Source organism: Alteromonas sp. RKMC-009 (genome assembly GCF_003584565.2).
In the GTDB taxonomy this organism is placed as follows: Bacteria; Pseudomonadota; Gammaproteobacteria; order Enterobacterales; family Alteromonadaceae; genus Alteromonas.
Genome location: NZ_CP031010.1, coordinates 1,211,102 through 1,268,772 on the forward strand (window position 1 = coordinate 1,211,102; position 57,671 = coordinate 1,268,772).

The 57,671-nt window shown below is 47.1% G+C and carries 48 protein-coding genes (2 of these 48 running past the window's edge); 30 read left to right on the forward strand and 18 right to left on the reverse strand.

Translation table 11 applies throughout. From position 1 onward, the window contains the following. From DS731_RS05220 to DS731_RS05250, 7 genes are all read right to left on the reverse strand, one after another. On the reverse strand, positions 1–1,820 hold the 5' portion of the coding sequence (locus DS731_RS05220; protein WP_119500328.1) for a TonB-dependent receptor domain-containing protein. Its footprint begins 952 nt before the window's first position; 1,820 of the gene's 2,772 nt are visible here — the first part of the coding sequence; the start codon lies at positions 1,818–1,820; its stop codon lies beyond the left edge, outside the window. Positions 1,821–2,059: 239 nt separating this feature from the next. Then, positions 2,060–3,589, reverse strand: coding sequence for a tannase/feruloyl esterase family alpha/beta hydrolase (locus DS731_RS05225; RefSeq protein ID WP_119500329.1), 1,530 nt, complete (start codon positions 3,587–3,589; stop codon positions 2,060–2,062). Next, positions 3,511–4,419: a hydroxymethylglutaryl-CoA lyase gene (locus tag DS731_RS05230; RefSeq protein WP_119500330.1), complete on the reverse strand. Its 909-nt coding sequence runs from the start codon at positions 4,417–4,419 to the stop codon at positions 3,511–3,513. Before DS731_RS05230 ends, DS731_RS05225 begins: the two co-directional genes overlap by 79 nt. Positions 4,420–4,440: 21 nt before the next feature. Next, a complete protein-coding gene (locus DS731_RS05235; protein WP_119500331.1) occupies positions 4,441–5,718 on the reverse strand; it encodes a CitMHS family transporter in 1,278 nt (425 codons plus the stop codon). Between the two features lie 6 nt (positions 5,719–5,724). Beyond that, positions 5,725–7,011, reverse strand: coding sequence for a serine hydrolase domain-containing protein (locus tag DS731_RS05240; RefSeq protein ID WP_119500332.1), 1,287 nt, complete (start codon positions 7,009–7,011; stop codon positions 5,725–5,727). Further along, positions 7,008–8,213, reverse strand: a complete 1,206-nt coding sequence (locus DS731_RS05245; RefSeq protein ID WP_119500333.1) for a CaiB/BaiF CoA transferase family protein — start codon at positions 8,211–8,213, stop codon at positions 7,008–7,010. Before DS731_RS05245 ends, DS731_RS05240 begins: the two co-directional genes overlap by 4 nt. A 174-nt stretch (positions 8,214–8,387) precedes the next feature. Continuing rightward, on the reverse strand, positions 8,388–9,389 hold the full coding sequence (locus DS731_RS05250; RefSeq protein WP_202980707.1) for an amidohydrolase family protein: 1,002 nt from the start codon (positions 9,387–9,389) through the stop codon (positions 8,388–8,390). 173 nt (positions 9,390–9,562) lie between these two features. On the opposite strand from DS731_RS05250, the gene DS731_RS05255 reads away from it, so the two are divergent. The 6 genes from DS731_RS05255 to DS731_RS05280 all read left to right on the forward strand — a co-directional run bounded on the left by DS731_RS05255 (position 9,563) and on the right by DS731_RS05280 (position 15,681). Continuing rightward, positions 9,563–10,453 (forward strand): LysR family transcriptional regulator, encoded by an 891-nt coding sequence (locus DS731_RS05255; RefSeq protein ID WP_119500334.1) that lies wholly within the window; start codon positions 9,563–9,565, stop codon positions 10,451–10,453. Between the two features lie 129 nt (positions 10,454–10,582). After that, complete coding sequence (locus DS731_RS05260; RefSeq protein WP_119500335.1) at positions 10,583–10,804, forward strand: YgaP family membrane protein; 222 nt, start codon at positions 10,583–10,585, stop codon at positions 10,802–10,804. 18 nt (positions 10,805–10,822) lie between these two features. Then, positions 10,823–12,748, forward strand: coding sequence for a putative bifunctional diguanylate cyclase/phosphodiesterase (locus tag DS731_RS05265; RefSeq protein WP_119500336.1), 1,926 nt, complete (start codon positions 10,823–10,825; stop codon positions 12,746–12,748). 169 nt (positions 12,749–12,917) lie between these two features. Continuing rightward, positions 12,918–13,682, forward strand: coding sequence for a hypothetical protein (locus tag DS731_RS05270; RefSeq protein ID WP_119500337.1), 765 nt, complete (start codon positions 12,918–12,920; stop codon positions 13,680–13,682). 82 nt (positions 13,683–13,764) lie between these two features. Beyond that, positions 13,765–13,953: a hypothetical protein gene (locus tag DS731_RS05275; protein ID WP_150154239.1), complete on the forward strand. Its 189-nt coding sequence runs from the start codon at positions 13,765–13,767 to the stop codon at positions 13,951–13,953. Between the two features lie 240 nt (positions 13,954–14,193). Then, positions 14,194–15,681, forward strand: coding sequence for a catalase (locus tag DS731_RS05280; protein WP_119500338.1), 1,488 nt, complete (start codon positions 14,194–14,196; stop codon positions 15,679–15,681). 85 nt (positions 15,682–15,766) lie between these two features. Here the strand turns inward: DS731_RS05280 and DS731_RS05285 are convergent, their stop codons facing one another. Then, a complete protein-coding gene (locus tag DS731_RS05285) occupies positions 15,767–18,007 on the reverse strand; it encodes a xanthine dehydrogenase family protein molybdopterin-binding subunit (RefSeq protein ID WP_119500339.1) in 2,241 nt (746 codons plus the stop codon). Further along, positions 18,007–18,465 carry a (2Fe-2S)-binding protein gene (locus DS731_RS05290; protein WP_119500340.1) on the reverse strand — a complete coding sequence of 153 codons (459 nt, stop codon included), beginning with the start codon at positions 18,463–18,465 and terminating at the stop codon, positions 18,007–18,009. The genes DS731_RS05285 and DS731_RS05290 overlap by 1 nt, the downstream gene beginning before the upstream one ends. 365 nt (positions 18,466–18,830) lie before the next feature. Between DS731_RS05290 and DS731_RS05295 the strand changes: the two genes are divergently transcribed. Further along, complete coding sequence (locus DS731_RS05295) at positions 18,831–19,310, forward strand: (R)-mandelonitrile lyase (protein ID WP_119500341.1); 480 nt, start codon at positions 18,831–18,833, stop codon at positions 19,308–19,310. A gap of 2 nt (positions 19,311–19,312) precedes the next feature. Here DS731_RS05295 and DS731_RS05300 read toward each other — a convergent pair whose 3' ends face one another. After that, positions 19,313–19,993 carry a Fe2+-dependent dioxygenase gene (locus DS731_RS05300; RefSeq protein WP_119500342.1) on the reverse strand — a complete coding sequence of 227 codons (681 nt, stop codon included), beginning with the start codon at positions 19,991–19,993 and terminating at the stop codon, positions 19,313–19,315. Positions 19,994–20,002: 9 nt separating this feature from the next. Next, a complete protein-coding gene (locus tag DS731_RS05305; protein WP_119500343.1) occupies positions 20,003–22,276 on the reverse strand; it encodes a TonB-dependent receptor in 2,274 nt (757 codons plus the stop codon). 235 nt (positions 22,277–22,511) lie between these two features. Here DS731_RS05305 and DS731_RS05310 point away from each other — a divergent pair, with 235 nt between their 5' ends. From DS731_RS05310 to DS731_RS05325, 4 genes are all read left to right on the forward strand, one after another. Next, complete coding sequence (locus DS731_RS05310) at positions 22,512–22,748, forward strand: hypothetical protein (protein WP_119500344.1); 237 nt, start codon at positions 22,512–22,514, stop codon at positions 22,746–22,748. Between the two features lie 67 nt (positions 22,749–22,815). Further along, positions 22,816–23,724 carry a MipA/OmpV family protein gene (locus DS731_RS05315; protein ID WP_232373486.1) on the forward strand — a complete coding sequence of 303 codons (909 nt, stop codon included), beginning with the start codon at positions 22,816–22,818 and terminating at the stop codon, positions 23,722–23,724. A gap of 48 nt (positions 23,725–23,772) precedes the next feature. After that, a complete protein-coding gene (locus tag DS731_RS05320; protein ID WP_119500346.1) occupies positions 23,773–24,810 on the forward strand; it encodes a sulfotransferase in 1,038 nt (345 codons plus the stop codon). Positions 24,811–24,839: 29 nt separating this feature from the next. Further along, a complete protein-coding gene (locus DS731_RS05325) occupies positions 24,840–25,184 on the forward strand; it encodes a Dabb family protein (RefSeq protein WP_119500347.1) in 345 nt (114 codons plus the stop codon). Positions 25,185–25,236: 52 nt separating this feature from the next. Here DS731_RS05325 and DS731_RS05330 read toward each other — a convergent pair whose 3' ends face one another. Beyond that, complete coding sequence (locus DS731_RS05330; RefSeq protein ID WP_119500348.1) at positions 25,237–25,812, reverse strand: DUF502 domain-containing protein; 576 nt, start codon at positions 25,810–25,812, stop codon at positions 25,237–25,239. A gap of 193 nt (positions 25,813–26,005) precedes the next feature. Between DS731_RS05330 and DS731_RS05335 the strand changes: the two genes are divergently transcribed. After that, complete coding sequence (locus tag DS731_RS05335; RefSeq protein WP_119500349.1) at positions 26,006–26,830, forward strand: inositol monophosphatase family protein; 825 nt, start codon at positions 26,006–26,008, stop codon at positions 26,828–26,830. Between the two features lie 201 nt (positions 26,831–27,031). After that, entirely contained in the window at positions 27,032–29,035 is a 2,004-nt protein-coding gene (locus DS731_RS05340) for a tetratricopeptide repeat protein (RefSeq protein ID WP_119500350.1), read from the forward strand. Here DS731_RS05340 and DS731_RS05345 read toward each other — a convergent pair. After that, positions 29,025–29,618, reverse strand: a complete 594-nt coding sequence (locus tag DS731_RS05345) for a hypothetical protein (protein ID WP_119500351.1) — start codon at positions 29,616–29,618, stop codon at positions 29,025–29,027. The genes DS731_RS05340 and DS731_RS05345 overlap by 11 nt on opposite strands. Before the next feature lie 51 nt (positions 29,619–29,669). After that, entirely contained in the window at positions 29,670–34,160 is a 4,491-nt protein-coding gene (locus DS731_RS05350) for a PKD domain-containing protein (protein ID WP_161599102.1), read from the reverse strand. A gap of 780 nt (positions 34,161–34,940) precedes the next feature. Between DS731_RS05350 and DS731_RS05355 the strand changes: the two genes are divergently transcribed. From DS731_RS05355 to DS731_RS22015, 17 genes are all read left to right on the forward strand, one after another. Continuing rightward, on the forward strand, positions 34,941–36,251 hold the full coding sequence (locus DS731_RS05355) for a tyrosine-type recombinase/integrase (RefSeq protein WP_150154243.1): 1,311 nt from the start codon (positions 34,941–34,943) through the stop codon (positions 36,249–36,251). Between the two features lie 159 nt (positions 36,252–36,410). Beyond that, positions 36,411–36,599 (forward strand): helix-turn-helix transcriptional regulator, encoded by a 189-nt coding sequence (locus DS731_RS05360; RefSeq protein WP_119500354.1) that lies wholly within the window; start codon positions 36,411–36,413, stop codon positions 36,597–36,599. Between the two features lie 933 nt (positions 36,600–37,532). Continuing rightward, the gene (locus DS731_RS05365; protein WP_119500356.1) at positions 37,533–38,024 is read left to right on the forward strand and encodes a DUF411 domain-containing protein; all 492 of its coding nucleotides are present in this window, start codon (positions 37,533–37,535) and stop codon (positions 38,022–38,024) included. Continuing rightward, positions 38,021–39,406 carry a TolC family protein gene (locus DS731_RS05370; protein WP_119500357.1) on the forward strand — a complete coding sequence of 462 codons (1,386 nt, stop codon included), beginning with the start codon at positions 38,021–38,023 and terminating at the stop codon, positions 39,404–39,406. Before DS731_RS05365 ends, DS731_RS05370 begins: the two co-directional genes overlap by 4 nt. Then, complete coding sequence (locus DS731_RS05375) at positions 39,406–41,136, forward strand: efflux RND transporter periplasmic adaptor subunit (RefSeq protein ID WP_119500358.1); 1,731 nt, start codon at positions 39,406–39,408, stop codon at positions 41,134–41,136. Before DS731_RS05370 ends, DS731_RS05375 begins: the two co-directional genes overlap by 1 nt. A gap of 16 nt (positions 41,137–41,152) precedes the next feature. Further along, positions 41,153–44,293: an efflux RND transporter permease subunit gene (locus DS731_RS05380; RefSeq protein ID WP_119500359.1), complete on the forward strand. Its 3,141-nt coding sequence runs from the start codon at positions 41,153–41,155 to the stop codon at positions 44,291–44,293. Between the two features lie 75 nt (positions 44,294–44,368). Then, the gene (locus DS731_RS05385; RefSeq protein ID WP_119500360.1) at positions 44,369–44,722 is read left to right on the forward strand and encodes a copper resistance CopC family protein; all 354 of its coding nucleotides are present in this window, start codon (positions 44,369–44,371) and stop codon (positions 44,720–44,722) included. A 19-nt stretch (positions 44,723–44,741) separates the two neighbouring features. Further along, complete coding sequence (locus DS731_RS05390) at positions 44,742–45,635, forward strand: copper resistance D family protein (RefSeq protein ID WP_119500361.1); 894 nt, start codon at positions 44,742–44,744, stop codon at positions 45,633–45,635. Positions 45,636–45,648: 13 nt separating this feature from the next. Further along, positions 45,649–46,113 carry a YybH family protein gene (locus tag DS731_RS05395; RefSeq protein WP_119500362.1) on the forward strand — a complete coding sequence of 155 codons (465 nt, stop codon included), beginning with the start codon at positions 45,649–45,651 and terminating at the stop codon, positions 46,111–46,113. A gap of 749 nt (positions 46,114–46,862) precedes the next feature. Continuing rightward, a complete protein-coding gene (locus tag DS731_RS05400) occupies positions 46,863–47,288 on the forward strand; it encodes a MerR family transcriptional regulator (RefSeq protein WP_119500363.1) in 426 nt (141 codons plus the stop codon). Positions 47,289–47,377: 89 nt separating this feature from the next. After that, the gene (locus DS731_RS05405) at positions 47,378–49,621 is read left to right on the forward strand and encodes a heavy metal translocating P-type ATPase (protein WP_119500364.1); all 2,244 of its coding nucleotides are present in this window, start codon (positions 47,378–47,380) and stop codon (positions 49,619–49,621) included. 11 nt (positions 49,622–49,632) lie between these two features. Then, on the forward strand, positions 49,633–49,986 hold the full coding sequence (locus tag DS731_RS05410; protein ID WP_119500365.1) for a cupredoxin domain-containing protein: 354 nt from the start codon (positions 49,633–49,635) through the stop codon (positions 49,984–49,986). A gap of 8 nt (positions 49,987–49,994) precedes the next feature. Then, the gene (locus DS731_RS05415) at positions 49,995–50,327 is read left to right on the forward strand and encodes a DUF2933 domain-containing protein (protein ID WP_119500366.1); all 333 of its coding nucleotides are present in this window, start codon (positions 49,995–49,997) and stop codon (positions 50,325–50,327) included. Next, entirely contained in the window at positions 50,320–50,985 is a 666-nt protein-coding gene (locus DS731_RS05420) for a methyltransferase family protein (RefSeq protein ID WP_119500367.1), read from the forward strand. The genes DS731_RS05415 and DS731_RS05420 overlap by 8 nt, the downstream gene beginning before the upstream one ends. Continuing rightward, a complete protein-coding gene (locus DS731_RS05425) occupies positions 50,969–51,373 on the forward strand; it encodes a hypothetical protein (protein ID WP_119500368.1) in 405 nt (134 codons plus the stop codon). Before DS731_RS05420 ends, DS731_RS05425 begins: the two co-directional genes overlap by 17 nt. 23 nt (positions 51,374–51,396) lie before the next feature. Further along, the gene (locus DS731_RS05430; protein WP_119500369.1) at positions 51,397–51,768 is read left to right on the forward strand and encodes a cation transporter; all 372 of its coding nucleotides are present in this window, start codon (positions 51,397–51,399) and stop codon (positions 51,766–51,768) included. 415 nt (positions 51,769–52,183) lie between these two features. Continuing rightward, positions 52,184–52,345 carry a hypothetical protein gene (locus DS731_RS22015; RefSeq protein ID WP_181013652.1) on the forward strand — a complete coding sequence of 54 codons (162 nt, stop codon included), beginning with the start codon at positions 52,184–52,186 and terminating at the stop codon, positions 52,343–52,345. 155 nt (positions 52,346–52,500) lie between these two features. On the opposite strand, the gene DS731_RS05440 is transcribed toward DS731_RS22015, so the two are convergent. The 4 genes from DS731_RS05440 to DS731_RS05455 form a co-directional block, all read right to left on the reverse strand. Beyond that, on the reverse strand, positions 52,501–53,826 hold the full coding sequence (locus DS731_RS05440; RefSeq protein ID WP_119500370.1) for an APC family permease: 1,326 nt from the start codon (positions 53,824–53,826) through the stop codon (positions 52,501–52,503). Between the two features lie 156 nt (positions 53,827–53,982). After that, on the reverse strand, positions 53,983–54,732 hold the full coding sequence (locus DS731_RS05445; RefSeq protein WP_181013653.1) for a copper resistance protein B: 750 nt from the start codon (positions 54,730–54,732) through the stop codon (positions 53,983–53,985). A gap of 9 nt (positions 54,733–54,741) precedes the next feature. Next, entirely contained in the window at positions 54,742–56,556 is a 1,815-nt protein-coding gene (locus tag DS731_RS05450) for a copper resistance system multicopper oxidase (protein ID WP_119500372.1), read from the reverse strand. A 703-nt stretch (positions 56,557–57,259) separates the two neighbouring features. Beyond that, positions 57,260–57,671, reverse strand: the 3' portion of a protein-coding gene (locus DS731_RS05455) for a MauE/DoxX family redox-associated membrane protein (RefSeq protein ID WP_119500373.1). It continues 320 nt past the right edge of the window; only the last 412 of its 732 coding nucleotides appear in the window; the start codon falls outside the window, past its right edge — the gene reads right to left on this strand; it ends in the stop codon at positions 57,260–57,262.

Genomic DNA, 57,671 nt, shown 5'->3' on the forward strand with positions numbered 1-57,671 from the left:
TAGCGCAACGCCAGTTGCATATCTAAATCCAGTGTCCAGGGCAGGAATAACTCTGCAAAGACAGCATCGATGGTCCGTGAGCCTTGTCCCGGAGACTGCTTGCCGGTAAAGCCCCAACGTCCGGCCTGCGTCGCCGCATCAACAGTAACTTTACGGGTTTCCTTTCTGGTTTGCCCGCCAATAGCCACACCAATCGTTCCGCCGGGTAAATCAAACCAGGAGCCGTTGGCAACAAATTCAATGATTTGATAAATCACTTCATCTGAAGAACGGCTGGGTTGCAACAGGTTGTAAAATACGCGGTCGTCATGGTTAAGCTGATCTTTACCAAAAGGGCTGAACCAGACACAGTTTCCTTCACCGGCGGTTTCAGCACTACTTGGGTTGCCAAACGGATCTGTCTGGCAATCAGCGCCACCATAACCATTTAAAGCATTTTGCAACATTTGCAGATCAGTGTCCGGCTCTGTATTCAGTGCGCGCTCCTGACTCCACACCCCGCTGACTTCGTACTGCCAGTCAGAGAAGCCCAGCTCACCTTTCCCCCCTAATACTAAATGGGTACCGTCCACGTCAGATTCTGCGAGACGGTAATCCGCATTAATTCCCAGCACACGGCCATTGAACTGGACATCAACGCCGAAAGGGTTATATGGGTTTTCTGCCGGGACAACAGGGGATCCCAGTGAGATGGGCATACTGGCGACACCATAGCGATTACCTTCCTGCTTATAGAAGCGGCCTTCGAAGAACATCTCATGCTCATCATTTACAAGGTAATTGGCTGATGCATAGGTTAGCCAGGTCTTAGACTCTGGCATGATAGGGTTCATTTGCTGGTAGCTGAACTGGCAAGTGCCGTAAGGAAACGGATTGCTGCCAACATAAATGCCGCCGGTGCCTTCGGCGGTACAGTGCGGATCGGCCAGCGTCACTCTGTTGCTGCCTGTATCTGCTGAAATCTGGTCGTACAGGGCGGAATAGTTTACCGGTCCGTTTACGCCGTTATCGATGATGACATCTGAACCGTCAGCGCCGACAGGGCGCTCTGTAAGTACGAAGTTGCCCGGCTGCGCTGTCCCTGAGGTGTTGTTAGTGGCTGTGACGGCGCGATCTGAATTCTGCAAATTTGATTTGTACTCGTAGCTGCTGGCAATCATGCCGTGAAACTTGTCGTTTCCGCCGCCCAGTTTAAATTGCAGCAAATTAGCCGGTGCGTTTTCAATCGCCGTATGTTGCCAGCTGGCCGTCACACCTTCGTAGCGGTCATCGGTTATGATGTTCATGGCGCCGGCTATGGCATCAGAACCATAAATGGCAGATGCGCCGTCCAGTACGGTTTCAATTCTTCCCACCGCGATAGTGGGAACTAAGGCCGCAAGGTTGGTGTAACTGTTCCGTTTAGCATCCATTTCCTGTGAAGAAACACGGTGTCCGTTAAGCAATACGAGCGTGGAAGAGGGGCCCAGGCCCCGCAAGTTAGCTGAACGGGTCTGACGGGATTCTGAGCCGCCGCCGGCGCGGTTATTTACGCCGCCCACACTGCCAGTGTTCGCTGTATTGTTTACAATAATATCGTCCACACCGGAAAAGCCGGATTTGAGAATTTCTTCACTGCCGACAATCTGGATGGGTGATGACATGGAAGCCTGTGCATCGCGGGTCACATAACTACCGGTCACTCTGATGACTTCAACGTCTTTTTCTTCTTTGTCCTGAGCAAAAGCAGTTGTTGATGTAGCCGGGTTAAGCAGGGCGGCGAGAACGGCGAGTTGCAGCTTGCTTCTTAAGAGCGGATGCTTTTTTGATGTGCTGAACATGATGTATAGTCCTGAATCTGGTCGGACGGCAACCACTAATGCCGTCCTGTTTTATGTGTTTGCCAGCTCCCGGCTGGCAGTCCTTATCAGTTCTCATCACACCATGGTGATATCAATAAGTTAAATTGATTTATACTATTAATTAACAAAATTTTAATATGAATGGGTTTTAAGTTTTTGAAATATAATGATTTGGTGTCTAGGGGATCAGCTAAATTTTTCATCAGCCCATATAGACATTATTTAAGTATGGTTTTGGCGGGGGCTAACTGAAAAGTCTCTTTTGATTTACCGTTTACCGGTGCGTGGATGACGCCGGGCTCTGTGCCGTGCTCAACCCACTGTTGCAGGGCAGGAAAAGCATCAAATTCGCTGATAAACGGACCGCCGGCACAGTGAGACATGCCCGGCACTTCGTAATATCTGGCATTAAAAGACGCTCCGGTATCTGCCGCGGCTTCACGGAAATAGCGTGCCGTATCGGCTGATGATACAACCGGGTCTGCCAGGCCATGATAAATAATGAGTTTTCCGCCTTGTTGCATGAAGGCAGACAAATCCGTTTCTGTGGCGTCGATACGCGGGGAGAGAGCGTTGCTTGCCCGCTGATAATCTGTGTGCCAGTCAAATGTCCATGGATCCCATTCCGCCTGATCAAATGCCCACAAACGCCAGAAGTCTGCTCTGGCAGGTTGGGAAGGATTTTTCGGGTCGGCCATATAAGCGGCCCAGCCTGCACCTCCTGTGTATTCACTGCCGGGGGGAAAACCGGGATAGATTTGCTCGCCGGTGACAGGATCGACCGGCCCCTGATAAATCTTTTGCAGGCGGGATAGTTTATCAGCGCTCAGGCATTGGGTATCAAGGTCATTTTGACATTGCAAAACGGTGAGATCCGGCTTGCACGACTCTGTTCGCAGGATCACGCCCTTTGCCGGGCCAGATTCTTCGCCGCACTGCCGGGCAACGGTTCGGGACAGCAAAGCGAGATCCGGTTTGGTGATCACCGCTTCTCCCGTTTGTTTGTCATGAAATTGCTGAAAAAGCCACAGAAAGGCGGCATTAAGGGCGACGCGGTTGTTGCCCGGAGCCCCTGCCAGTACACCGTCAAAATCCTGCGGAAAATACTGAACACTGGCGAGAGCCTGATGGCCACCGGTGGAACATCCGGAAAAATAGCTGAACTGCGGTGCATCGCCATAGACATGTTCAATGAGGGTTTTACCTGTTTCACTTAATGCATGAACCGCATACCGTCCCCAGTAATCAATCCGTTCAGGTACGTCTGAGGCGAAACTTAAGTCGTCTCCGCGATGGCCTGTATTTGTAGCCCCCACAGCGAACCCTTTATTCAGAAATGCCGTCATGGCACTTTGGGCAATACTGTCGCTGTAACCCCCGTTTCCAAAGGCAATAAACCGGCCATTCCATTTATCCGGTGCGGGCAGCCAGGTGTATACCTCAATAAATGAACCGGCTGACCGGCTGAGCGTTGCAGGTCGCACCTGTGTGGTCACGCGGCAATGTTGCGCTTTAGTTTCAATGTGGCTGACAACGCCGTCTTCCGGCCCGGCTTGTTTGATAGCGTTGCAAAAGCCGGTCAGATCTTTTGCTGTTAATGTGTGAGAACTCAGAAGGCAAGTGGAAACTGCAAGTTGGCTCAGCAGTAACCGGATTAAGAACACCCGGCTCATTGTGCATTCTGCCTGTTCAGCATTGCCAGACCGGCGCGTGACGTAGTTTGTCGTCGCAGTGCCTTGTTTATCCATAATCCGGTTTCACTGAGTTTGAGTAAAGCGATGCCGTGGTTAAACCCTTCGCGGTCAAGCAGATAAACGAGATCCTCAGTGGCTACATTGCCTGTAGCGCCTTTTGCGTAAGGGCAACCGCCAATGCCGCCCACAGAGGCATCAAAGGTACGGATGCCTTCTTCCAGTGAAACATAAATGTTGGCAATGGCCTGCCCGTAAGTGTCGTGCATGTGCATGGCAATTTTGTGTGGCGGTATGCTCTGTAACAGGGCTTTCAGTAAGTGCCTGATGCGCCCCGGCGTGCCGGTGCCGATGGTGTCACCTAATGACACTTCAACACAGCCCATATCAAACAGCTTCTCTGTGACATCAATCACACTTGCGTGTGAAACGTCACCGTCATATGGGCAGCCCGCAATGCAGGATACGTATCCCCGCACCGGTATGCCTGCTTGTTGCGCCGCACGGGTAACTTCTGCAAAACGGATCAGGCTGGTGGCAATATCGCAATTCAGGTTTTTACGGGAAAACCCTTCTGATGCTGAAGCGAATATAGCGACTTCATCTGCACCGGCACTCACTGCCTGCTCAAAGCCTTTCAGGTTAGGTGTGAGGGCTGAGTAAATCACCCCGGCTTTCCGTGTTATACCTTCAAATACGGCAGGGGTATCCGCCATTTGCGGAACGCGGTCCGGGCGTACAAAACTGCCGGCCTCAATATGTGTTAACCCGCATCCGGCAAGCTGGTCAATGAGCGTAATTTTCGTTTTCAGGGAAACCGGAAGCCGTTCGCTTTGCAGGCCATCTCTGGCACCCATTTCCACTATCTTAATATCGGTGTTCGTCATGTTTTTACCCTGTAACGACTTTTATAAGGGGATTACGCCAAGCAACACGGCTACCAGCGTCATGAATAACGACACGCCGGCCAGTAAGGGCAGGGCGTAGCGCTGATGATCTGCCAGACTGATTTGCGTAAGACCAATAAGCAGGAACGTTGCCGGTGTTAACGGGCTCACCGGAAATCCGGTGGTCATTTGCCCCAGCAGCGCACCGTGTGCCACGCTGACAGCAGGCAGGCCCGATTCAGCAGCAATGCCTGCCAGTACCGGCATAATGCCGAAGTAAAAAGAGTCCGGATCAAACAACAGGCTCAGGGGCATGGATAATACGGCGACCACAAGAGGCATGTTTCCGGTTAATGCCTCAGGTAACAAGGTACTGCCACTTGATGCCATGGCATCCAGCATGCCTGAGTGCTTCAGTACGCCGGTAAAACATCCGGCAGCAAAGAGTATGCTGACCATCATGAATACCGGCGCAGCGTGGTTATCGATGGTTCTTTTCTGTGCTTCCTGAGAAGGGGCATTAATCAGCAAAGCGGCCAGCGCACCGCCGGTAAATGCCACAACAGGGGGGAGCAGACTGGCGACGATAGTGCTTATAACAATGACTATAAGCGCAATGTTGATGAACCATTTTACGTCTTCCCGGCGCGTTTGCTGCGCTGAAGTGATGGACGTATCTGTAATCGCAGTTTGTTTCAGCCGTTCTTTATGGCCCATCCAGTAAGCAATCAGGAGCACGAAAGCAAAGCCACTGAGATGGACCGGCAGAACGGGCGCGTACAGCTCCATAACCGGTACGTCGAGGGCGGCGGCTGCACGGATGGTAGGGCCACCCCAGGGAAGCATATTGTTGACACCTGCCGACATCGCTACCAGTGCTGCCAGCTTTTTGCGCTCAATGTTCAGTGCATCAAAAACCGGTAATACCGCAGGTATCACAATTAAAAAGGTACTGGCGCCGGAGCCGTCAAGATGCACCAGGGCGGTAATCAGCACGACACCGGTGAACAGTTTCCTGGGGTCGCTGCCACACACTTTCAGCACGCCGTTGATAAAGGGCGTAAACACATGGTTGTCGTTCATGATGCCGAAAAACAAAATGGCAAACATGAACATGACCGCCACCGGGGCAATAGCGGTGATCCCCTGAACCATATAGCCGGGCACCGCCATACCTTCGCCGGCTATCAGCGCGCCGGCAACCGGAATAGCAACAAGGGCAACCAGCGGGGAGAGACGTTTGCTGACGATGGCCAGCAACACGGTCACAATGGTCAGAAAGCCGGTGAGCGCTAACATAGGCTGTTAACGGGCTTCTGCGGCAGTCGCTTCAATCAGGTACTGACGAAACGGGACCTGTTTAGCGAAGGGAGGCGGCGTGATGACCTGCGTCATAAAAACCACCAGGCTTTGGGTTTCGGGGTTGACCCAGAACACGGTATTGCCGGAACCTGCCCAGCCGAAAGACCCGTCGGGCATAAAGTTTTCAGCTTCAGTGTCCGGTGATCCAATCGCAAAGCCATATCCGAACGCCATCGGGGCGTCGTTACCAAATTCTTCAATGGTGATCCGTGGCGCAAATAAGGCATCCACAGACGCTTCGCTTAACAGCCGCTTACCGTTATAAACACCTTTATTTGCCAGCATAGTAGCAAATGCCACGTAATCAGATGCGGTGCCGGCCAGTGCACCGCCGCCATCGAGTAAGCGGTTTGCATCTTTGTAATCGGTATTTTGTGCCGTTTCTATGACCTTCAGACCATTCTCAGTCATCAGATAATTGGTCACAAACCGGTTGAGATCGTCACCGGTGACAAAAAAGCCGGTGTTGTTCATACCAAGAGGTGTAAACAGGTTGTTCTCAAGCCAGCTATCCAGCCGCTCGCCGGAAACGGTTTCAATAATTTTACCCAGCAGGGTAGTGGAATAGCTGTAGTCAAACGTTTCGCCCGGCTGGCTTAACAGCGGGGCTGCGGCAAGGCGTTCAGCCAGCTCCGTGAGATTACGCGCCGGCGCACCGTCTGTTGGCAGTGTGCCAACGGGGGTATCACGCTTCACGCCATATTTCCGGTAATACTGGTGAACCGGTGTGTTGCCGGTAAAGTGATAGGTAATACCGGATTTATGGGCCAGCAGGTCATCAATTGTCATTTGCCGCTTTACCGGCTCCGTGACCATGTTCTCAAGGTCGCCGGACACGTAAACCTGTGAGTCTTTGAAGGCTGGCAGATACTTGCTGACCGGATCGGACACCTGCAATTTGCCCTGCTCCTGCAGCATCATAATGCCCACACTGGTAATGGGTTTGGACATAGAATAAAGACGAAAAAGGGTATCATCCGTCATCGCCGTTTTGCTGCCAGTATCCTGATACCCGTTCACATAATGATAAACCGGCTTGCCCTGCTCAATAATTGTGGTGACTGAGCCCGGCATGGTGCCGTTTTCAACCAGCGTATCTAATTTGGCAGACAATGCCGCAAACCTTTGGTCATCCTCTGCAGCAGGCGTTGCACATTCGCTAAGCGAAGCAAAAGTAAAAAGCGCAGCCGCACCGAGAATGTATGATTTTGCCTGAATGTTGAAACTCATTTTTCACTCCGTTCAGTGCTGAATATGATGTTCTTTTTCTGTAACTCATCGATAGCGTCGTGGCTGTAGCCTAACGCTTCAAGAATGCTCACCGTATGCTGGCCGGGTAGCGGTGGTGGTAAATCGTCTGTGACTTCCCCGTCAACATTGAAAGGTTTGCCGGGTTGCCGTAAGCGGCCTTCAGAGGGGTGTTCGTATTCATTGAAAAAGCGGATTGATGACAGGTGCGGGTCATGAAGTAAGCTATCAATGTTGTTCACCGGAGCAAACGGGACGTCAATTTCAGTCAGTGCGGTGACCCATTCTTCCGTGGTGCGTGCGGGAGTGGCTTCACTGACAATTTTATACAGCGATCCCACGTTTTCGCTCCGCTTTACCGGATCGGTCACCGTGGCGTGCTCTGTCATATCTTCGCGTCCAATCAGGCGGAAGAAGCGTTGCCAGTGACGTGTGCTGTAGGGCAAAATACTGATGTAGCCGTTTGACGTAGGAAAGGGTTTACGGTAAGGCGAATTCAGCCTTTCATAACCGGTGCCGCCGAGAGGCGGTACAAAGGTTTCGCCGGCCAGTTGTTCTGTCATCAGAAATGACACCATGCCTTCAAACATGGGCGCTTCAATGCAGGTGCCCTCGTTATGTTTCAGGCGGTGAACCACGCCTGCCAGTACCGACATGGCCAGATGCATACCACCCACTTTGTCGCAAATAATAGTGGGAATAAAACGGGGCTGACCGTCAGATGTGCGGTTTAGATAGGCAATGCCGCTTTCCGCCTGAATAATGTCATCGTAAGCGGGTTTGTGGGCATACGCGCCGCTTTGACCGTAGCCGGGCGCAAAGCAGTACACAATTTTATCGTTAATCTTTTTTACCGCCGGGTAGTCGATACCGAGACGCTCTGCGGTAGCCGTACGCATGTTGTGAACTACCACATCGGCTTCTGCGATCAGCTTTTGAAGTATTTCCTGTCCGCCCTCACTTTTTAGATCCAGAGCGATGGTTTTTTTATTGCGGTTACAGTTAATGAAGCCCGCGCCCATTTCCGCTGAACGGCCGGGTCTGACGGTTCTGAATAAGTCCCCGGTGATGTTCTCTACCTTGATAACGTCTGCACCAAAATCACCAAGGAATTGCGTTGCATAGGGCCCTAAAACGATGGTCGTCAAATCAAGGACCTTGATCCCGTTGAGCAACGAAAACATAGATTCTCCTCAGATAGGCCGGCAGGATGGAAGGGTAACGTGCCGGCTACTTTATTTTTACAAGTTGTTCATACTATGCGGAATCGTTATCTATCAGGCAAATCAATTAATTCTATAATTCAATATTGAAAATTTATTAATTGACCGGGGCCTTGTCAGCCCCGCTGCCGGAATTTATTGAAAGTCTTTAGCGTCGAGATTGAAGAAGCGCACTGCGTTATTAAACAGAATGTCGCGTTTTTGCTGTTCAGTGAGGTAGTCAGCATCCTTAATGACATTGATAGAGGTTTCCATCAGGCCCGGCCAGATCAACAAGTCGGTTCCGTACAAAATACGGCGGCCAAATCCTGCTGTCACCAGACGTTCGATGTAGCGGTTTACTTCGGCCAGCGGGTAACTCCAGATCATACCGGCAATGTCCACATACACGTATGCGTGTGCGCCCATCAGTGCAATCATGGCATCGTCCATAGGATAGCCGGCGTGCATCACCCATATTTTCAATTTCGGGTGACGGGCAAGCATGTCTTCCAGTTCGAAGGGGTTACCCAGTGAAGCGCGGTAATCGGGTGAGGTAATATTTGCCATACCATTGCCCCCGGTGCCCATGTGAATAGCTACGGGGATCTTTAACTCTTCAGCAATGGCAAAGTACGGATCCAGTGACATATCAGAAGGCGACATACCGCGGTACTGGGGCGCTACTTCACCAACAACCTTGTAAAATCCACTCTCAAGGGCCGTTCTGAATTCATCCGGTGACATATCATCAGTAAGACTCAATGCCATACCCAGTGAAGGGATCACTCTGTCCGGTGCAGCCTTGTGCATGGCCCGTAATACATCATCATCGCCACTGGCCACCATGGTGACGTTCAGCCTTTGTGCTTCGCTGATGGCTTTTGCAATGTAGTCTTCAGTGGATGTAGCTGACGCCAGCGGTTGCTCACAGTTTGTGTTCATAAATGAAGGCGGTGCCTGATGGGGATCGCCGCCCGGCATATCGGTAAGGAACCAGGGACACATGGGGCCGGCTTTGCCATTTACCTGCATGGCATGCACGTGCACGTCGATAACAGGCAAAGGCTTATCCGCCGCGGTGGCAGGCGTCAGTGCGCCGGCCATCCACAGACCCGTTGTTAAACACAGTGCTTTGCAAGGAAGAGGTAACGGCATGGTATGATCCTTTTTGATGTTGGTTGATCCGGAGCTGAAGTTCAGAAATCAAATTAACCTTTTTTAGATTAAAAGTTTACATTTTATTCATACTATGATTTTCTATTATCTATAACTCCAATAAATAAATTGTATAAATCTATAATTTATTCTGATTAATCGGGCGTGCTCACGTGGTCAACATTAAACATCTCAAAGCCTTCATTGCTCTTGCCACAGAACTTCACTTTACACGGGCCGCAGAACGGGTTTGCCTCACCCAGCCAGCGTTAAGCTCATTGATCCAACAGTTAGAACAGGATTTCGGGATCCAGCTTGTAAGAAGACATACCCGTCAGGTCGAACTGACGCCCGCCGGAGAAGAATTTCGTGACACGGCAGAAAAGCTGGTGGCTGACTTTGAGCAGGCCATTTACGACGTCAAGACTTACAAGTCCATAAAGCGGGGCAGGCTGGATATCGCGGTGCTGCCCTCAGTTTGCAGCTCTTTGCTGCCACGGGTGCTGAAACGGTTTAACAGCGATTATCCGGATATCCGGTTAAACATTCAGGACTGCGCCGGACAGGAAATCATCAATGCGCTGAATGAAAAGCGGATTGATTTCGGCATTTGTTATGCCCAGTCTGACAAAGAAGTGGAAGCATTGACCCTCATCAAAGATGCCATGGTAGTGGTGTGTTCTGATACACATACTCTGGCAAAGGAGAAATCCGTCAAATGGGCACAACTGGCAAATCAGCCGGTCATTGCCATGAACAAGGGTACGACGATCCGGACCCTCATCGACAGCACAGCACTGGCTCAGGATATGAAGCTGGATATTATTCTTGAACCCATGCAGATGACATCTGCTTTTGCCTATGCAGAAGCCGGTTTGGGCGTGGCAGTGTTACCCAGTTCAGGAGTCCCGGCACGCATGTCCCCGGGGTTGCGGGCAATCGAACTCACCCATCCGGTAGTGGAAAGAAATATTTCTTTACTCCGGCGTAGGGGGGTTGCCTTGTCTCCAGCAGGTAATATTTTAAAGCAGTATCTGATGGAGGCGGTTAAAGGGGCAGAATAGTAACCTGACATGGCAAAATTTCATAAATGTGACCAGAATTAAGATACTTAACGTCTGCTTTATATACCGATAAGAATTTTTGAAAGAGTTATATTACAGTGACATCGATAACAACAATGAGATCACGACATGAATATTTCCCAAAACCTGAATACTCTGGACAGAAGTCTGCGGGGAGTGATTGGTGTGTTATTTACCGCCTTCGCTCTGTTCAACGGTAACATCATCGAAGAACCTGTCATCGAAGTCCTTATTGGTATATTCGGTTTTCTTAATCTTATTTCCCTGTTCACCGGATGGTGTCCTGTCTATCACGTAGCGGGGATCAGTACCCGTAACGGCGATCACTAACTGACGGTTGCGTTATAGATGGTACAACTCTCTGAGTTAACCAGAGACAAATCCTTCAGAACCAGGCTCATCCTTGCGTGTCTTGGTGTGTCGCTGTTTGTATCTGTCATATACGTCGTAGTGTCTTACCGGCTCACCGCAGAACTGGGCGTGGAAACCGGTTTGCAGGCGATGGAAAAAGAAGCCAACATCATTTTAAGTGAACTGGTTTCTAACAATGACGGACTCGCTGCCAGTGCAGCCTCTGTGGCGACTATGATCTACGGAGGAAACGAGGAAGAAGCTGGTATTTTTGCCCGTGTTAGCCGCGACGAAGGTATTTGGGTTTATGTTCGTGGATTGAAAGCCAGTCAGGCGGATGATTTTCGTCAGTACCTTGCAGATCACACTGATCTCGCCAGAGGCATGCTGGAGTTCGGTGATGAAAAATTTCTGTACATCCATGCTGAACGAAACGGTTATAAACTCGACCTCATTCAGACTACCACTTCTCTGGACCTCACCATGGCCATGGTGGCTAAGCGACTCTCCATTGTGTCTGTTGTTGTATTATGGATCGCCATCTGGCTCGCGCTGACGTTGTCGTCTTTTATTGCTAAACGGGTGCAACAAAAGAATGATGCACTGGCGAAAATTGCAACCCATGATGGCCTGACAGGATTTCCAAACCGCCGTTTTCTGGATGACTTACTGGAAACCTGTATAGATAACGCTTCCTCTTCTGCAGACAGTATGGATGAACCGGTCGCGGGGCAGGGTTGTTTATTCGTCATCGATCTGGATAAATTTAAAGAGGTAAATGACTCTTTTGGTCATGCTGCCGGTGACAAGTTGCTTGTTGAAATTGCCCTCAGATTGCATGGTGCATTAAGCAGCAATCAGGTACTGGTAAGGGTCGGCGGTGACGAATTTATAATTTGGGCACCCGGCCTTAATATTGATGAAGCTAAAGGGCTGGCAAAGTCTCTGGTGGAGCAATGCGATGCACCGGTGATGATTAATAATCTGGCGATTAATACCGGTGCCAGCATTGGAATTGCCCATTATCCTACACACGCTGATTCCGGTGAAAGCTTAATCATTAACGCTGATACAGCGATGTACAAAGCTAAGCAACTGCGCTGTGGCTGGATGCTCTTTGACGAAAGCAATGCAGTTGATTATAAAAAACAGCTCAGATTACGCGCTGAACTGACCGGTGCGCTGGAGCGGGAAGAGATCAAGCTTTACTATCAGCCAAAGGTCTCGCTGAAAGACGGAGATATTATCGGGGTAGAGGCGCTGGCACGCTGGCATCATCCCATTGACGGGATACTGCCGCCGGGAGCATTTATCGATTTGATTGAGCATAGCGGCCGGGTACAGGAGTTTGGCCGTTATATTATCTGTCAAAGTATTAAGCAACTGGCGGCGTGGCGCTCACAGCAGATTGAACTTCCGCTGGCATTGAATTTGTCCCCCTATAACTTGCTGGACCCCGGTCTTGTGGACTTCATTGCAGGCACATTGGAACAGTTTGATGTGCCTGCCAGTTTGCTGGAAATTGAGCTCACAGAAAGCGAAACCAGCATGAATATCGAAAGTATTCAAAGTCGTCTGGATGCCCTAAAAGTATTGGGCGTCACGCTGACCATCGATGACTTTGGTACAGGGATGAGCTCTCTGGCTTATATTGCCAACCTCAATGTGAATATTATTAAAATTGACCGCGCGTTTATTTGCGACATGCTGACGAACGATAAACATCTGGCAATTGTTTCTACAGCACTCGCCTTATCAAAATCCTTTGGCTGTAAAATGGTTGCAGAGGGAATTGAAGACAAAGCGCAGGCAGAAAAACTGCTGGCAATGGGGTGTGACTATGGTCAGGGCTACCTGTTCTCCAAACCTGTAGAAAGCAATGCGATAACCGCACTGTACCTGAAAGGCGGTTCTCTGGTTTAACCTGTAATCTCTACACTCTTGCGGGAGGATATTTCTTCTCTGCAATCTCCTAACTTCCCTCTTTTTCATTCTAAGTTATTGATTTGAATGGGCGGCACTGGCTTTGCATCAGCTAACTCCGAATGACTATTCATTGTTCTCAAAAGACATATCAATTCAGGAGGTCATTATGATGAACACGAAGAAAACATTAGCTGCTGTATTTGTTACTGCAACTTTATCCAGTGTTGCCGGTGCCGCTGCAGCCAAACAGGTTGAAACACAGACCGGTGCCATGCAGCCGGTGAAAATGGAAAATCAGCAACAGACCAACGCCCGTGACCGGATGAATAAAGCTGTGATGCAGGCTCAGGACTCCAACACCACAACGCGTCTGGCTGATATGCCGGACACTTGGATAACGCTCACTGGTGAAGTCACTGATGTGGATTCAAAGTTCTTCACGCTGGATTACGGTGACGGCACCATTTTCGTAGAGCTTCATAATACTGACCTGGATGCACAGGCTTATGAAGAACTTGAAGGGAAAGATGTCATGGTAACCGCACAGCTGGATGATGGTTTATTTACTGACTCCCGAATCGTGGCACAAAGTGTCTTTGTGGACGAGCTGGAAACGACCTTTCTGGCTGACGATGTGGACCAGCACTCTGCAGATATGTATCTGAGCGCGGCAAACTCACTGGACGTGGATGACGAAGAAATGGTGCTGGTAGGTACAGTTCAGTCTATCGGTAAAAAAGCACTGCAGCTAAAAGTAGGCGACTCAACGCTAACTGTAGAGCTGGACGATCTTGATGACATGCCGTTGGATCAGGATGGCAAACTCACCTTGATTAAGGGCGAGCGGGTCCGCGTTACTGGCGAGATGGAAGAAGAATTCTTCAATACCTTCACCGTTGAGGCCGAAGGCCTGATGAAAATGAAAAGCTAATTTGATGAAACGTAAAGCGCCCGCCCTCCGGCGGGCTTTGTTTTCTGTGAACGTTTGTAATCACCGCTGAGGAGAAACAATAGTGAATCCCATAGCCAATATGTCCGGACTGAAAACGGCGATAGCCAATGGTGAAGAAGACAGAGTAAAGCAACTGCTGGCAGGACAAACGCTGGACGAGTTGCAAAAAAGCTATCTGATAGATCTTGCAGACCTCGCCGGTAATGAGTCAATTAAAACATTGCTTCAGGACGCCCCTGAAAAGCCTTGAGCGATTACTTAACCTGTTATCTTTATCGGGCCAGTTATCCTTGGGGATAGCTGGCTTTTTAGATCCCGATTAAACTTCGGGTTTCTAATCTTTAAAATCAATCTAAACAATCAATTTACTTCGTTTTATTCAAAAATAGTAATCGACCATAATCTTCTTAACGGACAGAAACAGTCTCTACCTGAGCACTTAAATAAAAATCTGTCCATCACAATAGTGTCAGTTCAGAAGGATAATATTATGAGTCAGTGTCCATTTTCGGGTAAGAACCCTCAATCTGTTACGTTAACCTCGGCTAACGGCGCGCCGGTTGCGAATGATAATCAGAGCCGCACTGCGGGTCGTCGCGGTCCGGTGACTTTCGACAATCACTACCTGTTTGAGAAGCTGGCTCATTTTAACCGCGAGCGTATTCCCGAGCGTGTTGTCCATGCCAGAGGCAGTGCAGCTTACGGCACCTTCACGCTGACCAACAGCCTGTCGGATTATACGATAGCTGATTTCCTGCAGCAGGAAGGTCAGCAAACACCGGTATTTCTGCGCTTTTCCACAGTAGGCGGCGGCCAGGATTCAAGTGATTATGCCCGTGATCCCCGTGGCTTTGCTGTGAAGTTTTACACAGAGCAGGGAAACTGGGATATGGTGGGCAATAATACGCCGGTATTCTTCTTACGGGACGGGATTAAATTCCCCGACTTCATCCACAGCCAGAAGAAAAATCCGCGGACGAATCTGCCTGATCCGCAGGCGGTTTACGAATTCTGGGCGAATAACCCGCAATCGTTGCACCAGTCCACCATTTTGATGTCTGACCGCGGGATCCCGTTATCATACCGTCATGTGAACGGATACAGCTCCCATACTTTGAGTTTGTGGAACAGTAAAGGTGAGCGTTACTGGGTGAAATGGCACTTCAAAACTAATCAGGGGATTAAAACCCTGACCACTGAAGAAGCTGCACAAATGCCGGCCTTCGGCGCACAGCAGGACCTGGTTGCCAGCATTGATAACGGTGACTTTCCATCCTGGACCGTGAAGGTGCAGATCATGACGGAAGAGGAAGCCCGCAGCTACCACATAAATCCTTTTGATTTAACGAAAGTATGGCCACACAAAGACTTCCCGTTAAAGGAAATCGGGCAGCTTGAGCTGAACCGTAATGTTGACAACTACTTTGCAGAAACCGAGCAGGCGGCGTTTGCACCAAATAATTTAGTACCGGGGATTGGTGTATCGCCGGACAGAATGTTACAGGCGCGCTTGCTGGCTTATCAGGATGCACACCGTTACCGCGTGGGCGCGAATGTGAATCAGATCCCTGTGAATGCGCCAAAATGCCCGGTGCACAACTACCAGCGTGACGGTGCTTTTGCCGGTATTAACCCTGCACTGGCAAGCAGTGGTGCTAACTTCTATCCGAATAACCGCGCTATGGCCGGTGAGCCGGCAGAAGCTGTGCAATATGCAGAGCCACCCATGCCGCTGGAGCAGGATGCATGGCTGGACATTTACGATACGCAGGATGATGATAACTTTTCTCAGGCCGGTGAGCTGTACCGCATCATGAACGAATCGCAAAAGCAGCAACTGGTAAGCAATATTGCAGATGGTTTAAGTCAGGCAACTGCTGATGTGCAGGAAGCCATGTTTGCACAATACGATGCCGCCGATGAAGACTACGGCCGCAGAGTAAAAGAAGCTGTGATGGTAAGACTAACTGCCGGCTAAAAGCCGGTAATAAAAAGAAGGGCCGGTGAGGTAAGTCACCGGCCCTTTTTTATCTCTGCAGTGAAGCTATTTTTGCAACCGGCGACTAAGCCAGCACTTTAGCGCCCAGCGGTAACCTGCGAACTACTTTACCGGTTATGCTGCTGATGGCATTTAAGATAGCCGGAACGGCAGGCGGTACGCCGGGCTCTCCGATCCCCGTTGGCGGCTTCACGGAGTCAACCGTAAATACTTCCACTGCCGGTGCTTCATTGATGCGAAGAACCGGATAATTGTGGAAATTGCTCTGTGTTACCACACCGTCTTCCAGGGTGATTTCCTGTTTCAGGAATGACATGGCAAAACCGATCCCGCCCTCTACCTGTGTCGCCACATTGACCGGGTTAATTACCTGGCCGCAATCCACAGCGCAGTATACCTTGTCTACTTTGTAGGTGTTGTCTGGACGCACTGTGACTTCCGCTACCTGAGCAACGATGGTGTTAAACGACTGACGTATGGCAATACCCCGCGCTCGCCTTTCGCCCTCTTTGCCCTGCGGAAGTGGCGTGTTCCAGCCGGATTTTTCAGCAACGAGATCCAGCACGTGTAAAAATTCAGGCGCATCAGCCAGTAATTTACGTCTGAACTGGTAAGGGTCCTGTCCGGTTTTAGCGGCAATTTCATCAATCAATACTTCGCCGACAAAGGCCGAGTGCGTATGGCCTACAGAGCGCAACCACGAAACAGGCACATCACCTTTAACCAGGTGCTGCTCTACCAGCATGTTATTAATGGCGTAGGGCAGGCCGTGAGCACCTTCCATCAGCGTATGGTCAACCTGCGTGGCCGGCATGGGGAAGAAACTTTGCCCTACAACACGCCAGCGCCAGGAAGCCACACTGCCATCGGCGTTAATCATGATTTTGTTGTTGTGTACTGTCATCGGGCGATACTGCATGCCACCCATGTCTTCTTCCCGCAGCCACACCATTTTGATGGGCACGTGAAGCCCCTGCGCACGGGCAACTTTAGCAATACGGGCTGCTTCTATCACAAAGTCGCAGCTTGGGCCGGCACGGCGACCGAAACTGCCACCTGCATAAAGCTGGGTGATCTGCACTTTTTCAACCGGCAAACCGGTCTCTTTGGCGATGGCTGCCTGGTCTGCGGTATGCCATTGTTCGCCATTCCACATATGACAGCTGTCTTCCTGAAGGTGAATCAATGCGTTCATCGGCTCCATTGCTGCGTGAGCCAGGTAAGGCAATTCAAACACCGCATCGATTTCATGACCGCCTTCAGGCACTTCAGCTAATTGCGGGCCGGTATTTGCCACTTCAAGCCCGGGCGTCGCGGCCAGCTGTCTGTATTCTTCAAACAGGGCAGCGGTACCGGCGTGTGAACCTGTATTCCCGTCCCATTGAATATTCAGTGCATCACGGCCTTTCTTCGCAATCCAGGTATTTTTAGCAAGCACAGCTACACCGCCCTGAATTACGTTGTCGCCGGGAATGTCCAGTACCGCAACGACACCCGGCACCGCCAGGGCCGGCGCTTTGTCTACGCTGGCTACTTTTGCGAATTTTCTTGGCGGGTGAGCAATGACGGCCACCAGCATATCCGGTAGTTTGATATCCTGAGTATAAACAGCCTTGCCGTTTACTTTTTCCGGCACGTCGACACGGCGCATGCCTTCCGCTTTTCCGATGCGCTGATACTCAGCCGGCTTTTTAAACGTAAGTGTACCCGCATCAGGCACCGGTAACTCTGCAGCGGCATCGATAAAGGCACCGTAACCGGCACGCTTATTTGTTGCTTTGTGAATAACGATACCGTCTTCCACAACCAGTTCTTTAAACGGGACTTTCCACTCCAGGGCTGCTGCCTGAAGTAACATATGGCGTGCCGATGCTGCTGCGGTTCGCATTACATTCCATGCTCCGGCCATAGCGGTACTGCCGCCGGTACCCTGCACATTAAAACCTACCGCCGCCAGCACCGGATTGCCGTATTTTTCTAAGTCGGCAGGGGAGCCTGTCACCTGCAGTTGCTCCGGTGTAATATGTAATTCTTCAGCCGCCAGTGTAGCAAGACCGGTAAAGGTACCCTGGCCCATTTCTATATAGCTGGAAATAATCGTAACAAAGCCGTTTTTATCGATTTGAATAAACGCGTTGGGCATAAATACATCAGCCCCGGCGTTTTCTGCTGCCAGCGCAATCTGGCCTTTAAAGTTTACCGCCAGTGTCAATGCGCCCATGCCGGCCAGAAACTGCCTGCGGGTAATGGCAGCACCATGTTGCGCTGCTTCAGTTTGTTGCTGATGTTGAGGGTTAATGATCATTATTTCAGCTCCCTTGCCGCACGGTGAATAGCGCTGCGGATCCGTGGATAGGCTGCGCAACGACAAATGTTTCCGCTCATGGCGGCATCAATATCATCATCCGTTGGCGCAGCTTTCTCTTTCAGTAACGCGACCGCAGACATGATTTGACCAGACTGGCAATAACCACATTGTGGCGCCTGCTCCTCTATCCAGGCAGCCTGAACAACTGCACCGATCCTGTCGGTTTCAGCGGCTTCAATGGTGGCGACAGCGGCTCCTTCCAAAGCCAGCATTGGAGTGACGCAGGATCTGACCGGCTTGCCATTTACGTGCACGGTACATGCACCGCACTGGGCCATACCGCACCCGAACTTTGTGCCGGTAAGCGCGATTTCATCTCGTAAATACCACAACAGTGGCATTTGCTGGTCTCCGTCAAAGGTTTCGGGACGACCGTTTACGGTAAGCTTAATCATGATATTTCCCTTGAAGCTGGCCTGTTCAGATTACGGGTTTCAAAATGTTTGTATGCAGGGGGAAAGCGATTCTTCGTGGTGGCAGCATATGCATTGCGCTAATGCGTAATATGAATCTTTATATCCCTGACTGTAAAAGATAGCGCCAATTTGCTGAGAAGCGATAGTCTGATCCTGTGAAAGTATTGCCTGATCCTCCGGGCGTTTTTTAATTGTATACCCCGGGGAGTTCCGGCTCTTTCTAAGTAACTGTAACCCATCTATTTATTAAAAAGATTCATAGGTGCTATGCACAGCTTTTGAAAAACTTTGGCGGTGGTTTGGCGTAATCTGAATAACCTTTCCAACATCAGGAACTCAGTTTTATGCATACTTTTGCAACGTCATTCAGTGTGGTCTGTTTACTCGCTATTTCTTCATTGTCTTCAGCGCAATCTCTTGAAGTCACGCAAAACGGTGAACAGCAGGCAATCACCGGCTCAGACAAGTTCTTCACCGGTACCAGCATCGTGAATCCGTATTTCAGTAACAAAGAAGCCGGTGTTTCCGGTGCCAGTGTCACTTTTGCGCCAGGTTCACGCTCGGCCTGGCACACCCATCCCAAAGGACAACGTCTCGTTGTTACTGAAGGTACGGGATACGTTCAGGAATGGGGTAAAGAAAAGCAAACCATTAAGCCCGGCGATGTGGTCTGGACCCCGCCCGGTGTTAAACACTGGCACGGTGCTACGGAGCATTCCATGATGTCACATATCGCCATTCAGCAATTCGGTGATGGTAAAAATGTGGTGTGGATGGAAAAGGTCAGTGATGAGGAGTACCTGCAAATACCGGTTTCCCGATAGATTCAGAACACGGCGTTTTTGCGGATCAGGTTATGATAAACGTGATGCAGGCTGTCCAGTTGCTCACGTGATACCGTGTCGTTCGCGCTGAGCTGTTGAATGTTCTGATCCAGTTCAAAGAGGATTTCCCGCATCGGTGTGTCCGGAACCAGACTTTGCATCCAGGTGATAGCGGCCAGTCTCACACCTGAAGTGACCGGTGTTACCATATGTAAGCTGCCGGACGGATAGGTGACAGCATCACCGGCACGGGGTTTTACTTTTTGTTCGCCAAACTCTGTTTTTATGAGCAGTTCACCGCCTTCATATTCGTCCGGTTCTGACAGAAACAGTGTCATCGACATATCTGAACGCATTACATCCGGCGAGCGTGGCACGCGCATTACAGCGGCATCAACGTGCAAACCGTAAGTTTCTCCCTGTCCGTAGCGGTTAAAGCAGGGTGGGAAAATCTTTTGAGGTAACACGGCAGACACCAGCTTCGGATGCTCGCCATATCTGGCCAGCAACTGATTGGCTAACTGCCGTACCGTATCATTTTCCGGATCAGCCTGGGCATTGTCTTTTACTGCTGCAGACATGCCCATCGCTGTGCCTTTACCATCCAGCCACGGCACCTGACTGAGGTGCTGACGAAAAGTCTGCACTTCATCTTTTGACAGCAATTGCTCAATCAGGACCATGATATTTCCTTAAAACTGGTAGGTTAATGTGGCGCGCAGTGACTGACGGTCACCGATGTACATAAACTTCGGTGCACGGTATGTAGAGGTATAATACTCTTTATCGAACACGTTACCAAAGTTCAGGCGTACGGTAATATCGTCAGTAAAGTTATAAAGAGCAAACAGGTTAACCAGGTTGTAGGACGGCACAACCGGACCGGAAGAACCTGTGTCAGGCTGACCACCTGTCATCTTGTCCTTATAAGTGAAGTCACCACCGAAAGCGAAATCTTCAGTTAACTGATAACGGGCCTGCGCATAAAAACTCTTATTCGCAAACAGAGCCAGTGGCAAGCCTACGCTGTCAGGACTGGAGACCGACTCCAGGATTTCTGAATCCATAATGGCACCACTGATTTGAATACTCAGGGCCTCTGTTACCTGACCATTTACCGCAACTTCAACCCCGGTCACTTCATGTTTACCGGTATTCAGTGAGCCTGTGACATCGTAACCACGACCGGCACCTTCCATCACATCGTCTTTAGTCAGTTTGAAAGCGGCGAGCTGAACAAACAGCGATTCGTCGTTCAGGGACATTTTTGTACCGATTTCCAGGTTTTCTACGGTTTCCGGATCGGCTGAGGCATTGCCGTCTGAATCGGTACACACACCACCGTATCCGCAGTTACCGCCAACATCAGATTCACCACCGTTGATGTTCGAAGCCGTGCCGTAAGAAGCATACAGATTCACATCGTCCATGGCCTCATAGACCAGGCCGAAGTGACCGTTAACCAGCGTATCAGAATAAGCAAAGTCTGCTGCACCACTGCGGCCAACCGTGCCGTTGCTGTAATCGTAAGAGTCGAAACGGATGCCGGCAAATACCATCAGTTCCTTGGTTACCTGCATGGTATCCATTAATGACAATGCCGATACTTCATAATTGTAATCCGCCGTATAATCGCCTTCATAAGCGGCAGAACGGTCGATGACACTGTTCAGACCGGCTGCAGCATTACCGCTGGCGTCCAGTCCGCAGAAGGTTTCGCTGACGCCGCCGCGGCCTGATGCCCAGCAGTTTGTTGTGGCAGCTGAACCGGTATCCGCATAGCGGCCGTTCAATACGGAGTAATCAGCATATTCGGCGCTGACCAAAAATTTGTGTTCTACAGAGCCGGTATCCAGATTGGCGAACAGATTCAGTTGCGTTGCGAAATGCTCTACATCCTGCCAGTTGGAATGTGTTCCGAAGGTGAAGGTTGTGTAGCCATTGGTGCCGTTTGTGGCGTCCTCTTCTGTGGCGTAACCTGTGGTACCTCCGGCGCTGGTGGCAAGATAGCCGTTATCCGTTTTACCGTAGCGGGTAATGCTGTAAATTTTCCAGTCATCATTCAGTTCATATTCAACCCGTAAGGTGCCGGATGTGGCTTCTGAAGTAAGGAAGTCACCGTTTTGCGCGTATACCGGAATATCTTCGATGATGACATCGTTTACGGCTGTGGAGCCCAGATCCGGTACATCTTCAGCTTTAAGATAATAGAAGTCCGCCCATACCTTGAGATCTGTAAGGTTATCGTACAGCCCTGAAATCAGCGCACCTTGTCTTTCACGCTCAGCACCGTCACGTTTCGGCGCATCTTCCGTGGCTTTCATGATATTCACACGGGTAGCGAAGTTTTCGGTTTGCGGCGTGTTTACATCCACCGTGCCGCGCAGATAGTTGTCAGTGCCTGCACCTACATCCACACGGCCGAAGTCGTAATCCAGAGAGGCTTTTTTAGTAATGCTGTTAATGGCACCGCCTGATGAGCCGCGACCGGCAAACGTTGAGCTGGGTCCCTTGGTAATTTCAATTTGTTCGACGGAGAAGCTTTCGCGGGTATTCATACCGGGGTCGCGTAAGCCGTCAACAAATACGTCTGAACGGGCTTCATGTCCGCGGATAATATAGCGGTCGCCGAAAGCGTTACCGTTTTCGCCGGTTCCCAGAGTAACACCAGCCTGAGTTGACAAGACTTCTTTAAGATCTGAACGGCCGGATTCTTCAATCTGGTCTTTTGTCAGTACAGTGATGGTGGCAGGGGTGTCTATCAGGTCGGCCAGACGACGGGCGTCACCTGAGCGTTTTACATTGTAAATCGAGTTGCGGACACCATGGATTTTGATCAGTTCGACCGCTTGTTGCTCTTTTTCTGCTGCGGTTTTCTCTGTTTTTGCTTCCTCTGCATGTGCTGCAGACACTGAAATTGCCAGCGCGGTTAATAAAGCGCCGGAGCCCAACTTATCGTATGCCATGGGTGTTCCTTGAATAATATTAGTTTATTGAGATGTGCGTTAGGGGTGGGAATGTAAATGATAATAGTTATCATGTAAAGTTATGGGCTTTATAATTTTTCATTATTAGTTAATATTTCTTCCAGTAAGGTTTGTTGCCTGTCGATACATAACGGGTATGTGATGCGAATAAAAAAGGCTGTGATATAGTGTTTTACAAGGTAATGAAAACACTGTCTTTACGGGGAAAATATTAGTGACAAACCTTCATCAGCAGGCGCTGGACAAAGCCTCTCAGGGAAACTGGGACGGCGCACACGCGATTGTCGAAAATGAAAATGATGCATTGTCATGTTTAATTCACGGCTATCTGCACCGGGTAGAGGGCGATAAATTCAATGCCCGCTACTGGTACACCCGTGCCGGTGAGACGATGCCGTCAAACAGTCTGGATGACGAGTTTGTCCGCCTATCCGAAATGGTAAACAGTTGATTCACGCCGGTATCAGCTTCCGCTCCGGTACTCACAATTATGTCACTGACAACACAAGGGATTTGAATTGAGCTCATCACCATTTTTAATGCCAATGCTGCTTCTCATGATGACTGCCTTTTACACCCTTGCGGACGACGAAACTGCCGCTACAGGCGACTCACCTAACCGCAACCTGACCGGTTTTGAGTCGCTTGATGAAAAGCAGCCATTGTGGGAAGTGGGTATTGGCGGCGGCATGATAGAAGTGCCGAATTACCCCGCATCCAAAGAGCGAAATTTTGTCGGACTTGCTGCACCGTATGCTATCTATCGCGGTGATATTTTTCGCATCGGCGGTGACGGCGGGGCACGAGCTGTATTTCTGGAAAATGAAAGACTTGAACTGGACATGAGTTTCAGCGGCGCGTTCTCTGCCGACAGCGACGACAATACGGCGCGGGAAGGCATGCCAGAGCTGGATTATATGTTTGAGGCCGGTCCGCAGCTAATTTACAAAATACGGGATTTTTCATTCCAACGTGGTGGAAATGGCAGGCTCACCGGCAGAGTGCAGGCAAGGGCTGTATTTTCAACAGATCTTGGTGATTTGCATACCAGGGGTTATGTTTTTGAACCGACTTTACGCTATCAGCAGCGCGGCGTTTTTTTCGACAGTACCGGACTGAGTCTGGCATTCAGAATGACCTGGGCGACAGAAAAATTGCATGACTACTTTTATCAGGTAGATGAGGCATATGTTACATCGACACGCCGTCAATTTAATGCCAAAGGTGGTTATCTGGGATCAGAAGTGTCGCTGGGATTGTCTTTTCCTGTTATGAATAAAGTTCGCGGGTTTCTTGGCACATCTTTGCAATTCAATCAGGGGTCAGCCAATGAAGACAGCCCGCTGTATGAGAAAGATGTGACTTACAGTATAGGTGTTGGTTTTGTCTGGCGGGCCTGGGAGAGCGAGGCGAGATCCAACTGGTGAGTTTACGCATATTAACCTGTTCAGAATAATAAGCAGGACAACCCATTGATGTTAGAAAATGTGAAAGCGCTTAAACGTTATGTGTTAAGTGCGCCCGACAGGGTAAACGCATTGCGGGTGAATACCGCTGAAACTGTTGTCATTAACGGTTTCTGGCGTAGTGGTACTACGTGGTTACAGGAATTGGTCGCGGAAGGTTTGAATGCCAAACGGGTGTTTGAACCTTTGCAGGCCCGGTGCGGTTATATTCAGAAAGCCGTGCAGGGTATCGCACTTCCTGACCCGGGATATGCTTACATTAACGGTTTTATGCCTTATGCCACGACGGCACATACGCCGTCTCCGGCTATGAAAGCGCTTTTGCATCAGGCGCAAAAAGGCATACTGACTAATCCGTTTGTGTTGCGTGATCAAGCACTACTCGACCCGGGCAGGGCTTTTAAAAACCGGGTTGTAGTGAAGTATGTGAAAGGGGCATTAAGCCTGAAATATCTGAAAGATACTTATCAGTGCCCGGTCATTCATATTTATCGTGATCCCCGCGCCGTAATCTCTTCCATTAAAGCAAGAAAAAACTGGGCTGAAGGTGCGTTTGAAAATTTTTCTCTTACCAACCATTTGCTTAATGTGAACGATGGCAGGGCTGATTACTTCAGCCGGTTCAGTGATGACATCCGTGCTATCGATAAAGCCGGAGATTTCGAGCGACTTACCGGCTATTATTTTCTTACGGAAAAATTTATCGAAGACAGCTTTGGTGGTGACTCTCTTCATTACGTGCGGTTTGAAGAGCTGGCCAGAAATCCTGATTTAGAATTCCAGAAGATTGCCGGATATCTGAATTGTGATGACATTATAGTACCGGACTTTAAAAAGCCGTCTTCAACAGCTTACGTGCCTGATTCGACAAAGAAAATGGAGACCAGTAAAGTGACTTCCGGCTGGGCCGGTAAGCTTGGAGAGGCACAGTTACAGACGATAGAAGATATTGCAGCAAAGTTTGCTATGACCCCGCGGTTAACCGGTCTGGCAGGCGAAAAAAACACGTCAGAACAATCAACCAGAGAGTATGCTGAGTCAAAATGAAAATACGAATATTACTATGGTGTTTATTTATGTGCGCAACCTTTAACGCTAACGCAGATACGGAGTCACAAACCGTCAGACATATCGTTGTATTCAAATATACCGGCGATGCGAGTGCTGCGGATATTGATAAAGTCACCCGCGCGTTTGCTGAGCTAGAGCATAAAATCCCCGGTATTGAATCATTTGAGCACGGGGTGAATAACAGTCCTGAGGCGCTTAATAAAGGCTTTACGCATATTTATCAGCTCACCTTTACTGATGAAGCGGCACGGGATAATTATCTGCCTCACCCGGAACACAAGAAGTTCGGTGAGTTACTCGCTGAACTCGGCATTCTGGATGACGTCTTTGTGGTGGATTACGCGAAGTAAATTCTGTTCAGGCCGCCGGATGGCGGCCTGAATCCGTTAACTAAAGGACGGATTAACTGTCTTTTTCAATTGAATTACCCCCGGTTACCGCTATGCGCATGGCAGTTTCCACATCAATATCCAGTGGCGTAACTTTTTCCCTCGGTAAGTACAGCGTGTATCCACCAATCTGATAGCTCATGGGTAAATACACGGCTACTTTGTCCTCATCAGGAAATAACTTGTTGGCCACCTTATCGCTGGTCATAAAGCCAATTAACTTAATACCACCTTCCATTTCTACAGAAACCGCTTTTCTGCTGTCTTCGTCAGGCTTTACTTCAAACAGTTCTACTGCATCCTGCACGGCACCGAATAAGGTTTTTACTACCGGAACGCGGGCAAAAATGCGTTCACCTAACAAAATAACCCAGTTAAACAGATAGGCATTGATTAAAATGCCGACGGCAGTCAGGGCCAGAATGACTGTAACGACGCCCAGGCCCGGGAAGTAGTAATCTTCGGGAAGGAAAGGCGATAACAATGCTTCCGTGGTACTGACCAGCCAGACAAGAAAATAGATAGTAATGGCAAACGGCAGTATGGTGATCAGCCCTTTGACCGGTAATAAGATCAATTTATTCAGCATTGTAACCCTTTTGGAAAATTAGCGGTGTAGTGTAGACCAGCATGGAAACTCAGAACAGAGCTGCCGGTGTTGAAATCAGCCCCGGATGTCCGGTTTGATGATTCATGTCTGGCACGTTTTGCTCACCGTGGCATTATGAACACATACGGGACTAACCCCAATTCTACCTTCGTCATATCACTCAGGGATCAAAATGATAGATAAAGAACAGTTACACCAACTTGCCGGTATTTGCAAAGAAGCCTCTGACGCTGAAATCATGCCCCGTTTCAGACAACTACAAAACGGGCAGATAGAAGAAAAGCTAAGCCACCACGATCTCGTGACCGTAGCAGATAAGGCGACTGAAACGTTTATTCTTCAGCGACTCCGTGAACTGTTCCCCGACGCGTTGCTGATTGGTGAGGAAAGTGTGTATGAGGACCCGGCAGCATTGGAACGGTTCGGTGATGCACCTCTCAGTTTTGTGCTCGACCCCATCGACGGGACCTGGCATTACGCTAATGGTTCGGTGAACTTCGGCGTGATGCTGGGTATCGCCAGTCATGGCGAAATGATCGCTGCCATTATCTTTGAGCCTGTGACCGGCGACTATTTATGGGCTATCAAAGGGCAGGGGGCTTTTCAACGCATAAACAGTTCAGACGTTCCGTTAACCGCTAATCGCCACGGCACACTGCCACTTACAGATACCATGGGATGTTATTCCTTCGGCGTCACGAAAGAGGAAGAGCGGGAACAAGCGGTGAAAGCCGTGATGAAAATGGGGCGGGTGATGGATTACCGCTGTGCGGCAGCAGAATATCGTTTGCTCAACACCGGCGCCGTCTCTTTCGTGTTATTCCAGAATAAGCTTAATTTGTGGGATCACGGCGCCGGATTACTCATTACCAAAGAAGCCGGCGCAGTAGCGAGAATGATCGACGGCAGCGAGTACACACCGCAAATCACTGGCAAATTGCTGGTGGCGGAAAGCGAAGCCCGCTGGCAGGAAGTGGCGGGGTTGTTTGTAAAATAAGGATTATTCTCTTTTCAGCTTTTGTCATGTCCTATGATAATTCATTAGAGGCACTGCGAGTAAATACTTATTTTTATTTTGAAGCGAAACAACACTATTTTCATGGCTATTTATTGTTCTGTCACGTGATCTCATGATAGTAAATTAATACTAAGTGGTGAGAAGTGCTGTACACCTGATGAAGGAACATTAGGAGTTGCTGTGAATAATTCTGAAAGTGGAAGAACCGGTGCAGACAATGCAGCAGGCAGGGAACGGGGTATTATTGCTTCGCAAGTTAAGTTGCACCAGGCCATGGCGAATGCCGGAATTCACTCTAAAACTGAACTCGCCCGCAAAATTCAGGATATTGAGGGACTGGATAAATTACCCAGATCGCTTGTCAGCAGGGTATTCAGTCAACCGGTCGATCTGAAAAGTCTGGAGCGGGTAGCCAATGCGCTTTCTTGTCCGTCCTGGACTTTGTACTCTAGTGCAGAGGATTTGACAGATAAGGGCACTACGGCAGTACCTGCTCACGAACCGGACTCTACCTTGTCTGAAACGCGGGGCTTTCGGTGGAAGCCAATGGTAATGTTTGGCATCATCGCTATTGCTTTGATGTCTGTTATTGCCTACCAGGTGCCTGAGCAAGGCGTTTCGCAAGAGTCTGATCTAATCCCTTCATCTGACGGTTTGTTTGATCACAATGTTGTTGCAGTGATGCCCATTGCTGGTGATGACAACGAATTGACTTACACACATATGCTGGAAGATGCTGTTGCCGGTGTCAGCGATTTCTTACCGGGGAGTGCATTTCGTTATAGCGCAGCGATGAGCCCGCCGTCGTTAATTTCAGAGCAGAAAGCAGAACTGGTTATTACCGGCGAATTGATAGAAACAGGTAAGTTCGTCTTAATCCGGTTATCACTTTATGATGAAGACGGCATGTCTTATTTCTGGTCCGGTCACTTCAGTGCAACTTCCTCTCCCCTATATATCAGCCGGGCTATTAAGTCAGCTATTGAGAATGTTAATCAGGGGATCGCGAGCGCTGTTACACCTTCCTGGGAGGATTACAAGCTATATACCGGCGGATTGAGTTATCTTGACGGGGAGCGAAATGAAGCGGTATTACTTAAGTTATCCGACATCTTGCACAGAGTATTGCGACAGGCCCCCGATTTTGCAGATGCTCATGCAACTTTGTGTAATGTGCTGGTACAGAAACATATTTTTAGCGGGGAGAAAAGTTATCTTCAGGAGGCTGACGAAGAATGCCAGCGCGCCAGAATACTAAATGATTCATCTCCTACAGTGTTAACCGCCAGTGCAGTACTCGCCCGAAAGGCAGGAGACCCGGAGGCGGCGGCTCAATACCTTGAGCAGTTATTTCTAATTGATCCTGACAACACCGCGGGACTACAACTGCTCGCAGAAGTCGAGGTGCAGCGTTTCCGGCAAACCGGTGACGAGCAATATATTAAATCTGCAGAGCTTGCGCTTATTAAGGCAATTGACCTGGACCCGCAGCAATGGAAGTTTCCGTTTACTTTGGCCCGGGTTTACTTTTTTACCGGTCAGGTTGAGAAAGCGATTTACTGGTCCGGAGAGGCAGTAAATGACTGGGAAGGTTTAGAAACGCTCACTAATCTGGGCACCTATCAGTTTTGTCACGGCGACCTGGCCAGTGCGAGAAATACCTATCAAAGCGCGCTGGTATTTTCACCGGACCATCCTGTGATTACATCAAACCTCGCAACACTCTACTACTACCTCGGGCAGTACGAAGATGCACTGAATTTTTATCAGCAACTTGAAAGCAAAGAGCCGCAGAAGACCGAACTTTATCAGTACTGGGTCAATGAGGCAGATACTTTTTATCATCTTGATAAAATCGACAAAGCCCGTGCGTTGTATCTGAAAAGTCTGGACTACCTTGATTCTGTGCTGGCAAAAGGTGAAGCGAATGATATGCAAAAAGCCGTACGGATAAGCGTTTATGTGCGGCTGATTAAGATTGATGAAACGCTGGCGTCTCCGGCTTTAATTGCCTCACTAAAGAAAGAAGCGCTGGAGTTGGAAGATAACCAGGACATGTTGACACGTTTTCATTTGAGCCTGAGCTGGTTGAATATGGGTGATGAAGCGCGGGCAATCCGCCTCAAGAAATCCATAGAGGGGAGTTGCCCGGGATTTGTTGCATCACCCGATTTTACAATCTGAGCAAGCGTTTTCTTAATGGCAGCAGGAGCAGGCTAAATAGCATCAAACCTGCAGCCGGTGGCGCAGGAACCGGCGTGGGTGTTGGTGGCACTGGTACACTCATTACATTAATGTCCGCGATGAAGCTGTTGGCAAGGTTCAGCGTAAAACCTAAATCATCGGATAGTAGTACATCTGTGAACATCAACTGTCCGATCCCTTCACTGACAGCAGTAAATGTCAGTGAAGCAATTTGGAAAGCATCTGGTTGGCCGCTCAGATCCCAGTCCAGACTGACCGCAGAGAGATTTACCTCGCCATACGTATCTGAACTACCGTAAATAAATGTTCCGGTGCTATCCAAAGTGAAATCTACACTAAACAAATCAGTAACAGGTTCATCAAAACTGAACGTAATATCCAGTCCGCCCAGATTCTCAGGGTTTAAGCCTGATATCCATACCGGTATATCGAGACTGTCACCTTCATACGCGGTATACAGATAATCCTGTCCCTGTTCACCAAAAGATAATACAGGCGCTGCTGTTGCCGTCGCAGAACCGATAACTAGCAGTAACGAAGATACAATACATAAGTGTTTCATAGTCAATCCTTGTCTGATATTCGGGGGCCCCGCGGGCACCCCGTTAAAACATTATTGTGGTGGTTGAACAGCACAGTTCGTAAAGGTGCACTGTAATACGCAGCCCCTTGCATCCAGTACGTTTATCACACCATCACCATTCAGGTCCGCAGGATCGTCAGGGCCGTTTGCCTGTGTATTCCTGCGGGCAAAAATCTTCATGATGTCGGTGGTATCGACTACATTATCACCATTTATATCGCACATCAGTGGCTCTTCGGCTTCAATTGTGATTAGTATTTCATCGGTATCACTGGCTGATCCATCACTTACCGTCAGGCTAAGAACGTAATCGCCGGGCAGAAGAGCAAAGAAGCCTGCTACCGGTGCGGTTGGCGTAGTGACTTGTATATTGCTGCCCGCAGGCTGACTGACAACCTGCCACAGATACGTCAATGGAGCCGGTGAAGCATCGGGGTCATAACTTGCTGAACCATCCAGTACGATATTGCTTTGCACATCATGAGTCTGATCCGCGCCAGCAATAGCAACCGGAGATTCATTGGCAACTACTGTTACAGTCACGTTGTCTGCCGATGAAATTTGTCCATTTACCAGTGTAAGACGCAGTACGTAGGCTCCGCTTGTATCCGGCATAAATGACGCAGCCAGTGTTCCGGAGCTGGCAATGTCATTGTTGTTAAGCACACTGCCTGAAGGAACCGAAACAAATTGCCAGTTAACAGAGAGCTCATCACAGGCACTGGTGTAAGTTGAACCTGTACCGTCGAGCTGAACAACTTCACCCGGGCCCGCTGTAGTATCAAATCCTGCTTCTGAATTCAGAGAACAAACTGGCAGCGCACCTACTAAAGTAGTCGCAGCTATACTGTTTTCCAGTTCTCCGTCGTTGACCGTCAGCCACACAGTGAAATTACCGTCTATGTCAGGTACAAAGCTGGCTGTTGCTAAGCCCGGATTGGTTATATCTGCGTCAGTCAGTCCGCTGGCTGCGGGGATGCTACCGAAGGACCAGGCATAACTCAGCGGGGAAGGGCCATTGTCAGGATCGTAGCTGTCGTTGCCATACAACACTATGGTTTCGCCAACCAGAACTTCAAGGGGAAGGGACGAGAGTGCAACAGGCGCAACATTCTCATTAACCACGGTCAGGGTAACAGTGTCTGCCACACTATCGGTCTCACCATCGTTGACAACCAGAGCTATCACATAAGTGCCTTCAATATCTGCTGTGAAGCTGGTAATGACTGAAGCAGATGAATCGATACCCGCATAGCTGCCAGAAGGTTTGCTAATGAAGCTCCAGCTATAAGTTAGCGTGTCTCCTTCGGGGTCGTAAGAATTACTGCCGTCGAGGGTGACAACACTTCCTGTTGCAAACTCACCGTCGGTACCAGCTTCGGCAACAGGAGCCCGGTTCATTACGGTCACTGTCACTTCTGTGGAATCAGTGAATAACCCATCGTCAACAGTGAGTGAGAATACATACTCACCGCTTACATCAGGGACGATAGAGGCCGAGTCTCCAGTGACATTGTCGAGCATATTCAGAACGAGATCACTATCAGCAGGAATTTCAGTTATAGCCCAGTAATAAGTAAGTGGCGCAGGTGCATTATCCGGATCTGTCGATCCTGAACCATCCAGCGAGATAGTATCGAAACGATATACATTACCATTCGTGCTGATTGACGCAGAGGGTGGAACTGGCTGAGGGGCGCCCGGTTCAAGATTGAACCCGATTTGGTATGGGCCGGTGTCTGCGTAGGCGAAGTCATTGCTAACATCACCATCCAGAACCACAAGAGTATATTCCCCAGTTTCCAGGAGAGTCAGATCAACTATGTTTGCTATGCTGTAATCTACCGCCTGTGAAACTATGGCTCCCGACGGTGAATATAGAACTGCATATGGCGCAAGTGATGCGACCTCGGTTTTAGATACTTCAATAGAAACAGTATCCCCTGAATTTGCGTAAAATTGCCAGGCGTCCATGTCTCCCGTATCGACAAATTCTTCAACATAGCCGTTTTCAACAAGATAACCGTGTTCATTAACCGGCGGGTTTAAAAAATAGATGCGGTAATCACCAGTGTCAGCATAAGTATAGTCATTGGCGGAGTCACCATCATAAATCACAACGGTGTAGGTACCATCGGCCGGAAGAGCAAAGTTACCTATTCGTGAAACCGTATAGTCAAACGCGGAAGTGAGCAGGGTTCCGTCGGGTCTGAAAACCTGCACCAGAGGCGCAAAAATCTCGCCCCCGACATCTACGGCGTGAAGTGAAATTATATCACCGGTGGTGCCTTCGAAATGCCAGGTATCAATGTCGCCGAGCTCGATGGTCTCCTCAACGTAGTCGCCATTTACTAATTCACCATGCTCACTGACGGGGACGCTCATAAGATAGATACGATAGTCACCGGTGTCTGCATAAGTATAGTCGTTGGCGGAGTCACCATCCTGAATGACCACGGTATAGGTACCATTGGCCGGAAGTGCAAAATCTCCGATCCGTGAAACGGTATAGTCAAATGCGGAAGTGAGCAGGGCACCGTCAGGTCCGAAAATCTGCACTAAAGGCGCAAAAATCTCGCCATCGACATCCACAGCGTGAAGTGAAATTATTTCACCGGTGGTGCCTTCGAAATGCCAGGTATCAATATCGCCGAGTTCAATGGTCTCCTCAACGTAGCCACCATTTACCAGCTCACCATGCTCACTGACGGGGACGCTCATAAGATAGATGCGGTAGTCGCCGGTGTCCGCATAAGTATAGTCGTTGGCGGAGTCGCCATCCTGAATGACCACGGTGTAGGTACCGTCAGCCGGAAGAGTCAAATTTCCGATCCGTGAAACGGTATAGTCAAATGCGGAAGTGAGCAGGGCACCGTCTGGTCCGAAGATCTGCACCAGAGGCGAAAAAATCGCACCGTCGACATCCACAGCGTGAAGTGAAATGACATGCCCGGCTACGCCTTCGAAATGCCAGCTATCAATATCGCCGAGTTCGATGGTCTCCTCAACGTAACCGCCATTTACCAGTTCACCATGCTCACTGACGGGGACGCTCATAAGATAGATGCGGTAGTCACCGGTGTCCGCATAAGTATAGTCGTTGGCAGAGTCGCCATCCTGAATGACCACGGTGTAGGTACCATCAGACGGAAGAGTAAAATCTCCGATCCGTGAAACGGTATAGTCAAATGCGGAAGTGAGCAGGGCACCGTCGGGACCGAAGATCTGTACAAGAGGCGCAAAAATCGTACCGTCGACATCCACTGCGTGAAGTGAAATTATTTCACCGGTGGTGCCTTCGAAATGCCAGGTATCAATATCACCGAGCTCGATGGTCTCCTCAATGTAGCCGCCATTTACCAGTTCACCGTGCTCACTGACGGGGACGCTCATAAGATAGATGCGATAGTCACCGGTGTCCGCATAAGTATAGTCGTTGGCGGAGTCGCCATCCTGAACCACAACCGTGTAGTTACCATCAGTCGGAAGAGTCAAATTTCCGATCCGTGAAACGGTATAGTCAAACGCGGAAGTGAGCAGAGCGCCGTCGGGTCCGAAAATCTGTATAAGAGGAGCAAAAATCGCACCGTCGACGTCCACAGCGTGAAGTGAAATGACATGTCCGGCTACGCCTTCGAAATGCCAGCTATCAATGTCGCCGACTTCAATAGTTTCCTCAACATAGCCACCATTTACGAGTTCACCATGCTCACTGACGGGAACGCTCATAAGATAGATGCGGTAGTCACCGGTGTCAGCAAAAGCATAGTCGTTTGCAGAGTCGCCATCCTGAATCACAACCGTGTAGGTACCATCGACCGGAAGTGTAAAATCTCCGATCCGCGAAACGGTGTAGTCAAATGCGGAAGTGAGCAGAGCGCCGTCGGGTCCGAAAATCTGTACAAGAGGAGCAAAAATCGCACCGTTGACGTCCACAGCGTGAAGTGAAATGACATGCCCGGCTACGCCTTCGAAATGCCAGCTATCAATGTCGCCGACTTCGATGGTCTCCTCAACATAGCCACCATTTACCAGTTCGCCATGCTCACTCACCGGGGCATTAACTAAATAAATCCTGTAGCTGCCAGTATCATTGACGCCGTTATCATTACTAACATCTCCGTCCTGAATAGTGACGGTATATGTTCCGTTTGACGGAAGCGTTAAATTGGCGAAACGGGTTACAGTATAATCAAGCCCTTCAGCCAGCAAAGTCCCGCCAGGATTAAAAACTTTAACCCGGGGGGCCAGAGCTGAACTGTTATAATCTGAAACATTTATTGATATTACATCTCCGGCATTCCCGTCAAACGTCCAGGTATCAACTTCCTGTGCAATGGCAATTTCGCCTTCCACATAACCACCGTTATCCAGGTCAGCACCTAACGTAGATGTTGTGAATGCTGAAAGCGCAAAAGCGGCCCAGAGCATATGTAGTGATTTGCCGGCTAAGTTAAAACGCCGGACACATTTTTCTTTCAGAGTTGCATACAGGTATCTGTAAAAGAGAGTAGATCGCATTATCAACAGTCCTTTCATCAATCAGAGTTTATAGTGCGACCGGGTCTGGGACTTCATTCTCAGACAACATTGTCTTAGGAACCTCCATCACGGTCTTCAGGCCGGAAAAGGCAGTCTGTACTATTAAAAAATAACTGCAATTTGATAACCGGAGAAAAGTGCTAACCGGGATTTTTGGAAGTTAAATGAGACTAAGTGAGACACTTTTTCAGTTGAGTGGCGGAACAATTCAGATTGAATTGTTGGTGTTTGGGAAGATAGCTCTCCCGTAAATCAGAACTTCGTATTGTCTATTGCAGATCAAGTCACCTGTTTATCAACCTGGCTAAATTAATAAAAAACGAGGCATTTATAGACCGCGGAGAGCGCATTGGTACAATGAAGTTTAATGCAAAATTAATTGGAGAAACTTTACTGGAATAGCAACAAAAGTTTGGGCAAGACTACTTGAGCACTACTCATCAACCTTATTTTAAAACTGTAGCACATGTGTAGTACAGAAAAATTTGGTTGGTGATTACTGACGCTGTAGGTCTCTAAAAATGGTGGCCCCACCTGGACTCGAACCAGGGACCTAACGATTATGAGTCGTTAGCGCATGGTTTTATTTTTCTCTTAATTTTAATGTTTTTTCTATACTAAACAGTTGTTTGTCTTGTTTTGAACATTTCGTTGCATTTCATTTCATACCGCTGAATTTCACTGAAGTGCTCTTTTAGGACTCTTCTTGGGACTCTTTATGATATAGTAGGTTATCTCTAGACCTGCGAGTATCCCTCTGTGAAAATTGAAAAAGCTCAACATATTGAATCAGCAATTAAACTGATGAAGTCTGGTAGTGCCAAACACCGGCAACAAGATTTCTCTGTTGTCTGTAATGATCTGAGTAGAGGAATGGGCCGGTTAATGCTACAAGTAAGCCAGGTAGGAACTGCAACATTTCGCTATGTTCAAAAAGTGGCAGGTAAGAGAAGTTATGTGGTTATTGGACCGTATTCAAAAGACGGGAGAGGTGGCGTTACACTGGCGGAAGCAAGGCAAATAGCGCTTGGCTATGGTGCCATCGCAAAGAAAGGTGATGATGTTAAATCATTTCTGGCCGGAGAGGTTAGAAAGGAACGTGAAAAGCTCGAGGCAGAAGAGCGTGAAAGGGCTGCAGGTACGTTCGGACAGCTTATTGATTCTTATATTCAGTCAATGAAAGCAGATGGGAAGCGCACCTGGTCCCAGGTTTTTTCTGCTATTGAGAAAAATGTATTTCCTCTCATTGACCCCGTTCAGAAAGCCCACTCTGTGACGGATGATCAAGTCATCGCAGTGTTAGCTTCAATGATTGACCGGGGGGCTGAAACTCAATCAAACCGTATCAGGTCATATTTGCATGCGGCGTTCAACACAGGGCTTCAACACGATAAAGACCCGAAAAAGCGGGTATCAGAAACTTACTTCGATTTAAAAATTAATCCTGTTTCATTTATCCCTAAGCAACGGCACGCGGAGAAAGTCGGGGAAAGATATCTGGACAAAACTGAGTTGAAGAAGTTTCTTCATCTTCTCAATCAGGCCTCAGGTATCAGCGAGTGGACAGCGAATATATTAAAACTGTGTTTGTTCACCGGAGGCCAGCGGCCCTATGAGATTCTGACGTTAAAGCCAGGCAAAGTAGACTTTGAACAGAGAGTGTTTGAAATCAGCGAAGACTTCAGTAAGAACAAGAGAAGCCATCTTGTGCCGATGACTGACACAGTTCAGGATTTAATGCACTGGTTCACTGATCACCAGAAACTAAAAGATGCGGACTTCCTAATATACAACCGACTAAATCTAAATAAGCATTTTCGTACTGATTCACTGGGAACGGCTTTAGACCGTTTCAGAGCGGCGAATAAATTTACGCATTTTGCGCCGAGAGACTTACGGCGGACGTGTAAAACTCATATGGGAAGTATTGGAATCTCTAAGGAGATCCGCGACAGAATTCAGAACCATGCATTTACCGATGTTTCCAGCCGGCATTACGACAGGTGGGACTATTTGCCAGAGAAGAGTGATGCCCTTGAGCAGTGGGAAGAATGGCTGCTGAATCTCTAAAGGCTATTGAAAACCTTGTTCGCAAAATTTCTTATAAATAAAGATAAAACTCACTACCAAGCCCGAGTAACAGCATTTTCGTTTCGTAGCAACAATTCAATTTCAGAATTTTAGATATTATTAAGGTATCAGGAATGAATAGAATTAAAAGGATGTGCGATGAAAAACCAATGGTCAGAAAATGTTAATACAGGTGAGTTGCTTACTTCGCTAGAACTCATGTCGATGCTGTCGATCAGTTCGACAACGCTTTGGAGGCATGTGAAAAACGGAGAGTTACCCAAACCTGTTTATATTGGAAAAAAGCGATATTGGAAAAGAGCATCAATTATTGGGCTTTTAGGTTGACTGCTTTCTCTGCCGTGAAGGCGATTTACAGTGAGGTCTTTCAGACCTGCAAAAGAATCTTCTGTCTCGAATTGACAACCACGTCATTGCTGGTTGCGATTGAGTATCTAAAGAGTACATATGCACAATATGTAGAGGAACCACTTTCAAAAGCTGGCTAAAACAAAAAAACAACTCAAAGGTCGGTTTATTGTTTTCCCCTAATGGGAAGAATGGTACCAGTGGGCGGACTCGAACCGCCACACCCGAAGGCGGGGGATTTTTGAAAAGTTTGTGTCTATCTTAATTTTTTATTTTCAATGGCTTATGTCGTGAAAAATTATCTTTGCATGACAAGCTGGGTTCTGTGATGTACCCATAAGTACCAATTTCTCTATCACGAACCTAGCCTGCCATTATAAACGTTGGTATTTACGAATCAGTCAAAATGGTCTATATTTTAAAGCTGTTAAGGATAGGCTGATGTATAAATTCCATTCAAAACATATTGTTATTATTGCTTTATTATTTGCCTTCGCCACAAAGGCAATGGCTTTTGGTGCAATGACTTGCAAGCTTATGGATAACGGCCATCATACATACTCGTCGATGAATCATTGCTCTGTAGACGAGTGCATCAAGATGAAGCTTAGCAATGATAAATCTGAGGAAATTAAGGATATCTCATCATGTGAGTGTCCACCTAATGGTTGCACTTCAGGTCCATTCTTGTTCTCGACAGTCAGAATGGTCGATACTGTAACTTCAGATAAAATTACTTTTATTTTCCTATTAAAACAGCCGATCTCAAAGACCTCTTCACTTTACAGACCACCAATTTTTGCCTGACACGGGATTAGTGCGTCCGCAATTTACACACTACAAATATTACTTCCTGTTTATTAAATAGGTGCATTCACACCTATATTTTCCAGCAATGTCTGGGGGCAAAAAATGTTTAAAAAACGACTTCATAAAGCTGCATTGATGTTGCTGCTTTTTCCTTTGTTTGCAAGTTCTAATGAACACGCTGAGACAAACCAAGTTTTAGAACTATTGGTTTATAAAACACCTACCTGTGGATGTTGTAAAAAATGGATATCACACATTCCGAATGAGGGCATCCGTGCATATTCAAAGGATTTTCAAATCATCAGCAACATCAAAAGAGAATACGGGATCGCTGCTAAATATCGTTCATGTCATACGGCAGTTACGAGAGAGGGGTTTGCATTTGAGGGGCACGTTCCAGCGAAATATATAAAACAGTTCATGTCAGAGGATCATCCTGACGCTATAGGATTATCTGTTCCTGCTATGCCAGTTGGTTCCCCCGGTATGGAAATAGGGGATCAATTCATGCCGTATAGCGTTCTCATCCTGTTTAAAGATGGAACAAGCAAAGCGTATGCAGAAGTAAATTCTTTTGAGGAGCAGTTTGAATGAAGCAAGAATTAGCCATTTTGTTGAACCTTTCAATTGCTATAGCTTGTGGCCTCTTATCCTTAAACGTAAGAGCAGAGCAAGTTATATCGCTGGAGCAGGCCATTGCTATTGCACAGCAAAATGATCCCTGGCAGCACGGCAATAAACTTAAGCAAACTGCTTTAGAGGAGCGCAGTATTGCGTCTGGATCGTTACCCGACCCTCAGATATCCCTTGGCTTAGCTAATTTACCGACAGATACATGGAACTTCAACCAAGAGGGTATGACTCAGTTCAAAGTCGGTATATCGCAGATGTTCCCCAGAGGAGACAGTCTGGAAATTAAGCAGGACAGACTAAAAACGGCATCAACTAAGTTTCCCCTTCTACGTGAAGACAGACGCGCAAAAGTCAAACAATCAGTTTCTGAGCTTTGGTTTGATGCATATCTTGCACAGCAAACAATCAGGCTGATTGAGAAAGATCGCGTGTTATTTGAGCAAATGGCTGACGTGGTTAAGGCAAGTTACTCAAACGTCATCGGTAAGATAAGGCAACAGGATGTGATCCGTGCTCAATTAGAAATCGTTCAGCTTGATGACAGATTGACCGCAGAAAAGCAGAAATTTGAATCTGCAATTGCTCGATTAAATGAATGGCTGGTGATCTACAACAGTGACGATTTGAATCAGACCTACGACTTTGATCGTCAGACATCGGCCTTTAGCGTTTCTGAACAGTTGCCACACGTAAAACTGACAACCCCTGCACTTGTTGAAGCTAATAATTACTCGCGCAATGCATTAGCTAATGAGTTATTAGCACACCCAGCAATACTCGCAATCGATGTGGAGCAAGAAGTAGCGGATAAAGGAATATCGCTGACTAAACAGCAGTACAAGCCCCAATGGGGAGTTAATGCGAGTTACGGTTATCGGGACAATATGCAAAGTGGTGAAGGGAGGGCCGATTTATTTTCAGTTGGTGTCACATTTGATTTACCTCTATTTACCGGGAATAAGCAAGATAAAGAAGTAGCTGCATCAATAGCGGAGTCTGAAGCGGTTAAAACCGAAAAATTGCTACTAGTTAAAAAGATGCTAAGTGCAATTGATAAGGAGTTGCAACAGCTTAAGGGCCTTTCACAAAGGCAATCCATTTATAACGATCTGTTGCTCAAGCAAACTCATGACCAGGCAGAGGCAGCTTTAACAGCCTATACCAACGATGATGGCGATTTTGCCGAAGTAGTGAGATCCAGAATCGCAGAATTGAATGCCAAAATATCATCACTTCAAATTGAAGTGGACACACTCAAAGCGATTACCCGCATTAATTATTTCCTGACCCAATCCACCGGCAATAACCATGTTGGGCGCAACCACCAATTTGGAGAAGAGTAATGTTCTTAAATAAAAAACTTATTGTTGCAACGCTTATTGGCGCGGTATTAGGTGCAGGAGGGCTTAGCTTTTTCAAAAGTTATGATGACACCAATCAGAATTCCGCGAATGATTCGGCGCAAAAGAAGCCGCTATATTGGGTCGCGCCAATGGATTCCAATTACCGTCGTGATAAACCCGGCAAATCGCCTATGGGTATGGACTTAATCCCGGTTTATGAAGATGCAACATCCAGTGATGATGCTGGCCCCGGTGCAATAAAAATATCCCCGAATGTGGTAAACAATCTTGGTGTTCGCACTGCAAAGGTTGAGATGAAGCCAATGCAGACTGAGATATCAACAGTCGGTTATGTTCAGTACGACGAGGATAAATTAATTCACATTCATCCTCGTGTAGAAGGTTGGATAGAGAGATTGTATGTGAAAGCGGCTGGAGATCCGGTAGAAAAAAATCAACCCTTATACACGCTTTACTCACCTCAGTTAGTCAATGCGCAGGAGGAGTTACTGATAGCACTAAAACGCAATGAAACTTCTTTGATCGCTGCGGCAAAAGAGCGCTTGAAAGCACTGCAATTATCCTCTCAATTTATCGCCGAACTGGAGAGGTCACGAAAAGTACAACAGAACATCACCTTTAACTCCCCACAAGCTGGCGTTGTTGATGGCTTAAACATCAGGGAAGGCTTCTATGTTAAACCGGGTACAACTTTATTGAGTATCGGAGTGCTGGATCAAGTGTGGGTTGAAGCTGAAGTTTTTGAGCGTGATGCCGGGTTAGTTCAACAAGGTCTGCCAGTATCAATGAAACTCGACTATTTGCCGGGGAAACAGTGGACAGGAGCTGTTGATTACATCTATCCAACACTCGACAGTAAAAATCGAACCTTACGTGTTCGGCTTAAATTTGACAACGCAGATTATCAACTTAAACCAAACATGTTTGCACAAATCACAATTCATACCAGTCAGGGCGGTAATGCTCTGCTCGTGCCCAAAGAGGCGGTTATCAGAACGGGTAAACAGGATCGTGTAGTGCTGGCGTTGGGTGAAGGCCAGTTCAAGTCTATTGCAGTGACCTTAGGACGAGAAGGTGCAGATAATATCGAAATTCTGAGCGGACTCAATCAAGACGATAAGGTTGTCACCTCTGCACAATTCCTAATTGACTCAGAATCGAGTAAAAGCTCCGATTTTAAACGTATGACTCACGATGAAGTACCCAATTCTATTTGGATGCAAGGTGAAATCAATAGTGTCATGGCAGCTCACCGTATGGTCAATATCACCCACCAAGCTGCTGAAGCTTGGGATTGGCCTGCAATGACAATGGATTTTGACGTTGCTGAAAGTGTCGATATCAAGGCACTTGAAGCCGGACAATCCTTACATTTTGAAGTGAGTAAAAAAAATGGTAACGGGTTTGAGATAACTGGCGTTCATATTATGGATAAGCCTGAAATCCCCTCTGCTACTGTATCGGGTGTGGTTAACGCTATTGATAGAAGAAGCCGTATTTTGAATATAAGTCGCGGCCCTATTGATAAGTGGAATAGAGAGGCTGCAACGATGGATTTCCACGTTGCGGATGATATTGACCTATCCAACATCGCAGCGAGTGATAAGGTGACCTTTACTTTTGAAGTAAGAGATGATCTGACTATCACCAATATCTCCCATGACAACGACGTTCAACAGCATAGCTCTGTTGATCATTCGTCACATTAATTAATGGGAGACAACTATGATCGAATCAATCATTAGATGGTCGATAGGTAATCGCTTCTTTGTCCTTCTGGCCACATTGATTTTAATTGGTTTGGGTCTGTTTTCGTTAAAGAACACCCCTGTCGATGCCATTCCCGATCTGTCTGACGTTCAGGTCATCATAAAAACCAACTATCCCGGTCAAGCACCACAGGTGGTGCAGGATCAGGTGACGTACCCTCTGACGACAGCAATGTTATCCGTACCCGGTGCCGTTACGGTCAGGGGCTATTCATTTTTTGGCGATTCTTTTGTTTATGTGATCTTTGATGAGAGCACAGATCTCTATTGGGCACGAAGCCGGGTATTGGAATACCTTAGTCAGGTTGCACCTTCTCTGCCAGAAAATGCCAGACCCCAGTTAGGTCCTGATGCGACGGGGGTGGGCTGGGTTTACCTATATTCCTTAGTGGACAGAACCGGCCAGCTCGATATAAGTCAATTACGTAGCATTCAGGATTGGTTCCTCAAATACGAATTGCAGACTGTACCCGGTGTATCTGAGGTAGCTGCGGTGGGAGGCATGGTTAAGCAGTATCAGGTTCAGGTCGATCCTGATAAATTGCGAGCCTACGGCATACCGCTAAGTCACATCCAGATGGCATTAAAGCGCGGTAATCAGGAAACTGGTGCATCAGTAGTTGAAATGGCAGAAGCCGAATACATGGTAACCGCCTCTGGTTATATCAAGAATATTTCAGACATTGAATCCATTCCATTGGGAATCAATTCACAAGGTACACCACTAACCATTGGTGATGTGGCGCAAATTACCCTTGGACCACAAATGCGCAGAGGCGTTGCCGAGCTAAACGGTGAGGGTGAAGTCGTTGGTGGTGTGGTGGTAATGCGTTTTGGTGAAAATGCGCAAAAGACTATTGATGGTGTCAAAGCCAAGCTCAAAGAATTGCAAAAAGGTTTGCCTGAAGGGGTTGAAGTTGTCACTGTCTATGATCGTTCAGGTTTGATTGGAGAAGCAGTAGAAAACCTCTGGCATAAATTACTGGAAGAGTTTGTGGTCGTTGCCTTGGTTTGTGTGGTGTTCCTTTTTCATGTGCGGTCTTCACTCGTGGCTATATTCAGCTTACCGGTTGGCATATTAGCGGCATTTATCATCATGCACCTACAGGGCATTAACGCCAATATTATGTCTCTGGGAGGTATTGCTATTGCCATCGGGGCCATGATCGATGGCGCAATTGTTATGATTGAAAACATGCACAAGCATATGGAGAAAACCCCTCTTACTAAAGAAAACCGTTGGCAAATTGTCGCAGAATCCGCCAGCGAAGTCGGACCTGCTTTGTTTTTCTCGCTGCTGATTATTACGGTGTCCTTTATTCCGGTTTTCACACTGGAGGCACAAGAAGGTCGGATGTTTTCCCCCTTAGCCTTTACAAAAACCTACGCTATGGCTGCATCTGCGGCATTGGCCGTTACGCTTGTGCCAGTGTTAATGGGCTATTTCATCAGAGGTAAAGTCCTGCCCGAACATAAAAATCCTATTAATCGGCTGCTCATTGCTGCTTATGTGCCGCTATTGAACTTTGTGCTCAGATTTCCCAAATCAACCATTCTGGTTGCAATTGGGGTCACTGTGATCGGGTTTTGGCCCATAAATAAAATTGGCAGCGAATTTATCCCGCCACTGGATGAGGGGGATCTGATGTATATGCCAACGACATATCCGGGTATTTCGATTGGCAAAGCGAGAGAGCTATTACAGCAAACCGACAAACTGATTAAAACTGTTCCTGAAGTTGAAACTGTGTTTGGTAAAGTAGGCCGCGCTGAAACGGCCACCGATCCTGCACCACTAACTATGATCGAGACCTTTATTCAACTTAAGCCTCGATCTGAATGGCGAGATGGCGTTACAACGGAAAGTCTTAAAAAAGAGTTTGATCAATTAGTTAAATTCCCCGGTGTCACTAATGCATGGGTGATGCCCATCAAAACGCGCATTGATATGCTGGCAACGGGAATTAAAACCCCTGTGGGCATAAAAATAGCAGGAGCTAATCTCGGTACGATTCAGGATATTGGTAAACAACTTGAAACCATACTCGCAGATGTGCCGGGGACGGCATCGGTTTACTCTGAGCGGGTTGCCGGAGGGCGCTATTTAAAAGTCGATATTAACCGTGAAAACGCCGCCCGATACGGACTGAATATTGCTGATGTCCAGCAGGTAGTTGCCTCTGCGATAGGTGGGATGAATGTAACTCAAACCGTCGAAGGGCAGGAACGCTATCCGGTCAACCTGAGGTATCCGCAAGACTACCGGGATTCACCCAAACAATTATCCCGATTACCCATAGTGACACCCAATGGTATGCGCATTGCCTTAGCGGACGTCGCGTCAGTGTACGTAGAAGACGGGCCTCCGGGGATCAAAAGTGAGAATGCCCGGATTAATGGTTGGGTATTTGTCGATATTGATGGTGTCGATATCGGCAGTTATGTACAACAAGCGCAACAAGCCGTAACCGACAAATTAGTATTGCCTGCCGGATACTCATTAAACTGGTCAGGTCAGTATGAATATATGCTTCGGGCAAAAGCGAAACTAACCTACGTTGTGCCTCTGACTCTCGCCATCATTATTATCTTGCTGTATCTGAACTTCAGAAATGTCGCCGAAGTCGCTGTCATTATGGGGACGCTTCCGTTAGCAATGGTGGGCAGCATATGGCTGATGTATCTGCAAGGATTCAATTTCTCGGTTGCTGTTGGAGTCGGTTTTATTGCACTGGCAGGTGTGGCGGTAGAGATAGGCGTCATTATGCTGGTCTATCTCAATCAGTCTATTAACGCACTCAAAGCTCGTTGCCTGGCAGAAAATCGGTCGCCTGACATTGAGGAATTGCGAAAGGCGGTTCTGGATGGGGCAGGCATGCGCGTGCGCCCGGTTATGATGACCGCTGCCGCCATTATTGTTGGTCTTCTACCTATTTTATATGGCACCGGCACCGGCTCTGAGGTTATGAGTCGTATTGCAGCGCCAATGGTTGGCGGAATGGCAAGTGCCGTTGTACTGACGCTGCTTGTACTGCCTGCTATTTATTTTCTAATGCGCTTGCCTTCCATCAAGGCACTTCCACAAAAAGGAGATTAAATGGTCATACTTTAACGTAAACAAAGCGAAACAAGATTTTTCTATACGATAGGTTCATATACAAAAGAGGTAAAAATGAAAACATTAATTAAGTCGGTTGCAGTTTTGGGGTTGCTGTTCAGCAGTATCGCTATGGCTCATGAAGGTATTGAGATTGAATCCAGTGTACCTGCTGATAATGCGATGCTAATGGAAAGTCCAAGTGAGCTAGCAGTCAGTTTCAGTAAGGAAGTCAGACTGATTAAAGTGGTCTTAAAAAACCAGCAAGGGGATGAAGTAGACTTTGATTTTACACCACCAAAGGAAGCCGCTGCTCATTTTTCATGGAGCTTGCCAAAACTGAGTCCTGCTCACTACCAAGTCGAATTAATCATACTGGGTGCTGATGGGCATAAAATGAAAGAAAGCTTCAGCTTCATGGTGCATTAATTTAAGAGGGAAAATGATAATGGAAATGTATATCTGGAATACTGTGATAGTGATATCCAAATTGATGTTTTATATGGGGTTTGCGGTAGTGGCTGGATATACATTTTTTGCGTATAGCAGTCTTACCGAGTCTAAATCAGCAGTAAATATCAATTATCGGAAATTGACGACTGCATTTGTGATACTCGCTATTGTTGCAACTTTCGTTTGGTTTTTTGCTACGACAGGTGCAATGGCAGAAGATGGAATACAAGGCGCATTTGATCCTGACATGGTCAGTATTATGTGGAGTACGGCTATAGGCGACACTACTTTAATGCGGGGACTTGGACTGCTTGCTGCCTTAGCAATCATTTCAGTATCTTCTACTTCTCAATCAGCCAAGTATAAGCATTATATTGAGTACGCATTGATGATGGCAATTGTCTTGGTGTTGGCGTACTCCTTTATCTTATTAGGGCATGTCTCCGAGCTTAATTTCATTAAACAGTTACTATTAATGTTTCATGTACTCGTAATGGCGTGGTGGTTTGGCGCATTGTATCCGCTAAAACTTGCCTGCAATTATTTAAGCGACGACAAATTATTGAATGTCATGGAACGCTTTGGAAGACAAGCATCTGTGCTGGTGAGCTTGTTATTCATAGCGGGCTTGATTCTGGTGACTCAACTCGTCAATAGTTTCGATGACTTGCTCAAGTCAAGCTATGGCCAAGTCTTGCTCTTGAAATTAAGTTTGGTCATTTGCATTTTGGCTATCGCGGCCAGACACAAATTAAAACTTGTTCCAGAACTTAAAAATAGAACCGGCAGACAGTTATTGTCAAAATCTATCACAATAGAAATGATGATTGCTTTTGCCATATTGTTGGTAACTGCTGTGCTAACCTCAGTTGTTGGTCCAGCGTCCTGAAAATGAGATAAAAATGAAAATTATAACGGCCTTATTTTTTTCCGTTGCTACATTTAGTTCCATTGTATTTGCGCATGGTGATAAACATCAAAATGAAGCGCTATTCAAGGGATTAGACTCTCCTGCTGCAAAAGTTGTAGTTGCCTTTCATGAGGCATTGAAATCAGGAGATAAGCAACAAGCACAAGATTTACTTGCTGATGATGTAACAATTTTTGAAGGCGGTGGCGTAGAGAGAAGTGCGCTCGAATACGCTCAGCACCATATGTTAGCTGATATGGCGTATTTAAACGCAGTGGATAGTCAAACGCTAGAGCATCAGGTAGAGGTTGTTGGAACAACTGCCATTTCGATTTCAAGAAGTCATACAAAAGGTGTTTATAAAGGCAAAGAACGTGACTATGAAAGTATGGAAACCATGATACTGGAATTGCAAAAAGGAAGTTGGAAAATCATTCATATTCATTGGTCTAATTAATCCGGCTGTGTAAAACTTGATCCATATCAAGAAGGAGTGTTTGGGTATTTGCTAGTTTATCCTGATGATAACGGGTAGATTTTTCATGTATCGCATATTTAGGTGGTTAAAGATAGCGTTAGTTACTGTGCTGCTAACACAGCACAGTTTTGCTATTGCTATGCCTATGAGATGTGATGACCATGCAGAATCAACCTTCCATCCACAGACTGATAAATCGACAGAAGGTCCTTCTCATACATCGCACTCCGCATACAAGCAAGGCTCTGACCTGACTGCAAGACATGGTCAAAATGAAAAGGATTGCCAGAAATGTCAATCAGGACAATGCTCTTGTTGTAAAGGTGGATTTTGTACAGCTTTCCATTTGCAGACTTTCGTGACGACAGAAAATTATGGGCTACAAAGCAAGAACGCTAATCTGGGTTCATTTTTTGAACTGAAAATTAATCCATTGGCTGGTATCTATTCACCTCCCTATCATCCCCCCAAAATAAGCTAATCACAGGATAGGTGCATCTTTTTTACGCCAATTCCGGGTTGAAAAATACTAAAATTATTAATTAAAAGAACCGATTAGCAAACAAACAGCAAAATAGTGGTCGCTTCGCGCTAGCGGGGTATGAATACGTTGATTTCGAGATCAGAAGATTAACTGAAACTATAAAATCCTGCTTGACCTGTGTCTTAGACACAGGTCTATGCTCAAGGTGAGAGTATAAACCTAGGTGAAAGACAGCGGAGTAACCATGAAGGTTAAAGAGATCGCAAAAGCATTGGCTACTACGCCAGACACTGTGCGCTATTACACACGCTTGAAGTTGGTCAATCCGGCTAAATCTGACAATGGCTATAAGCTTTATTCAACGAAAGATGCTTCCAGATTGAAGTTCATATTAAGCGCAAGACAACTAGGTTTCTCGGTTGATGATATCAAACAAATTCTTAGTGAAGCAGATCACGGTAAGACGGCTTGTCCTCTGGTTAGAACCTTAATTATAGAAAGACTGGCAGAAACAGAAAGACAGTTTAAAGCAATGCAATTACTACGCGAAAATATGACGTTAGCAGTAAGTAAATGGGAATTAATGGAAGATAAAGCCCCAACCCCACACATGGTATGTCATTTGATAGAAGGGTTTGAACATACAGCTTTAGAGGAGGACAGGAAATAACACAGTTTAACGCAGATGTTTTTTCTGAAAAAAGTTGTTGTTGTCAGTCTAAAAAGAAATCTTCGGAATGTGAGAAAAAGGAGAACACCATGAGCGCAGCAGTAACAGAGCAACAATTAGTAATAGAAGGTGCAGGATGTGCCAGTTGCGTCGGCAAAATAGAAGCAGCCTTGAAGCAGACACCGGGGGTGCAGAGCGCAGAGATGAATTTTGCAGACAGAACAGTGCTTATATCGGGTACAGCGGATGCTCAGTCATTGGTTAAAGCCGTAGAGTCTGTTGGTTACAACGCCAAGCCACTTGAAGATAGTCCCGACACTGATGCTCTTGATGAAAAAGAAGCCGCAGATTGGGCCTATTACAAAAAGTTGATGCGGGATACTTTTATTGCGCTTTCGTTGGGTGTCCCCCTAATGATCTATAGCATTGTTGTCGGTGAAATGACGGTTGAGACCAATACAGAGAGACTGTCATGGTTTGTCGTTGGCCTGCTAACGCTAGGTGTCATGTTCTTTTCCGGCAGGCATTTTTATATTGGTGCGTGGAAGAGCTTTAAAAATCATTCTGCCAATATGGATACCCTGATTGCGCTTGGTACGGGCACCGCGTGGTTCTATTCGATGTTGGTTGTATTTGTGCCTGACACAGTGCCGCTAATGGCAAGGCACGTATATTTTGAAGCGACAGCCATGATTATTGGCTTGATTGACTTAGGTTTAGCACTTGAACTCAAAGCCAGAGGCAAAACATCGGAAGCTATCAAACGTTTGATTGGGCTACAGGCGAAAACCGCAACAGTCATTCGGGACGATAAAGAGGTCCAGATTGCTATCGAGCAAGTGCTGCTCAATGATGTTATCAAAGTCAGACCCGGTGAGAAAATTCCCGTTGATGGTGTCGTCATTGAAGGTCATACCTCGATCGATGAGTCCATGCTCACGGGTGAACCCATGCCCGTTGAAAAAATGTTAGAAAATGAAGTTGTAGCGGGGACCCTCAACAAGTCAGGCATGATTTTATTCAAAGCGACACGAGTGGGTCAAGACACCGCGCTGGCCCAAATCATCTCGATGGTCAAACGAGCACAGAATTCAAAACCGCCTATCGGTCGCTTAGCGGACGTGATATCTGCCTATTTTGTTCCTGTTGTCATGATTGTTTCTGTGCTCAGTGCGTTGGCATGGTTGAACTTTGGGCCAGAGCCAGCACTGGCGTTTGCTATCGTTTCAGCCACCACAGTACTGATAATTGCCTGCCCATGTGCATTAGGCCTGGCCACGCCGATGTCAGTGATGGTGGGGGTTGGCAAGGCTGCTGAAGCAGGCGTGCTTATTCGCAATGGCGAAGCGCTACAAACTGCATCAAAAATCACTGCAATGATACTGGATAAAACCGGGACGATTACGGAAGGTACACCCAAAGTCACTGACATTATTTTAGTCAATGCCAGTGATGAAAAGACAGTGCTGCAACTGGCGGCCAGTCTGGAAAGCGGTTCCGAACACCCTTTGGCTATGGCGATAGTGGAAAGTGCCTTAGAGCAAGATATCGAGCTGCTTAAAATTGAGGTATTTAACGCCATTACGGGTATGGGAGTCGAAGCCCGTTGTGATGGAAAAGCCTTGTTGTTTGGTAACAGCAAGCTCATGGCAAAAAAACAGGTGGACTTAGGCAAGTACACCGATAAAGCACAAGCTCTGGCCAAAGAAGCCAAAACCCCGATGTATTTCGCAGTAGATGGACAACTGGCAGCCATCATTGCGGTTGCCGACCCCATAAAATCAGACTCTATTTCTGCCATCAAACGCCTGCAAGCCAATGGTATCCGAGTCATCATGTTAACAGGTGATAATAAGGAAACTGCCGCAGCGGTGGCAAATAAAGCGGGGATAAGCGAATTTTTTGCTGAAGTATTGCCGGAAGACAAAGCCAACAAAGTGCAGGAACTTCAGGATCAGATGGAAATAGTGGGCATGACGGGGGATGGGATTAATGATGCCCCGGCACTTGCGTTGGCAGACGTTGGCTTTGCCATAGGAACAGGTACAGATGTTGCGATTGAAAGTGCAGATATCACCCTTATGCGCGGCTCTCTACATGGCTTGGCTGATGCAATCGTGGTAAGCAAAGCTACCTTACGTAATATTAAACAAAACCTGTTTGGTGCGTTTGTTTATAACGTGGCTGGTATTCCTTTCGCTGCTGGCGTGCTCTATCCATTTTTTGGTTTGCTGTTAAGCCCGGTCATTGCTGGGGCCGCTATGGCCTTTTCTTCGCTAACAGTCGTGTCGAATGCCAATCGACTTCGCCTTTTTAAGGCACAAGAGCACTAAGGAGACACATTATGATGATTATTAACCTTATGGGACTAGCAATTATCGCGCTGATTGTCTGGTGGTTTTGGCTATATACAGCCGACAATACAATGGTAATCAACAATGATGTGACAATAGAAGTCAAGGATGGCGTATATTCGCCGTCCGCCATTCAGGTAAACGCAAACCAACCTGTTACACTTAAATTTTTGCGAAAAGATCAAACTCCCTGCTCAGAAACACTGCTTATCCCCACACTCAATATCAGTGAGCAGTTAAAACTGAATAAAGTCACGCAAATCCACCTTCCAGATATTCCACCGGGCGAACATGCTTTTCACTGCCAAATGCAGATGTATCGCGGTGTTCTCAAAGTGGTATAGGGCTAATCATGAAAAGCAAGCATCCTAAATTTTGGTCGACACCTACCGGTTGGGCGGCGTTAGCCCTTATTGCCGCCGCAACTTATTTTTTAATTTTTGAACATGGTCATCATGTTGCCCAGTTTCTCCCCTTTCTGATATTGCTGCTGTGCCCATTTATGCACATGTTCATGCACGGTAGCCACGGAAAACACGGACACGACCACTCTCCTGACGCTGAAAGTAAACAGGAGAGTTTTCAGGAATTGAGCGATAAAAACGCTGCCTATCGTGATGGCTACATTCAAGGATTAGAGGAAGGGCGAAAAGAAGCGCACAGAAAGGAGAAAGATCGTGACTGAAACATCTGATTATGGACTTTGGTCTCTGGTATTGCTTAATTCGGCGATTTTCATTTTTTTTGCATTCAGTTTTGTAAAACCAAAAACAAACACTGATTGGCGCAGTCTCGGCGCATTTTCTGCGTTTATAGTCGCTCTGTTTACCGAAATGTATGGATTCCCTTTAACTATCTATTTTTTGTCTGGGTGGCTAACCGAGACGTACCCTGACGTGAACTTCTTAGCGCACGAAAATGGCCACCTGTTACACACTTTCTTCGGTGTTCAAGGTGATGCACATTGGGATCCGTTTCATATCGCCAGTATGGTGTTTATTGTCGCGGGTTTCTTTATATTGTCGTCAGCATGGAATGTACTGCACCACGCTCAGAAGAACCATCAATTAGCTACCACAGGATGGTATGCAAGTTGTCGCCATCCTCAATATCTAGCATTTATTATGATCATGTTCGGTTTTTTGTTGCAGTGGCCAACCCTTCCTACACTGGGCATGTTTCCAATTTTAGTTGTTGTGTATGTAAAACTGGCTAAGCGTGAAGAAGCGCTGGCCATTGCGGAATTTGGGGAGCTGTATATGAATTATATCAAAACTACACCGAGCTGGATTCCATATCTAAACCTTAATGTTGAAGGTAAAAATCATGAAAACACCCATTAAGTCATTCTTTTTTGCAACGTCTTTATTAATGATGGCAACAGTCTCTGCTCAAAGTATGGAGGAGCATGAACACCAGCATTCAGATAAACCAGATATGAAAATGGGTATGAATATGTCTGAAAATAGTATGCATATGATGGATGCCAAAATGATGGAAATGAAGGAAGAGGTTAACGCTATCAAAGCGGAAAAAGACCCGCAGAAGCAGCATAAGATGATGAAAAAACAAATGCAATCCATGATGGACATGATGCAAATGATGCATAAGAAAATGAAAGGACAGTCTATGGATAGTCAGATTGATATGGCGGAAAAACATCTCAACATGATGGAAATGATGATGTCTGACATGGATGGTCACCATTCATCCATGTCAAAAAAACATTAAAACTAATCCATAAGGAGTAAATTATGAGCGATTTAGATCATAGAGTAGGTGTTAGGGAGGCCAATTTGGTAATCCGAAATTTGCGGCTAAGTAATGTAAATGAGGCAAATAGTGACTCCCTTATTGAAGAAATCGACAGGCTCTTTGGAATTGATGAGGTGAGTTATAATATCCAACAGGGTGTCATTCACCTTGCTTATGATGCGACACATATAGACTTAGAGAGGATTGAAGCGACCATTCGGAAACACGGTGCAGCTCTTCACAATGATTGGTGGACACAAACGAAAGAAGGATACTACCAGTTCGTCGATCAGAATATAAAAGACAATGCTACGCACAAACCGTGGAGTTGCCATCAATCGCCGCAACGTTCTCACAGAAAGCGTAAATAATATTTATGTGTTTTGGCTCTCACTCAGCATCAACCCTGAGTGAAGCCGTTATATTAAGCAGGCTAAAGGAAGTCTAAGATTAAAATTCAAAAAAATACATTTGCGTGCAAACCTGCAGAGGTGTTTGGTCTGGTATGAACTGTTTGTTCCTTATTTGTCATTTCGCTACTGGATACAATGCCCACGATGACAGGTATTGCGTTGCACACAGACTGGCAATGGATGGGATGGCACATGCCTGTATCGTGATAGGTGGTGTTTTGTGGGTATTGCTTACAGGCGTACTGGGTTGGCTTATTGCCATAATTTACAATAGGCAGTAGCAGGGGGCCGGCAAAATAAATAGCCAGCTTTTAATATCTTAACGTCGGTACACTATTTGCTAGTTTATTGTTTTAAATAAAAGTGAGGCACTATGGTAACCAATTATACAGACTCCGCATTGCAGAAAACCACGGAATTACTCAATCAAACCGGCACAGAGAAATCGGGCTGTAGCCAGTCTTCTGAGTCAAAGCAGCAGGGACAAGAGTTTGCTGAAATACTGGATACAATAAAGCAACAAAAAAGCGGCTAAAGGATGCCGTGAGAGGAAATAACCGGCACGCTAATGCCGGTTATTTCCCTTACTGCCCCATGACAGAAGGGCACACTGCTTCGACTACTACTCAGTCCCCGTTGACGGTTTTATTTTCCAGTGGGAGTAGTTTATTTACTAACCAGTTACTCACATCAGTTATAATTCGTGTCATCTTCTTCATACGCATGTAATTTTAGAAACCATTTTTCGGCGGCGAAGACAATAAGAAGTCCGGCGACAGAAATCCAAACAATAAAAATATCTGACTTTGCTTTAACCCACAAAAACGCCAGAAGTACAACGAAATCGAGAATAATCGCACTTACCAGCACCCAGGTTTTGGCGTGTACGTCATCTCTTAGGCGTTTAAACACACCCCAATGGATGAAAATATCCATCACGATATAAAAAACTACGCCTATCGATGCTATCCGGCTTAAGTCAAAGAATATGGTCAGAATTATTGCGATTACCAACGTATAAATTAACGAATGCCTTCTTAAATCTCCCGGTAATGAAAAATGACGATGGGGCACAAGTTGCATTGATGTAAGCATTGATAGCATGCGGGAAACTGCAAATATGCTGGCGATGACGCCAGAAGAGGTGGCAATAATCGCAAAGGCTATTGTAAACCATGCGCCATACTGGCCGAAGGCAGGTTGTGATGCCTCAGCTAGAGAATAGTCTTTAGCCTGTATAATTTCGTCAATTGACAGGTTTGCGCCAACTGCAAACGCTACAAAAACATACAGTACTACACAAATTGAAATAGAAATGATAATGGCCTTTCCAACATTTTTTTCCGGTTGTTTTAGCTCGCCGCCACTGTTTGTGATTGTCGTGAAGCCTTTGTAGCCCAAAATACCCAGTGCTACAGCTCCCAGAAATCCGGTTGCGCTGGTTTCCCGGGGTTGCGCTGATACACTTTCAAACGATAAGCCGGTTGCCCACAGTCCGCCTATTGCCAAAATCGCCAGCCCGGCGATTTTGATAAAAGCCATGATAAATGAGAGCGTCTGAATGAACCGGTTGCTTAGAATATTGACAATAAATGCAACAATAAGAAGACTCACCCCTAGTGCGGGAATGAGCCATTCAGCGCCCTGAGAGTCGAACAATTGCAGGACATAGGTGCCAAATGTACGGGCTACGAGGCTTTCATTGATAACCATGGAAAAAAACATCAGCAATGCGCAGGCCCCGGTCATCAGGCCTCTGCCATAAGCTTTTTTTAAGAACATGGCTATACCCCCTGCGGAAGGGTATTTCTGTGCCATTTTGACGTAACTGTATGAACTGAATCCTGCAATTATCGCTGCTACAAGAAACGCAAACGGAAACCATGTGCCAGCCAGCTCAGCTATTTGACCGGTTAAGGCAAATATACCTGCGCCAATCATCACACCAGTTCCCATTGATACCGCGCCCCAGAGACTTAACGAATCTTTATTATTTGAATGGTCATGAGCATTCATATAAATTATCCCTTTTTGTCGTCTGACCAAATCAGACGCAGCAGTGGCTCGCTGTGTACATCAAAACATTGGTCAGAAAAATAGATATTCGAAGGTTTTGCTTTTTGAAATAACCGGCACTGTCTTGCCGGTTATTTCTCATCTTTAGCAGAATTTTTAAAACCAAATCCTGGCACCTAACACGACACCGGTTTCGCTGGTTGACTCGCCCTCTGCTTTCAGAGCGTCAGCCGTATTACCAACGGCTTTGCTGTAATAAACGCCGACATAGGGCGCTACCTCCCTCACAATCTCATGACGATACCGCAAGCCGATACGAATGTTACTCAGCCCGCTGTGGCGGTTATATTTTTCCGAATCGGTGAGGTTAGCTACTACTTCCAGGCGCGGTTGCAGATAGGAAACCTGACTTAATTGCCAGTCGTATTCTGTTTCATTGATGAACTGCATGTCACCGTCTTCGTTGATACGAAGTGAGTTTTCCATTTCAAACCAATAGGGGGCGAGTCCCTGATAACTGATCACCGCATAGTTTTCCATGTCAGCATCTGACGACATTTCGCCTTTCGTACCAAGGCCGACCTGCACAGACCAGAAAGCAGAAACGAGGTACCCGTAAAGTACCTCGGCGCGTTCAAGATCCGTGGGCATGCCGTCGTTTTGGGTATTTTCACCTTCACTTTTAAACACTAAGCGATGATAATCACCGCCATACCAGGCCTGCATATCCCACACAGCCTGATTTTGTTGTTCATCAGTTCGCGTATACTCGAGTCGGTCAAACAGTACCTGACCAAAGTTCTCATTCGGAATAGGAGACGGCCAGTTATCTTTTGACTGCGCCATTACCATATTATTGAAGCCTAGAGCAAAGGCGATGAGCCCTGTTGACAATATCTTGTTCATCTTCATCTCCTATGCAACCTGAACAACACGAAACATGCCCGCTTCCATGTGGTAAAGCAGGTGACAATGAAAAGCCCACTCTCCGAGTGCATCTGCGCTAATCTGCAACGATACTTTCTCACCGGGTTTGAGGCTGATGGTATGCTTCCTCGGTCTTGGATACTGGCCATTTTCCAGTTCCATCCACATACCATGTAAATGAATGGGATGGTCCATCATGGTGTCGTTAACCAGAACTAGACGAAGCCGCTCTCCAAAATTAAAACGGACATACCCATCTACTTCGCTGAACTTCTTGCCGTCGAACGACCACATGTATCTTTCCATGTTTCCTGTTAAATGAAGCTCGACTTGACGCTCTGGCTCTCGCTCATCAGGCCATCCATGTTCGCCTATTAGGTCAGCGTAAACCAATACGCGATGTGGACTGCCTTCCAACCCTATGCCCGGCTCGTCTAAACGCGGTCGTGGATTTTGTGCGATCATAGCGGCGCCTTGACCATGCCCGTCTTCACTATGAACAATGTCTATCTTTTCTACGGGCAGCACCCGTGAAGATTTCATATCCCCCTGCATCATGTTGCTATGCATCGTGTGTTCGCCATGCTGGGCCATTTTCTTCATTTCCATTTCTGAAGAAGCCTTTCCTTTTTTCATGCCTCCTGATTTTTGCGTGTTCATACCGTCCATGCCTGACATGTCCATGCCCATTGCTGCCATGCCGCGCTCCGTGATAGTTCGTTGCGGAGGAATAGCAGCAGTCATGCCTATTGATGGAGTGAGCGTGCCGCGGGCATAGCCGCTTCTGTCAAAACTCTCAGCAAAAAAGGTATAAGCTTTTCGTTCTTTTGGTTGGACAATGACATCGTAAGTTTCAGCTACTGCAATTCGGAACTCATCTACATTGACCGGCTTAACGGGCTGACCGTCAGCAGCAACAACCGTCATCTCTAATCCCGGAATACGAAAATCAAAGTAGGTCATAGCAGAACCGTTGATGATGCGTAAACGCACTTTCTCACCCACATTAAACAGCGCCTGCCAGTCATCCTCTGGGGTGCGGCCATTCATCAGGTAGGTGTAAGTGCTGCCTGTGACATCTGCGATGTCACGAGGACTCATGCGCATTGCGCCCCACATGGCGCGTTCCTTCCATGTTTCGCTAAGACCTTTTTTCTCAACATCTTCCAATGTGTCGAAGATAGTTCGCTTTTGGTAATTGTAATAACCCTCAGCCACTTTCAGCTTTCTCATCACGTCGTGAGGGTCAGCAAAGGTCCAGTCACTTAGGATGATAGTGTGTTCCCGATCTGCGCCGATGTCTCCGTCGGCAGGCTCAACGATGAGTGGGCCAAGATGCCCGCGTTGCTCCTGAAGACCGGAGTGGCTGTGATACCAATATGTTCCGTTTTGCACTACATCAAACGCATAATTGAATGTCTGACCTGGCTTTATCCCAGCAAACGAAACGCCTGGTACTCCATCCATCCCAGCGGGCAAAATAATGCCGTGCCAGTGAATAGACGTATCTTGTTCAAGTCGGTTGGTAACATTCAGTTGAGCACGCTGACCTTCTTTTAGCCTTATCAGGGGCCCCGGCATCTGGCCGTTGATGGTAATAGGCAGGCCAGTTTTTGAGCCTATTGCTAAATTGGCCTCAGCAATCGTCAGATTTTTAATGTCATCAGTCAGCACCTGATCTTTAAAGTGACGACCAGCGGGCGCGGCCCAAAGCGGACTGACCTTAGTCAGAGCCGCCGCTGCGCTCGCAGTCATAGCACCAAGAACGAACCTGCGACGACCGTCGTTAAATGAATTATTCATAAAGTTAGCCTTCAATAGTGATACTTTCAGGTTGAATAACTCCAACCTGACTGAAATAACAATATTAATGATATTCAGAGAAAGGCTATTGGTGGCCGGTATGGCGGTGCTGCAATGGTTGAAGGAACGGACAGAACAGTAAATTTATAACGCTCTGCGAATTTTGAATTTAAATAATACGGCAGTAAGTTCGTTAGAGAAAAAATGTGATGACAGTTTGTCATCTTGCAAGAGCAACCGCCTTCACAACAATCTGGTGTGTCGCTATGAGATGCACCGTTCGTATCCATATCTTCTGATAGAAGATAATGTATAATTTCGTCAGCAGTGATGCTTATATCTGGTATAGCATACATTGCACTGGCAGTGCGCTGTTTTGATTCCTCATCGCAGGTGTTGGCCTTCCATATAAATAGTGCCAATAAAATTCCGAGGGACGAAAAAACAATGGGAAGTTTCATAACTCAGCGTTTAGATTCCTGACAAGATTTTGCTATTCTGCGGCATACTTTTGTACAAGTAAGTTTGCTTATGGTTAACGCATCTTCAATTACCAAATATACGATGGAGTCGAGGAAAAGATCTCAGTTTGTATCGCTAAGCGGTTATGAATTCATACATGCGGCAGGTGATACTGTAGTGTCTCAGTTTTATTAGCGACCTCGAAGCCGGAACTTCGAGGTATACTGTAAAGAAATGCGGTTTACATCAGCAACATTATTAATGCACCAGCGATCATAAACAGATTTTCAGATAAAGACACGAATCCCAGAGGGACATTACTGTCCCCACCGACACAGGCACATTTGAGCTCGCGCTTATCAACGTAAACTGCTTTAAAAACGGATATGGCACCTACCATACCGATGAATAACGAAAATGGTGCAACCACAAGTGCAGGCAATTGTGCAACCATACCAATTCCGGCGTAAGCCTCGATAAATGGATAGATATAGCCATAGCGCAGCCATTTCATTGCCAGTAAGTCATAGGTAATAAATGAATTAGTAAAGCCATATAGGTCCTTTAGTTTTTGTACAGCCAGAAAGGCCATAGAAAAGGCAATGAACAACATCAGTGTTCTAATTGAGACAAACTCGCCTGATATTGCGAAC

Excerpts from the sequence above, each read along its gene's own strand:
- DS731_RS05280 (WP_119500338.1), top strand. The coding sequence starts at position 14,194 with ATGAGTCAGTGTCCATTTTCGGGTAAGAACCCTCAATCTGTTACGTTA.
- DS731_RS05390 (WP_119500361.1), top strand. The coding sequence starts at position 44,742 with ATGGAAATGTATATCTGGAATACTGTGATAGTGATATCCAAATTGATG.
- DS731_RS22015 (WP_181013652.1), top strand. The coding sequence starts at position 52,184 with ATGGTAACCAATTATACAGACTCCGCATTGCAGAAAACCACGGAATTA.
- DS731_RS05250 (WP_202980707.1), bottom strand. The coding sequence starts at position 9,389 with ATGCCGTTACCTCTTCCTTGCAAAGCACTGTGTTTAACAACGGGTCTG.
- DS731_RS05295 (WP_119500341.1), top strand. The coding sequence starts at position 18,831 with ATGCATACTTTTGCAACGTCATTCAGTGTGGTCTGTTTACTCGCTATT.
- DS731_RS05235 (WP_119500331.1), bottom strand. The coding sequence starts at position 5,718 with ATGTTAGCGCTCACCGGCTTTCTGACCATTGTGACCGTGTTGCTGGCC.
- DS731_RS05385 (WP_119500360.1), top strand. The coding sequence starts at position 44,369 with ATGAAAACATTAATTAAGTCGGTTGCAGTTTTGGGGTTGCTGTTCAGC.
- DS731_RS05285 (WP_119500339.1), bottom strand. The coding sequence starts at position 18,007 with ATGATCATTAACCCTCAACATCAGCAACAAACTGAAGCAGCGCAACAT.
- DS731_RS05380 (WP_119500359.1), top strand. The coding sequence starts at position 41,153 with ATGATCGAATCAATCATTAGATGGTCGATAGGTAATCGCTTCTTTGTC.
- DS731_RS05395 (WP_119500362.1), top strand. The coding sequence starts at position 45,649 with ATGAAAATTATAACGGCCTTATTTTTTTCCGTTGCTACATTTAGTTCC.
- DS731_RS05290 (WP_119500340.1), bottom strand. The coding sequence starts at position 18,465 with ATGATTAAGCTTACCGTAAACGGTCGTCCCGAAACCTTTGACGGAGAC.
- DS731_RS05245 (WP_119500333.1), bottom strand. The coding sequence starts at position 8,213 with ATGTTTTCGTTGCTCAACGGGATCAAGGTCCTTGATTTGACGACCATC.
- DS731_RS05375 (WP_119500358.1), top strand. The coding sequence starts at position 39,406 with ATGTTCTTAAATAAAAAACTTATTGTTGCAACGCTTATTGGCGCGGTA.
- DS731_RS05325 (WP_119500347.1), top strand. The coding sequence starts at position 24,840 with ATGTGCGCAACCTTTAACGCTAACGCAGATACGGAGTCACAAACCGTC.
- DS731_RS05260 (WP_119500335.1), top strand. The coding sequence starts at position 10,583 with ATGAATATTTCCCAAAACCTGAATACTCTGGACAGAAGTCTGCGGGGA.
- DS731_RS05345 (WP_119500351.1), bottom strand. The coding sequence starts at position 29,618 with ATGAAACACTTATGTATTGTATCTTCGTTACTGCTAGTTATCGGTTCT.
- DS731_RS05425 (WP_119500368.1), top strand. The coding sequence starts at position 50,969 with ATGAAAACACCCATTAAGTCATTCTTTTTTGCAACGTCTTTATTAATG.
- DS731_RS05320 (WP_119500346.1), top strand. The coding sequence starts at position 23,773 with ATGTTAGAAAATGTGAAAGCGCTTAAACGTTATGTGTTAAGTGCGCCC.
- DS731_RS05450 (WP_119500372.1), bottom strand. The coding sequence starts at position 56,556 with ATGAATAATTCATTTAACGACGGTCGTCGCAGGTTCGTTCTTGGTGCT.
- DS731_RS05430 (WP_119500369.1), top strand. The coding sequence starts at position 51,397 with ATGAGCGATTTAGATCATAGAGTAGGTGTTAGGGAGGCCAATTTGGTA.
- DS731_RS05270 (WP_119500337.1), top strand. The coding sequence starts at position 12,918 with ATGATGAACACGAAGAAAACATTAGCTGCTGTATTTGTTACTGCAACT.
- DS731_RS05370 (WP_119500357.1), top strand. The coding sequence starts at position 38,021 with ATGAAGCAAGAATTAGCCATTTTGTTGAACCTTTCAATTGCTATAGCT.
- DS731_RS05365 (WP_119500356.1), top strand. The coding sequence starts at position 37,533 with ATGTTTAAAAAACGACTTCATAAAGCTGCATTGATGTTGCTGCTTTTT.
- DS731_RS05440 (WP_119500370.1), bottom strand. The coding sequence starts at position 53,826 with ATGAATGCTCATGACCATTCAAATAATAAAGATTCGTTAAGTCTCTGG.
- DS731_RS05400 (WP_119500363.1), top strand. The coding sequence starts at position 46,863 with ATGAAGGTTAAAGAGATCGCAAAAGCATTGGCTACTACGCCAGACACT.
- DS731_RS05335 (WP_119500349.1), top strand. The coding sequence starts at position 26,006 with ATGATAGATAAAGAACAGTTACACCAACTTGCCGGTATTTGCAAAGAA.
- DS731_RS05360 (WP_119500354.1), top strand. The coding sequence starts at position 36,411 with ATGAAAAACCAATGGTCAGAAAATGTTAATACAGGTGAGTTGCTTACT.
- DS731_RS05225 (WP_119500329.1), bottom strand. The coding sequence starts at position 3,589 with ATGGATAAACAAGGCACTGCGACGACAAACTACGTCACGCGCCGGTCT.
- DS731_RS05230 (WP_119500330.1), bottom strand. The coding sequence starts at position 4,419 with ATGACGAACACCGATATTAAGATAGTGGAAATGGGTGCCAGAGATGGC.
- DS731_RS05405 (WP_119500364.1), top strand. The coding sequence starts at position 47,378 with ATGAGCGCAGCAGTAACAGAGCAACAATTAGTAATAGAAGGTGCAGGA.
- DS731_RS05300 (WP_119500342.1), bottom strand. The coding sequence starts at position 19,993 with ATGGTCCTGATTGAGCAATTGCTGTCAAAAGATGAAGTGCAGACTTTT.
- DS731_RS05330 (WP_119500348.1), bottom strand. The coding sequence starts at position 25,812 with ATGCTGAATAAATTGATCTTATTACCGGTCAAAGGGCTGATCACCATA.
- DS731_RS05265 (WP_119500336.1), top strand. The coding sequence starts at position 10,823 with ATGGTACAACTCTCTGAGTTAACCAGAGACAAATCCTTCAGAACCAGG.
- DS731_RS05305 (WP_119500343.1), bottom strand. The coding sequence starts at position 22,276 with ATGGCATACGATAAGTTGGGCTCCGGCGCTTTATTAACCGCGCTGGCA.
- DS731_RS05240 (WP_119500332.1), bottom strand. The coding sequence starts at position 7,011 with ATGAGTTTCAACATTCAGGCAAAATCATACATTCTCGGTGCGGCTGCG.
- DS731_RS05350 (WP_161599102.1), bottom strand. The coding sequence starts at position 34,160 with ATGCGATCTACTCTCTTTTACAGATACCTGTATGCAACTCTGAAAGAA.
- DS731_RS05445 (WP_181013653.1), bottom strand. The coding sequence starts at position 54,732 with ATGAACAAGATATTGTCAACAGGGCTCATCGCCTTTGCTCTAGGCTTC.
- DS731_RS05410 (WP_119500365.1), top strand. The coding sequence starts at position 49,633 with ATGATGATTATTAACCTTATGGGACTAGCAATTATCGCGCTGATTGTC.
- DS731_RS05415 (WP_119500366.1), top strand. The coding sequence starts at position 49,995 with ATGAAAAGCAAGCATCCTAAATTTTGGTCGACACCTACCGGTTGGGCG.